Source organism: Fictibacillus phosphorivorans (assembly GCF_001619875.1).
Lineage (GTDB): Bacteria > Bacillota > Bacilli > Bacillales > Fictibacillaceae > Fictibacillus > Fictibacillus phosphorivorans_B.
In genome coordinates this window covers 402,532-460,202 of record NZ_LRFC01000001.1, presented here as the reverse complement: position 1 = coordinate 460,202, position 57,671 = coordinate 402,532, and the positions used below count along the sequence as shown (strand labels likewise).

The window sequence follows — 57,671 nt, the reverse complement described above, 5'->3', positions numbered from 1 at the left end:
TCTTCTTCTTTTTTTGAATCAACGAAAAAAGCTCCAAACTGAATTTCTTTGTTCAACAGGTGTTTAATCTCTATCAACCGATTGTCCAATGATTTTGCGGCTTTAGGAATCTCGTTTTTGTATTCGTTGTTTGCACACAACACTCTAAATCCAACAAGCTTGAGTTCGCTAACTTCTTTTACAGATAGGTTCTGTATCAGCTGAACCTTCATAATTATTATTCCTCCTTAATTGACCCATTTCTCTGCATAGTAGTTCTTCATAAAGTTATGTAGCGTCTCTAAACACTTCACACCTCCTGTCTCAGCATCTTTTGTTTTGTTTAAGAGGTGGACACCAATACTTGCATTCTCTTCTTTTGATGGATAACCACCGTGTGAAAAAGGAAACAACTCAAGAAGTTCAACAAACGCATCGATGAATATAGCGTATTGTTTTAGTGCATCCGACGCCAACTTTCTGACACCTCGCTCTACTATGTTATGCTAATTGTTTATTAATTGGAAACCGTCTCCCTCTCTTAAACTTTATTTGTTTCAGTTAAATTTGATATTCAACATTCCTGTACGTTTGTTGAATAAAGTATTTTATAAAGTAGATACATTCCATTTTTCTATATCTTTAAATCCTAATCGTTTATATATTCGTCCTGCTTCAGCGTTATCATAAAATAGGCAGAGCGTCTTCCCTTCCTTTTGGAGGTCATAAATTAAATTCTCCAAGCATTTAGTAGCGTACCTTTTGTTCTTCTGTGATTTTAATGTACAAACAGCAGAAATCATCGCGGAGAGACTATTTTCACAAACCGTTGAAGCGGATGATACATATTCACCATCGTTTTCAATAACATAATTTCTGAACCATCCTTTTGTGATGTTTTGGGCAATCACTTCTGGATTATGGTTATCACCTTCAAATTCTGGCACTTTCATATATAAATCAACAATTTTGTTAACATTACTTTCAGTAGCAAGAAAAACATCTGCATTCTTTTGAACGTTTCTTTGATCTGTACTTTTCAATTCAGCATATAAATAACTGCGGCTGTTTTTTACGGGTTTAACCAAGTAACGCTTTACTTTTTCTGTAATACTTTCAATACCCACTAATGTATTGGCATTCTCATCATTCGAAATAATGGAAACGAAACCCATAATGTCAAAATTACCAATACCAAAAGGAGCATATTTATCCTTAAATTTATATAGAATTCCTCATTGAATTCATCATAATCTCCCCAAATGACTTGTAACTCACTATTAAAACCAAATGCTTCAATCCCCCACAAAATGAATAGATTTTCGCAAGGTTTTTGTTTTAATAGATTATACATACTTTCTAAATCCCCACTGTTTAACATTCTTATCATTGGATCATATTCCCCTTTATCAAACATTACCTCAACAATACTGATACCTACTTCAATAAAATAAGGCACTTCTCCTTCCTGAAGAAATGCCCTCGTTACCTAATCCACTTACTGTTCTATTTCACAAGTAATCAGTGGTTTTAACCAAACCCCTGTATACCAAGAAAAAAACTGCAATGAATTTCGCTGCCTTTTATAGTGCTAATTGCTATGCGATTTGGTTTGTTTTTTCTTGATTTCTCCTTCAAAAGAGAACCCTTTAAGATAAACAGTCAATTCTTTCTGTTTTAGTACTATGAAAGTTAATTAGGCACCATCGTAATTTTAAAGCTGATCATGTTTTACGGTACGTGTTCTTTTATTTATTACACGTTCGCTCAGTTGTCCTTACTTTTCGCTCAGTCGAGTGGGGTTTTCGCTCAGTCAGAGGTCAATTTCGCTCACAACACAGCTGTTTTCGCTCAATAGCGTGAATTATAGGTTTCCACCTTACTCCAATCCCCGACAATATGGTGATATCACCTTAATTTTATGAATTAAACATGATATTTTTAGGAATGCCGTGAGATTTAACAAGAAATCAGCAGCAAAGTCCTGTTTTTTTGCTTACTCACACTAAAAAAGAAAAAACGGAACTATCGAGATAGCTCCGTTTTCCCAAACCACTACTTTTATTTCAACGCATTAACCGCGTTGATCAAGCCAAAGCCTGATTCACCATCATACCCACGTTTGAAAACATCATCAGAAGAAGATTGGATGATGTGTTTAACTTGTGCTGGTGAAAGCTTGTCTTTACCGTGTTGTGCGATGATTACTCCAGCAAGTCCTGCCGTTTTTGGAGCAGCCATTGACGTTCCACCTTTATAACCGTATCCACCACCAGGAATTGTAGCTAAGCAAAGATACGTGTTGTCTCGGCCTGCTCCTGTTGCAGGGTTATAGTTCGGCCCAAGGTCTCCACCTGGTGCCATAACATCGATTTTCCCAACGCCATAGTTGGAGTAGAATGCTAGATTCTTAAGCTGTCCGCCTGCAGACACGCGAATCATCGTCTGGCTGCTCGGACTGCGGTGAGTTGCACCATTGTCATCACCAGATAATTTTCCTGGAGAGCTGATGTCCACACCATTGTTTCCAGCAGATCCGACTACCGTTACACCTTTTTGAATCGCGTATTGAATTGCACGGTTGAATAGACGAACATCTGCAACTGTTTCTTTTGTTGCATAATCAGGATTTTGGAACCAGTCATAACCGCCAAGAGACATGTTTACAACATCCACATTGTCATCTGCTGCTTCCATTAATGCTTCAGCAATATGAGACGTTGCCGCTCCACCCGTTGGCCCAAATACACGGTATGCTGCTACTTTCAAATCAGGTCCAATCCCCATCGTACGGCCTTTAGCCGCGATCGATCCTGCAACATGTGTGCCGTGTGAGTTTTCGTCCATCGCATCAGGATAACCTGGAACGAATGACTTCCCATAAGCATAATTGTCTTTTAAATCAGGGTGGTTATAATCGATACCTGTGTCAATTACTCCTACAACAATGTCATTTCCATCTACTGATTTCCCAGTACCCCCTGGTAGGTTCCAAGATGCTCCGTTGTTTGTCACTTGCTTAATATCCCACTGATATTTTTCGTACATATCAGCAAATGTTCCAGCTTCGGTTACCAACGCCTCAGCTTCAATCGCTGCAGTATCCGGGTAAACCGTGTTTTGTACACCTGCATCGAGTACTGTGCTTGATTTCTTTATTTGAGATAGGAAGTTTGGATTAGTAGAAACGACCTCTACCGCACCTAGTTTGTCCAGTCTTGATTCAATCTGACCGCCAGCTTTCGAAATGTCTGTTCCAAAGTTTGTTGGTAATTTCGCTTGATCCTTAAAAATAACTATGTACTTCTTTTCTTGCCCCACTTCTGCTTTTGCAGAGAACGGGCTGCCGCTTAATGCAACGGACGCCCCAAGAGTTAGCGCAAGCGCACTAGCCATAAACTTATTCTTCATTAAAATCATCCCCTATCTTGTATTCTATATTTTATTATAATTATTTTTCATATATTTACAATTCGTTTTCAGAACATTATTTATATTCTGTTAATAATGATTCCTTGTACCTGCAACGAAAGTCCTTTTTCAGTAAACTTACTAAACTATTATTTACAATGAATATATAGACCTACAAATGATTTTTCACCATAATAAAAAAACAACCCTCTCAGCAAAGAAGATTGTTTGTTCATGGTTTATTTGCTTGTCTAGCATTTAATTAACTTTCGTCGTTTATGTAGTCAAGAATCAGGATTGTTCTCACTCTTAATTCCTTGACTTCATATAGATTTTTAACGACCCGCCATCAGCTCCATATACTTCTCCAGCATGACTCCACCCATACTTTTCATAATAGCCTTCTAGGTCCGTACTAAGATAAAGATTTTCGAATCCTTTCCGGGTAGTTTCTTCAATAGCATGCTGAAGGATTTGTGATCCGAGTTCTTTTCCTCTATGCTCTGGATCCACATACAAACAGGCAAACCATGGATATAGGTCTTGGCGGCTGTTAAGATCATTTCTGAGCAATGCATACGTTCCAACAATTTCTTCTTCAATGAGTGCTATGTAAAACCTCGGTAATGCGTCCTCCGTTTGGCATGAATGAACTATACAATCCTCGTAAAATTTGTAGTTTTGTTCGCTTCCCCACTGTTTCCAAAAAACATTCACTGCCTTATCAACTAAATCTTTACGCTGTTGTACTTCAATAATCTTCAACACGTTCTCTCCTATCCTTGAACCCTTTTATTCTTTGGAAAAATTTAAGTTCATCCATTTGATCTCATCTTTTTAAAAATTGAAAAAGCCGCATAGCATGACAAAATCAGGGAAACAAAAGCAATAAATGTATACATATTTACAAACAGTGTATTGGTTCCTTGGTTGAGCCAGCCGAATCTATAAATTTGTGAATCGATGTTAGTTGGTGGACCACCTAGTTCACCGATCAAACGGTTAACAAAGAAAACCTCCATACTAATTGAAATGATGAAAACGAGAGAAGAAGCTACTAATAGAATGATCCAATTCTTTCTATTCAGTTCTATTTTCTTTAATAGTTTTAGGAATGTAAAAACAAAGTATATGATAATGATGACAGCAAAAAAGAGAGGAATTAATCCTAGGTTTCCATTTCCCCCAAGTCGTCCAGGCTTTTGCGTAAACAAGTCTACAAGAAAAATGAAAAATAAACTCGCTATTAAAGAAACGACACATTTATTAAGATAGACCCTCATGCCTTCTCTCCTTTTCAAAGGTTTCTAAATTATATTATCATAAAAATTTACGTTTTCCTGTTCCCTACTTCATGATCCTATGCTAGTCTTCTTATATAGGATAATTTAACTAGATTAGGATGTTCGTCAAATGTGTAATGATAATATAGCGATACAAATTATAAAGAAGCTAGGTACATTGTTCGAAGAGTATAGAACCAGTAAATGCGAGAAACGCCGCAAGAAATTGGTTCATGATATACAAAGTCTTGGTGAAAAATTGGAGAAAATTCAATAGAGAACGAAAATTTTGTAGCATAAATAGCAAGTAGCTCACACAAAAGGTTGGAGTACCTCCAATCTTTTTGTTGTTTTTAGCCTATATAAGTTAGCTTAGAGCTGATTTATGAAGTAATAACCTCTGAAAAAAATTTATTCCACTCCCTTCGCCTGACCCATTTACCTAAATCTCCATAATCTTTTAGTATATTTTACCATATGAACAAAGAGCAGGAGCCAAAAAAAATTAGCACCCTAATTTTCAGTTGATATGATTCGGGTGCTGTTCCTTAGGATTTTTTATTGTTGCTAAAATTCTTTTTGAGTAATATTTTCAATAATAAAGTCTATAAAGAACCGGCTTGCAATGGGCAGAACTCTTTTGTCTTTGTATGCGAGACTGATCGTACGTGCAAACGATGGTGATATTGGTTTTGTTGCAACCTGATACGGACATCGGCTTAAAACAAGTTTCGGTAAAATGGATACACCTAGTCCCTGTTCGATCATCGACATAATGGCGTAATCATCATGAACACGGTATTGAATATTCGGTTCTACCTTGTTTTGTTGAAAAATCGTTAAGGGTTCACTGATTTCTCCCTCATCTAAAAGAATATAGTGTTCGTTCATCAGCTCTTCCAAAGAAACCGTTTCTTTCTCAACTAAGTGATGATTTTCTGGAAGTACCGCAAACATTTCATCTTTTTGTAAAGGAATCATCGTAAGATTGGAAACAGCATTCGGATTCACAAACCCAAAATCGACACTGCCTTCTTTAATCCAATTCGCGATATCTGTATAATCCCCTTGATGGATTTCAAATTCAACATCTGGATACTGTTTCTTAAATTCTTTTATCAAACCCGGCAGCCAATGACAGGAAACACTTGAAAAAGCACCGATTCGAATAAACCCGCTCTCCAGTCCTTCCATCTCTTTAATCTTCTCTTTTAATTCTCTGTGTGAATTGCAGATTTTTTTAATAAAAGGCAGAAACTCTTCTCCATCTGGTGTTAGTGTAATACCCGTTCGAGAACGTAAAATAAGAATCGTTGAAAGTTCTTCTTCTAAAGAATGCACCATTTGACTAATGGCGGATTGGGTATACCCGAGCTCTTCCGCAGCTTTTGTAAAACTACCTGTTTCGATCGCTTTTATAAAAGCATAATAAGAATTCATTGTTCTCGTCCCCTTTGCATTAGTAAATCTAATACTTCCATTATAATTATTCGTTTTATTAATGAAAATAGAGGTGTTACGATAAATCCACGTAATGAAGAATATGGAGAGGTCAGGCGCTAAAATGACACAAAAACAAGCAAACTGGATCTTAGCTTCTGTTTCTATGGGCTGGGGATTGTCATATGTATTTATGAAACTTACGGTAGGCAGCATTCCTTCATTAACGATTGTTGCGTTGCGATTTGGCATTGCCTTTATTGTGATGATGTTGATTTTCCACAAAAAAGTATTTTCGGTAGATGTTCAAACGTTAAAATATAGTGCCATAGTTGGTGCATTGCTGTGGGGTGTTTTTATCACGCTTATGTATGGAATTCAGCATACGACGGCTTCATCTGCTGGTTTTCTCGTAAGTACAACCGTTATCCTTGTACCAATTCTACAGATATTCATCACAAAAAAATGGCCGACAAAAGAAGTGACCGCAGGCGTGATCCTTGTTTCATTTGGTTTAGCTCTTCTAACGATCGGTAAGGATTTCAGTTTTGCATTTGGCTCTTACTTTTGTTTGGCAGCTGCATTTCTTTACGCGATACACATTATCGTAACGAATCATTTTGCCAGAAGAGTAGACGCCCTTTTACTTGGAATCTATCAGCTCGGATTCGCGAGCCTTTTTGCAGCCGTTGGATCGTTTATTCTTGAGACTCCCGTTTTACCTCAGACTGTTATTCATTGGGTAGCCATACTCGGGTTGGCACTCGTCTGTTCTGCTTATGGCTTTGTCATGCAGCCGCTCGTCCAAAAGTACACGACGCCTGAGAGCACGGGTTTCCTTTTTTCACTTGAACCCATTTTTGCCGCGCTGTTTGCATTCCTCTTCCTGAAAGAAAACATGGGGCTTCAAGGTTATGTAGGGGCGATCATTCTTTTGTGTGGGGTGTTTATCGCAAACTCTACTTTTACAAAACATAAGGAAATAAGGCTAGTGACAAAAAAGAGCGGAATTGTCGAAAAGGCTTAGAAGGAGCTAGAGTTAGCCGCATTAACTGGCAGCTAACTCTACAAGCTGGTTTGGGGCAACATGGATATTGGACGTCTTTTCACATAAGTTATCGCACAAACAATGACGCCAGCCAAAATCCTGCAGGGATCGATGCCCAGAGTGTACTGTTTACGAAGAGCAACTTCGGATAACTGGTTTTGTTGATTCCGTTTTTATAATAAAAACGCAATACACTGATCGCGCCGATTACCCAAACAGGCAGAATTAAAAAGAACTCTGGTGCAACGTACGTTTTGTCCGTATAATTTTCTGCGATCGTTCCTAATGCAAAGAAAAAAGCGACGTTAACTGTAAAAAAACCGCAAATAATGACGTTGCTCCAAACAAGAAAAGCCTTCACTTTATCAAACTCCTTTTAGAGCGTAGTGGTTAAATAGGCCCTCCGCCTCCGCCATGGTGGTTGTTTCTACCCGCAGCTCGTGTTCTTTCGGCAGCGTTATTAATCTGCGTTCCTTTACTCAAATGCTGATCATCATGGTAGATGTTGACGCCGCCCGTTCCCCTCTTCTTCCCACGATAATCAAAATAAACCGCTAATGCGCACACGATAACAAGTGGTGTCAGAACAATCAACCAAGCCAAATCGATCACTCCTCATCATTTGGATAGCCCCACAAATTTTTACCTAATAATTCCATTATACAGGTTAGAAGCTTGACATAGGTATTGTTTTTCTTTTTCATGACAACATTCGTTAAAAGGTTTGTAGAATTGACTAATAGAAAAGAGCAACCTTTTAAAGGAGGTGCTTTTGTTTACTTTATTGTTTATCACTTGCTAATATTAAGTGTTTCCACACCGTACCCAACTGCCATTACAGGAATGACGTATTGTGATTTTTTATCAGATGCTTTTGATAAATACACTGTTCCTTCAGCACCTTTCGTTTCAATTCTGTCCACGACATAGCCTTTCTCGGGTATAATATACCACTTCCCTTTAAATTGCATGACCGAAGTTTCATTATTCTTATTCCTTGCTAACTTCCACTCTTCTCTTATTTCTTCGGGGACATATGATTCATCAATTCCGCTCGTAATACTAGGAAGTTTCTCTTCTGCTTCAAATTGATCCCTGTAACGTTTGAGGTTCGGCTTTAATTTACTTGGATCAACAGGAACATTAATCATTAATTCTTTCGTACGCAGATAATTGACTACTTCATTGTTATTATTATAAGTTTCGTATTGGATTAAAATCCCCGTATCTTTATCTACCCAAAACCGAAACGCACTAGAACGATGTTTTTCAGATGCATAAGCGTCTAATTTTCCCTTTATGACCAATGTATTATGGCCTGCTACTTTTTCGTTTTGCTTTTCAATGTCCCAACTGTTTAAATCCCTTGTATAATTGGAGGCAATTTCATAAGGAAAAAGTGAGTTCTGGGCCCGTCCTATGGGTGGACGATCTCGATAACTAGTGAAGTTAACACCTTCGGAATCTACGGTAAAAGCATTTTCAATGGTTAACGTACAACAAGTAGCCGTTTTAAGATAGTTCGATTCACGGTACGTTTTATCACTTTCAAAAATACTCCAAACTTTCTTGTCGTCATAATAGTCGATAGCTAGTTGAGGTACCTCTTTTCCAGACGGGAAATGAGTTGTCTTACTATATCCTCCAATTTTATCTTTCATGTCCAGCTCGTATTCTATAATGGTTTTATCATTATTTGTTACTTCTTCAAAGCTCCCTTTCGCTGTTTCAAAGTAATCAACCGTATTAATCATTTTGGTAAGTATCTCTTCCTTCGTCATCTCACCAAAATACTCATTTTTCTCTTCTGGCACATAAGGAGTATTCTTATTAGCCGGTTTGGTGACTATTTTCTCATCAGCTAGTTGAGTTTCACTAGTAGGTTCAGGCTTCAACTGCTCTATCGCAAACCAGGTTAAGCACATTAATAAAGAAGCAAAGAGAGCTGTGCTTAACGTAAATTTCCAAGTTCGTGTTATAAGAGATCCTTTTTCATCTTTGGGGTCTTCTTTTACAGTCTTTAAAACTTTGAACATCCTATTTTTATCAAAATCTAAATCTTTAAGGATCGTACTATTCATCTTTTCCGGTAAGTTCTTTAAGTTATCTTCCACGTGCCTCACCCCTTTCTAGTTTCTTCCTCAATTGTTGCTTTCCTCTCTGGAGTCTTGATTTGACCGTGTTCTGATTCGCGTTTAATAAATCAGCAATTTGTTCAATCGTCATATCCTCATAGTAGTAAAAGATAATGACTTCTCTCATTTTCACAGGAAGAGAGACAACCATAGTAGAGATACGATTATTTTCTTCATAATCAAGAAACTTCTCCTCAGGAGACTTTTCGTTACTAGAGTGGATTTGAAAACCCGCGAAATTCGAAATAATGATATTTTTAAAGTTCCAACTTTTTAGTACATCCTTGCAGCCATTTATCGTTATTTTGTAAAGCCACGTTTTATATGAAGAGTCTTCTCTAAACGTATCCAAATGTTTAAAACACTTCACAAATACGTCCTGTACAATATCTTCTGCCAGTTGTTCTTGTTTAACGTATGTAAAGGCCAACCTAACCAAACTACGGCCATACTCTTTCATAAGCCACATGAGAAGCTCTTCTCGATTTTGTTTAGGAGGAATTCGATTTGTAACTTCTTCAATATTTACCATTTTTACACACCTTTCTATTCTTATAATAGACGACAAGAGGTACGTTGCAGGTTCATTTTTTAAAATTCACTCTATTTTTGTTGAACTTCTAGTAACCACAACAAAAAAAAACCGACCCAATATCATGGGTCGGCTGCTTACTTACTTAATCGTTTTTATTGCTATCTGGCTCGTCTTCACGTTTATTGTAATCGTATTTTGACGGGTCTACTTTCTTAAATCCTTTAACGTCGTGGAAACGAAGCAGATCACCGTATACGGTTTTATCAGATAAAGCGAGTTTTGTTTCAACTTCTCTTTTAATGGCTTTGATTTCTTCTGTTTCTTCGATCGGTTCACCCGTTTTGGAATCGTAATATTTACCGTCGACTCCGGTTACTTTAGGTGTAACAAAGTTTCCATTTCGTAATGGCGTCACTTCGTCATGATTTTTAGACAATAAGTCTGTTCCGAACTGAATGTAGTCTTTTGTTTCCATGCCTAGTAAATGCATAAGTGTTGGACGAAGATCCACTTGTCCCCCAACTTTTTCAACCGTTCCACCCTCTAGACCAGGTGCATGAATGAACAATGGAACTTTTTGAAGGTGTGTGTTCTCGTATGGCGTAATTTCTTTGCCTAATACTTTTGCCATCGACTTATTGCGTGTCTCTGCGATTCCGTAATGATCACCGTATAGAATGATCATTGAATTGTCATATAGACCTTCTTCTTTTAGTTGTGCAAAGAACTGCTGAACCGCTTCATCCATGTATCGAGCCGTTTGGAAATAACGGTCGACCGTAGCATCACCCGTTGTGTGAGGTTCAATCGTTGCTTCCTCATCCGTGATCGGATACGGGAAGTGGTTCGAAAGCGTAAGGAACTTTGTATAGAAAGGCTGCTTCAATGACTTCAGCATCGGCATCGATTCTTTAAAGAACGGCTTATCTTTCAATCCGTAGTTCTCTACGTCTTGCTCGTTCATATCATAATATTCGGCATCAAAGAAATGCTGATATCCGAAACGTTTATAGATTACATCACGGTTCCAGAACGATTTGTAGTTACCGTGGAAAACGGCTGTTGAATAGCCTTGTTGTTCCATGATCGCTGGAGCTGCTTGGTACGTGTTTTCACCTTTTGTCGTAAACGCAGTTCCTTGCGGTAATCCGTATAGTGAGTTTTCAAGCAAGAACTCAGCATCTGCTGTTTTCCCTTGTGATGTTTGGTGATAAAAGTTATTAAAGTATAACGTGTTTTTGTCTTTTGTTAATGAATTTAGAAACGGTGTAACTTCTTGTCCGTTCAAATTATAGTTGATCGCAAAGTTTTGCAGCGACTCTAAGTGAATGTAAATCACATTCATGCCTTTTGCTTTACCAAAGTATTTTGGGTTTGGTTCTGCATAGTTCGCTTTAACGTAGTTCTCCACCTCTGTCGCATCATCCGTGCTTGCTAATGCACGCTGAGCGGATGATTTAGAGCTAAGGATCGCATCATAAACGGTGTAGTTATACATCCCCAAATATTTTACGATATAGTTACGGTCGAACGTTCTCGTTAATAACTGTGGTCGATCCATTTCAGCTAACGCTAAGTTTGCTGTAAAAGCAATTACAGCGGCAAGACCAACAGCAACAAGGCTTTTCCTCTTTACTCTAACCGGTTCTGGATTAATTTTTTTCGTTAGAACCAATACTAATAAAATAATGATGTCTAAGAAAAACAGGACATCATAAGGATTTAAAAGTGCACCAAAGCTATTACCGATGGTTCCGGCATTTTTTGTCTGCGTTAATGTTGGCAGCGTGATAAAATCTGTGAAAAAGCGGTAGTACATCATGTTTGCAAATAACAATAATGTCATGAGCGCATCAATTACAATCATCCAAATGAACGCTCTTCTTCCTTTTGCAAGCAATGCTAAGCCAAGTAATAGCAGCGAGGAACTTAATGGATTAATAAAAAGCAGAAATTCCTGAAATCCGCCTTCAACGCCTAAATTAAATTCTGTTTTATATGCTGCATACGTTTTGATCCAAAGAAAACAAACCATCATCAGGAAGAATCCCATATGTGTGTTTACCATATTCTTTCGATTCGTCATATTCTCACCTCAATAATTCCAATAGCCAATCTAGTATTCTCGTTTTCTTTTAAAAATATAAATTTCATGTAAAGATTATGTTAAAACAATATAGAGATAGTACACATTATGAAATAAAAAGTCAATGAAAGTTACCTTCCAAATGCATTATCACTATTGGTACCATACGAAAAAAAGCCGCCATATAGGCAGCTCTCGTTAATTATGAACGTATTGTGACCAACCAAGATCACGTTCCACAAAATGTTACATAAGGTCCTTCAGATTCAGGTGGAAGTTTTGTGTACGGTTCTTGATCTGGTGTATGTGCGTATGGATTTTTGAGTACAGCAACGAATTTCTCCATTACACCATAGTCTCCATCCTCAGCTGCTTTAAGAGCCTCTTCCACTCGGTGGTTTCGAGGAATTACACCTGGATTGCTATTTCGCATCAGTTCAGCTGATTCTGATTTCGACTCAGACTGTCTCGCCCTTCTTTCTTCCCACTTTTCTTGCCATGAAGCAAATTCTTCCGATTCAAACAATTTCGTGCAATCCTTTGTATCAAACGTTAATGAGCGGAAGGTGTTCGTAAAGTCAGCTTCATTCTCCTGCATCAAGTTAAGAAGGTCTTCGATCAGTGTTGTATCTTCTTTCTCTTCGTTAAACAACCCAAGCTTCGATCTCATACCTCTAAAATAATTAGCGTGATATAAATCAGAAAATCCGTATAGAACGTCTTGAGCCATTTCAACGGCTTTTTCTTGATTCTCATGCAGCAGCGGCAACAACGTTTCTGCAAAACGGGCTAAGTTCCAACCCGCAATCCGAGGCTGATTGGCGTAGGCATAGCGTCCTTCTCGATCAATGGAGCTGAAAACAGTCACTGGATTGTAACGATCCATGAACGCACATGGTCCATAATCGATTGTTTCCCCGCTGATCGTCATGTTGTCTGTGTTCATGACACCATGAATAAATCCTGACAACTGCCACTTCGAGATGAGATAGGCTTGGCGCTCGATTACTTTTTTAAGAAGGTTCAAATAGCGATTGTCATCATCCTCGATTTCTGGATAATGACGTTGGATCGCATAGTCTGCGAGCTGCTTCAGTTCCTCAGGTGTTCCCCATTTCGCAGCGAATTCAAATGTACCCACTCGTAAATGACTGGACGCCACGCGCGTCATAATGGCACCGGGTAGATCGGTTTCACGGATGATAGGCTCTCCCGTCGTCACCACAGCAAGACTGCGAGTCGTAGGGATCCCGAGCGCATGCATTGCTTCACTCATGATATATTCACGAAGCATCGGCCCAAGAGCAGCTCTCCCGTCACCTCCACGTGAATAAGGGGTTCTCCCTGATCCTTTAAGCTGAATATCAAAACGCTCACCTTGAGGGGTAATCTGCTCCCCAATCATCAACGCACGCCCGTCACCGAGCATGTTAAAATATCCGAACTGATGGCCAGCGTATGCTTGTGCAAGTGATGATGCGCCTTCTGGCATCTCGTTTCCGGCAAACACAGCAATATTTTCTTCTTGTTGCAGCGCCTCAACATGTAAACCAAGTGATTTTGCTAAGGATTCATTCAGCACCACTAATTTAGGCGAACTTACAAGATTCGTATGTATCGTAGAAAAGAATTTACTAGGCAGGCGAGCATAGCTATTGTCTAAGTTCCATCTAGTTTCTTTTGTCATGTGATCTCCTTTATTGTTTTTCTATTTGTTATCCCATTTTTCTAATTCAACATTAACACAATGCGAACTTTTATAGGTTTGGTTCTGCTTATTTATTATTCCCTAATGCATAGAAAAAGAGCCTATCAAAATTGGCCCTTTAATTACTTCTGGCTTTGTTGTACAGAAATAAGCAGATAGCTTTCTCATGATTAGTCCAAATCAGCTAACCCATATCTCTTGGATTTCAAAAGGCTGCCATTTGCCATCCCTGTATAGAAGCTTCCCTTTTACACCAACTGCACCATTTCCTGCTCGATATTTAGAGCCTTCAAATTCAAAAGCTTTGTTGTTCGATATAAACTTAGCTTTCTCTAATTTAAGCAGAACACCATGTAATACCATCGTTTTTGTATTGTACATTCCTTTATGTTTCAATTTTTTTAAAGTAGCTTCAATCACATCTACTCCATATTTATCTTTTAAAAAGAGTTTGATCTCCTTTTTGTCGTTCTCGCTTAATTCTTTTACAATCGTTAAATCTAAAGCTATGAATCGCATCTCACTGTTCAACGCTTCGTCCTTTACCATAATGGAATCCAAAGCATTGAAGTAGACGGAGCCTAAATCCCCATTTGTATGTTGTTCCTGATTACACGCGGTAAATAATAAAGATATTAGCAATAGTACAAAATAATATTTTTTCGCGAACCCCATCCTTATTCACCTCTTTTATATGAGGTGAATCATGGCCACCTCAGTTGTATGAATTTTAAGTTCATTTCTTTCATTTTAATTTCGTTTAAGTAGATTTAACTTTTTCAAGATACCTACCTCTCATTTCTCCCTTTTTATTACATATTCTAAATAGCTGAAACAATGCCTCCATAAACAAAACGGTTTCAATAAAAGAAATTAAGATGATATAACAAATAAAGTGCAGGACTATCTATTCATAATTAGCACATAATTCCATATATTTCTTTTAATTAACATACAATTATGTATAATAAGTTTATAATGTTCCCGAATGAATCTGAAAGGTTGGGAGGAAAGTGAAGAAATCCTTTTATTATTATTGGTTTTCAGCTACAAGTATTTCTTTAGCTGATGTGATTTACATAATGGTCATTACAACGTTTATTTATCAAAAAACAGAATCAGCATTTTTAGCTGCAATCTTTCCCTTGATTCGAGCCGTAGCGAATATACTTGCAGGATTATCAGCCCCACTACTACAAATGAAGTATTCCTTTTCAAAGCTGTTGATTTCTCTCCAGTTCATGAAGGCGGTTTTCATCACAACCCTAATCATTGGATTTCCAACTATTTCGGAACACATTAGTTACCTTCTGTTACTGGTTTTAGCTATTTCGTTTATCGAAGGTTGGGGTAATCCGCTATTAAGTTCTATCGTTCCTAAAGTCGTAGAGAAAGAAAAATTAGTTAAAGCTAATAGCTCATTGGCTGTTACCAGTCAGATCGTACAGTTTTCGGGATTTACTTTGACAGGCTTTATTGTTATTCAGTTTGGTCATATGATTACCCTTATAGGAACCGCAATTCTTATGTGGTCTGCATGGGTATGTTTGTATTTCATTTCTTTATCATTAAAAACCGATCAACCTCTTAATAACCCTAAACCTAACTCTAAATGGATAGCGATTAAAGAAGGCTGGTGGCACCTTTGGAGTAACAAAACATTACGTTTGGTAACGATGATGGACGTAATTGAAGGAATGGCGGGTACCATTTGGGTCGGAGCAATTACTTTGGTTTATGTTAAAGAAGTTTTACATCAAGATGTGCAGTGGTGGGGGTATATCAATGCCAGCTATTACATAGGAACCATTCTAGGGGGCCTTTTTGTCATTTGGCTATCAAGTAAAATACAAAGAAATCTAGTCTTTAATATGGCGATCGGATCTTTATTCTTTAGTCTATTTACCTTATTGTACGGTCTAAATAGCATCCCCTTATTATCATTACTTCTGTGCGTTCTCATGGGTCCTGCCTATCAACTTAGAGATGTCTCTCAGCAAACGGCTATTCAATCCAATGTGGATACAGAAATCTTGCCGAAAGTATACGCTTCTAGAAGTATTCTTCTTTCAACTATTACAAGTATATCGATCGCACTTTTTGGTTTCATTGCAGATTTCTTAGGGATAAGGTGGGTATACATTATAGGGTCTTGTTTAATTGCTACATCTGCTTTATTATCGTTTTCATTATTAAAAGTAGTAGAGAAGAAAACAGACTTAGAATTTTCTTCCTAATAAAAGCCCACCTATTCGAGGGTGGGCCTTAGTATTACGATAATCACACCGTAACTCTATTAAAGTCATTCATCCGTAATTAGTCCTTCACCGAAATGAATGTTTTGCATTTGAGTTGTTCTAAATTTTTCATAGGTGATTCTTAACGTGCTTATATCATTTATCGGATTTGTATTTGTACCAAGGAATTCAACTCGTAAAACTAAGTAAAATTCACCATCTACTTTGTACCCTTTAACTGAAACGAGATCATCATCTAATCCATCTTCTTTAACACCCTTTTCATCAAGTGCTCCAATACGACCTGTCCTCGCTATAAAAGGTTGGATTTTAAATTCATCATCGTTTTTAGCAACAATTGTTCCATCTCTTTTTATGAATTCTATTTCTTCAAGTGTTGGTTTTCCAATTCCCTCCCATTTAAATGGGTATCCAACGTAAAAAGGTTGATGGTCTTCCCAATTTTCTATCCCTATTGAAGCATGACCCCATTTGGTAAATTCACCGTAGTGACTTATAAAGTTAAATGTCCACCAAAGACCTATAAGGATTATGATACTAACAAACAACAGAGCAATCCTCTTCTTCATTTCCCCACCTCTATTGTTGAACAATTCTGCCGAGATGCTTCTTTTAATCTATTCTTTTCGGTAGACCTTTATATCTAGTACTCCATCGAATTCGCAGCTTTCAACAAATCTTCCATCTTAAACTGTGAACCCATCAGCATCATTCCATAATAAAGATCGTCCTTTTTCCAGCGTATTGCCTTTACATCTGACGAATTCGTCTCAATGACAACCTTCGTTCCATCTTCCAACTTTGTTGTCTTGAGTTTTCCTTCATCATGAAAGTTCGTTTTCTCATTATGAAATGTTGTAACGTTCAGAACGGCTCCTTTTCCGTTTCCATACACAAACTCGGTATGTATGATATCCCCTTTTGGATCTCCAGGTGGTTCTCCAGCGTACTTGAGTTGCACTTGTTTTGGTTCGAATGGCACTGATTCTGGTGCTGCCAACCTTTCCTGCACGGTGTCTGGTAATTCTACCACCATCTTCTTCACATCGGGATAATCCTTTTTCAACTGTTCTACCGCAGCATTATCACTGCATGCCGTTAACATGACCAATAAAATAAATCCGAGTATTTTTTTCATGTCATCCCCCCTGCTCTTCTATATTCGATATTTTGGAATATAATTCCTTTCACGACTTAATTATAGGAAACGGCCATACAAAAAGACGTCACTCCTATGAAGTACGTCTTTTCACCCTCTTTTGTGCTTATCTCATAACATTTGGAATAAACTCCTTTATAAAATCTCTCACTTCTTCTTTTACCTCTTTTACCGATTCATCCAAAAGCTCACCCTTCACCTTGCTTCCGGGGATGTTTCTTGTAACAGGCACTCCTAGAAAGGTACGCTCGCATTCCCATATTTTTATCGTATGTAAATCAGTGAGTTCATCTGTTTCATCAAGCAGTCCTATTGAAATGGAGCTCGCATAACCAGGCTGGAAGGGATCTTCTCCATCTTGGTCAAAACTTCCCTCTATTTTTATCTGATCACTTGTATTCTGAAATTCATGTAAGACCTTCTCAAGCAGTTTCTTCAGTTCCTGTTCTTTTTTTATAATCTCCACTTTTAATTGGGGAATAAAATCAACTTGATTGTATATCATTCGAATCAACTTCCTTTAGTCTAAAATCGAACCACACGTAAGATTCGCGATCGTTCCAGTCATTGCGCTTGCACGATCGGAGGCCATGAAAACTGCTACATTCGCAACCTCGTTTAGTGTTGGCAATCGTGCGAGGACTGTTCCGTCTTCCATGTATGTTCTCACTTCAGGAAAGTCGGGATTCCATGTTTCAGGAATGGCATTAGGTCTTAAGCAGACAACTCGAATTCCTTGTGGGCCAAGTTCACCAGCTAAACTGCGAGAGAATCCTTCAATTGCTGCACATGCCGTTGCAAAACCTCCAGTCAAATGGTATTTTCGGTCACGCCCTGACAACATGGAAGATGATGCAGATAATGTGAGAATGACGCCTGATTTTTGCTGAACCATGTGCCTTGCTGCAGCAGTCGAAGTAAGAAAATGTGTTTTTACGCCTGTCAGGATTGGTGCTGTAAAGTCTTCGTGATTCATATCAACCAGCGGTGTTCCTTGCAGATCTCCACGAATCCCTATCGCATTGAAAGAAATATCAATACTGCCTGTATGCTTAACGACTCTGTCAATGTGCTCTTCGATGGCTTGTGGATCGAGGGCATCTATTTTTGTCACCTTAGCTGATCCACCTGCATTTGTAATCTCATCTGCAACATGGTTTAAAGATTCGAGCGATCGACCTGTCAAAAATACATTAGCTCCTTCTTGAGCAAAAGCTCGTGCAACCGCACCTCCGATTGCACCACCAGCACCGTAAATGATTGCATTTTTGTTTTTCAGCAACATGTTTCTTCCTCCTTTTTAGCATCATTTTTGTCCATTCATTGCACATTCCTTCATATCAATCATTTATCTATCTCTCTGTATTTCAGCCTCATACTTTTCTACAAGTGCATGATTGGATATCGCTCCATACTTCTTTTCTAGCTTTGGTTTCAGTTTTAGCCACATCACATTCTTTTCGTAAAGATCGCGGTCGAATTGATGATTAAGCTGATCAAGCGACAATCCTAGGGCATCCGCATACGCTAGGTGTTGAGGCAAATCACTATGATCGGGTCCAGCTTTAATAAATTGATCCACTTCTTCCTCATAACGGTTATTCCATACTTCTCTTTCGCAATCGTTTTCCATGCTTTATCGTCTTTCATTGCCTGTTTTGATAGCTGCACGGCTTATTCCTCTGTTAACTTCGTCTCATCATACATTTCCTGAGCAAGTGTTCGAATCAGCCATTTTCTTAGCTGCTCATCACCACCTGCCAATTTATCCGCTTCAGATATAGCATGGTTAAAGACTTTTCTATAATCATCTAAGGTATATGTATCAAGCATTTCTTTTTGCTCTGCTTCACTCTTCATTTTGATCTTTAGCGAGTTGTTTTCTTTCGATTGGCAGCCTGCTATAAGAATCATGGCTAACAAGCTTGCGAATAGGATTTTTATATAGGGCAATTTCGAGTAAACCTCCAGTATTTATTGAATCTTTCCTAATTCTGTATTCTACTTTACAGCCTGGTCTTCCTTTGTATCAAAAAAAATAAGGCTGCCCTAAAAATTAGGACCGCCCTTATTTTTCATTATTTAATTTAAATCCCCAACTTTTCTTTCACTTCTTTTATCTGAAGAATATGGCGTTGTTCATGATACCCCACGAATGGAATCCATTGTTTTAAGCTGATGTTTCCGAATATCGGATGAGGAAACCCTTTCTCATCCAAATCTTTTTCATCTACCGTGTTGTCGATCTCTCTCAGTTTTTGATGTGTGGCAGCGAGCTTCTCTTTTAATTCCACTAGCGTCGCAAACTCATCACTTGGCACCGAGAATTCTGGTGCATCCACCTTTATTTCACGATTAATTGTTGCTTCAATCGGCTTGGAGCTGGCATTCACTGTTTCTCCATTTTTCAATTGGTGCACAATTGTTTTCGCAATGCCACCTTCCATTAAATATAAATGTTCAAGAATCTGCTTGATGGACCATTCTTGATCTGAAGGTTTTTTGTTAAGATTTTCATCAGACAATCCTTGAACTTCATGGAACAAATCTTCACGGACTTTATCATTAATCAACATGTATATTCACCTTTTTAAGTCTGACTTGTGTTCGTATTTTATCATGAAAGAGGGATATTATTGTTGTTTGACGTTTTGGATCAGCAAAGTAAAAGCATTCCAAAAACAGGAATGCTTTGTTCGTTTTATTCTTTAAGCCGTTACAGATTTAGCTGAACGTTTGCTTTGGCTTTCAATTTTGTTTACTGCTTCAGCACTTGTATCTACTCGTTTAACAAATAGAGCTAAAACTAAAGCAACAATGTTAATAGCAAACGCTACATAGAACGAATACTGTATGCCTGATAACAGGGCTTGCTTCGTTAAGGCCGCAGTTGATGCGTCAGTTATTGTAGCAGGGTCCACTCCGCTCATTAAGCTTTTCGCTTCTGTTTTCGTAACGGTATTCATGATGGTTACAAGTATCGCTGTTCCGATGGATCCAGATACTTGCTGTGCTGTATTGTTTACTGCGGTCCCATGCGGGTTCAAGCTCGTCGGCAGCTGGTTGAGTCCGTTTGTCATAATCGGCATCATAACCATAGATAAGCCGAACATGCGCATGGAGTAGATCATGATAATGTAAGCATAAGAAGAATCTACTTGAAGATGCGCCAGCATGTATGTGGAGATCGCTGTAATTGAAAGTCCCACAACCGCTAGTGCGCGAGGTCCAAAACGATCAAACAGCTTTCCTGTGATCGGGGACATGATCGCCATAATCACCGCTCCAGGCAGCATCATCAATCCTGAGTGCAACGGAGAGATCCCCCGAACGCTCTGAACATAAGCTGGTGTTAGGATCATCCCGGAAAACATGGCAACTGCGTTTACAATGGCGATGACAGAAGCTAGTGCAAACATCGGGTATTTGTATACACGGATGTTCAATAACGGTTCATCTAATTGTAATTGTCTCAGGATAAAGGTAACTAACGCAATGCCACCTATGATTAGGGTTGATAAGACAATGGTATCTGTCCAGCCATCTGAACTCGCTGTACTGCAGCCGTATAGAATTCCTCCAAAACCAATGCTGGATAAAACAAGTGATAAATAATCCAGTGTGACATTTTTGTTCGGCTTCATCACATTCTCTAGTTTCCAGACCGCAAATAACAAGCTTAAGATCGCTAACGGCAGGATCATTTCAAAAAGAAGGCGCCAGTCATGGTACTCTACAATGTACCCAGATAAAGTCGGACCAATTGCGGGTGCTGTGATCATGACCAATCCGAAGATCCCCATCGCCATTCCCCGTTTTTCACGCGGAAAGCTAACAAGCATCACGTTCATCAAAATCGGTCCCATAACGGAAGAACCTACCGCCTGCACCATGCGGCCTGTTAGCAACAAACCGAAATTTGGCGCGAATGCAGATAATGCAGTTCCGATCGTAAAGATGCTCATCGCTGTTATGAACAGTTTTCTATTAGAAAAGCGTGTAATCAGAAAAGCCGATGCCGGTATCAACACCCCGCTCACAAGCATAAAGCCTGTTACGAGCCATTGAACGGTCGAGTAGTCTTTCACACCTAAGTCCACCATGATCGTAGGCAGTGCTACGTTCAGCAGTGAGTTGTTTAAAAAGGCAACAAATGCTCCAACAAATAAGATCGCAAGCATCAAATAGGGCGGTTTTTTATGTTGTAAAGTGGAATCTGTATTATTCCCCATGTTCATTCTCCTCTAGTTTTGTAAAATACTTAACTTCATTAAGTTTATACTCTAGGTATAAAATTATCAATACTTTTGTACCCCTAGTCTAAAAACATTGTGTTTCCATCAGAAGAAATTTATACTAGCTGTAAGGGTACTTGAGGAGGAACGCATGAATAATCGTAAACGAAAAGTCGCAGATATCGCACTAAAACTATTTATAGAAAAAGGCATTCAGCAGACCTCAATACAAGAAATTATCGAAAAAGCCAATATTTCAAAAGGGACATTTTATAATTACTTCTCATCAAAAAATGACTGTATTGCCGATATACTGGAATTTCTGCGCTATGATGCGAGCCAACAGCGAATTGCCGTTCAGATTGGTAAAGATACGGCTGACCGAAATGTTTTTATAGAACAAATCGTGATCATCATGCGCTTGAATCAAGAGCGTAATGTGTCACCGCTATTTGAGGCGATCTTATCTTCAAATGAGGCCGATCTAAAAAAACTCGTTATGCAGCACAGATTATATGAGATGGAATGGCTCTCCACACGATTTATTGAGATCTTTGGAGAAGAAATCCGAGAGCATGTGTTTGAAGCGACCGTTCTCTTTTTTGGTATGATGCATCATATGTTATTCACGCTGCGCATCGCAAATACGGCGTACTCATTAGAACATGTTGTGGATACTCTTCTCTCTTATATTGAGTTGCTTGTCCCTCACATGATGAAGAGTGATACCGCACTCATTCCCACATCAGCTTTTGAATTATTAAGAACAAATGCGAATAAAAAGATCATAAAATTAGAAGATATTCTGTTAGCTGCTGATCAGCTTCAGAAGGATTTTACATTTACCGAAGAACAACAAGATCTATTCGATGCGATCTTAAACGAACTTCAACAGGATCGCATCCGCAAGATCGTTCTTCAACCCCTGCTGAAGCCTTTTCAAAAGCAGTTTGAAAATACCCCGATCTATTCCCAAGCACAAACATTCACGAATAAAGTTTGGTACTTTCTAAAAAACTTAACCTAATTCAAAAAGAAGCTTACTGATTCTTCTTCCAATCAGTAGCTTCTTTTTTTATTTCAACAAGATTGCAGGAGATGGATTTCATTCTTATAATGAAAGTGAATGGAGGTCGGTAGAAATGGCAAATCATTTTGCCGGAATCAGACGCTGCTCATGCAAAGCCTAATAGGGGCGATCCTTTGTATGGGCTGACTTTTCATGTAGAATTGTCGCCCGCATTATGAGATATCGTTTCTAGGGATGGCTTTGCACCTTATTGCCTTTAACAAAGAATAAGGAGCTGAATAAGAGTGAATACACCATTCATTAGAAACCATCAATACAACCTCATTAAAAAACAGGTCGGACAGTTGCAGCATGCCTGTAACAATGGAGCTGACCCAAAAGTAATCGAAGCCGTTGAGTTGAGTGTTCAATCCAAGATTCTCGACGCTTTTCCAGGAATTCATGAACATCAAAAAGAAGTCGTAGAAAAGGTTATCCATCTTCGTAAAACCGAAGACTTTCAACATTATCTTCAATCGTTAGAGCCATATTTAAAAGAATTTACACCTGTTTCAGGAAAACAGATTAACAAACTTTTTCCTAAGAATAAAAAGTTAAAAACGCCTGATCTAAATGGGGTCGATTATCGCCGAATGAGTTACCTTGGCTGGGTGGATATCGCCACAAATAAATTGTTCCTCGTTTATCATTTAAACGGTCAATTAGTAGGCGTACAAGGTCGATTCACGCCTGCTAATAAAGGGATCTGCTTTTTATGTAATGGAATTGGAGACGTTGCGTTGTTTTCAGCGATAACCAAATCGAAACCAGCGAACGCTTCACCTGACTATTATAAAGCAATCGGAAACTATCTGTGCGTGAATAGTCATTTGTGCAACCAAAGAATTACGGATGTGAGCACATTGGAGAAGTTTTTAAGTGCTGTTCTGTATTAATTTAGTATTAACAGGCTTTAACTTTGTTGCTGGTGGAAGTAGTGGATCTAAATTCTAGAGGTGATTAACCACATTACTAACAAATCAGAGCATGTAGGCTCTGGTTTGTTTTTTTACGGTACGTGTTCTTATATTTATTACACGTTCGCTCAATGATACGCTGTTTTCGCTCAGTTAGACCCTGTTTTCGCTCAATTAGACCTTGTTTTCGCTCAGTCAAAGCCTGTTTTCGCGCACAAACAGTCATTTTGCGCACACACGGTGTCTGTAGCATCGAAGACAAGCCCACTCAGCCCTATTAAATCCAGAATTTCATCACAAAAATCAAAAACTGACATCATAAAGTTACATTAAGTACGTTTTTACTTCAGTTTCTTTCATTTTTGAGCTATTATTTCATATTTTCCCACTCGTCAGCTAATAAATCATAAATTACTTAATTTTCCAACATAAAAAATCCCTTGTGCTGTTTCACACAAGGGATTGAACTCACATCTTTTAAAGCGTTGCTTCTTTTTGCTGAATGATTCTTTTTGCTGCCAAAACAATTACTAACGATAGACCAGCCAGCCAAAAGAGTGCAGCTATCGGGTACAGCAGCGGCATTCCGAACAGGTTGAACGTGTGGAAGTGTGCAAAGAAAAACTCAACCTGCATGATATAGAAAAACGAGAAACTGAACAGATACTCGATCCAGTTCGGCAGGCTCATTCCCCCGACAATCATGAATGGTATGCCCAGAATAGCACCATTTATAAAGAATGAAGTTAATGCGTTTTTGCTGAGCGATGAAACTAGAATGATGCATAACGTAAAACTTAAGGCTGCTAGCAAATGAAAGCTTAATTGAATCAAATGGTATTCGATCATCGTAAAGCTATATGGCGAAAAATAGTATTCAAAAATATTTTGTATGGGTGTCGACCATCCAGAAAAACCATACTGAATACCATTCCACGTGAGGTTGAAAATCTCCCAGGCGATAACAACGGATGCTGTATAAATGAACCCAGCGAGAACTTTAGACCAAAGTAAGCTCTTTCTTCCTTTACTCGAACTTAAAATATATTGATCAACACCTGAACTGTATTCTTTCGTATACGTAGCTGAAAGTCCGATCAGCAACATGCAGCCGGTTAAGAGAATAGCGTATAGACTCGTGTACTCAATAATCTTTGCTGGTCCTTTATTATAAGCAAAGTTAGACACATCCACTTTTTGAATCATTGCTTTTTCAAGCTCTGTATTATAATCCTGTTTTTGATCAATCTCCTTATACCTGTTTTTCAACTGAGTTTCAGACCCTTTTATGAAGGCGATCATTTCATAGATTATTCCTTCAGTCTGTTCCTTTTCATTCACAAAAACACCATCTTCAACTTCTTGTCCTTTCGCTATCCTTTCTTCCACCCTCTCATTAAACTTTGCGTTTTGTTTACCAGCGAGTTCCACCTTTTCTGCCGTTAACGGGCCTTCCCACTCTCGATACATGTCTTTTTCCCAGTCAGGCGTGTAATTGTAAGTAAAACCTGTTGTAAATAAGAGGAGAAGAAAAAATGTTAGATAAACGGTTCGCTGCTTAAAGATTTTGTAGAGTTCAAATTTCAACAGCTGTCTCATGCTGTTTCCTCCTCATCAAAGTAGTATAAATACAGATCCTCAAGGTTCGGAACATCATGAACAGCATCGTCTTCTGGCTGATGATCACTAAGAATGCGCAGCTGGAATTTGTTATCGATCCGCACAATGTTACCCACTCTATAGTCCGCTTGATATTTGGTTACTTCATTTTCATCGTCAATTAGAAGCGTCCATACTTTGTCTTCAATCCCTTTTAATAACGTTTGTGGTGTTTCTTTTTTAACAACCTGCCCTTCCTTTAAGATCAATACTTCTTTCGCGATAAATTCGATATCTGAAACGATGTGAGTGGATAAGATGACAATTCGATTCGTAGAGATCTTCGATAAAAGGTTTCTGAACCGAATTCGCTCTTTTGGATCTAGACCCGCTGTTGGTTCATCGACAATTAAAATTTTCGGATCGTTAAGCAGCGCCTGTGCAATGCCAATTCGCCGCTTCATCCCCCCTGAAAATCCTCCAATCTTATCACGATGATGATCAGCCAAGCCAACTAACTCCAATACTTCTTCCACTTTTTCATTGGTATCTTCTTTTGGCAAACCCTTAAGAGCTGCGACATATTTCAAAAATTTCTCTGCTGAAAAGTTTTTATAAAAGCCGACATGCTGCGGCAGATAGCCGATCAAATCACGGTACTTTTCATCCATAATGGAAATGTCTTGCCCATCCAAATCGATTTGCCCGGAGGTTGGTTTCATCACGTTTGCCAGGATGCGCATGAGTGTGGTTTTCCCAGATCCATTCGCACCGAGTATTCCGTATACACCTGTTGATAGTTCCAAGTTGATTTCATTGAGAGCTTTTTTGTCCCCAAAGCTTTTCGTTAAATTAGTGATGGTTAATTTCAAATGTGACACCCCTTTTATAAATCTTTGCGGCTTGGAACAGTCCAACGATGGCTGCCACTCCGATTAAAGCGACAAATATTTCGACTGGAGCACTTTCCATTCTTTTGATCATTAACGGCTGAGCGAATGCCATACTAATCCCTAACCAAATCACAATTCCAACCGTTACGGCATAGATTTTTCTGAACCTGGTCACGAGCAATAACGATAGAGCTGTAACACATGTAAACGGAGTCAGCCAATATAACAGCAATTTTGACACCATCAGTTCGTGGCTCACTAGCGCAAGACTTGCCGTAAGTAATACATTGAGTCCCAGATTGAAACTTCCCACAACGAGCATCTTTGAAAGAAGGATCTCTTGAAAGCTGTACTTGTATGACATTTCGAGCTCTGCCATGCCGGTATTCTTGCTTTTGATTACCTCAATCAATCCTGTAATCGTAGGGATCGGAGCAAGCGTCATCATCATGATGTAGGGGTTAATGTCACTTAGCAAAATTCCTGATAACGCAATGAGAAACAATAAGCCGTTCAGGGTCCAGAATAATGAGCTCATATAAAAGACTTCTTTGTACGCATGTTTTGTAATGTCAACCAGACTATGCAGCGCTCGGATCCATTTATTTTCTTTTATCGGAACATGTGGCCTGATCGCATTGATTGTCATCATGATCTCATCTTCTGTTGGAAACTCAACATCGTATTCATTCAGCATATCTTCTAATTCCAATTCGAGAAACTCAATTTCGTTATCGATTTCGCTATCTGAAAGTTGGTGTGGATTGCTGTTTCTCATCTTCAACACCTCGCTTTAATAATTTGGCTAACTTTCCTAATCCTTGATGCAATCGGGATTTCACCGTCGAAACATTTGTTTCTGTCACATCCGCTATCTCTTTGATCTTCATGTGATGAAAATATTTTAAGATTAGCACTTCTCTTTGATAGTCCGGTAAGCTGTTTATGGCTAACTTCACCTGTTCTCTCGTTTCTTTCCGTTCAAAAATGTAAGGAACATTGTTTTGTTCACAGACAAGCGTTTCATTTAATTCAGTTTGCTTTGATGTCTGGCGATAATCCGCGCTTCTCCAATAATCCCGGCAATGGTTTACGGCAAGTGTGTAAAGCCAGCTCGAAAACTTACCTTTATTGGAATACGATTGAATCCGCTGAAACACTTTTATAAAAATCTCCTGCGTTAAGTCATAGGCCGTTTCCCTGTTCCCAACTTTACGGTACACATAGGCGAAGATTTGCTTATAGTATTTTCGCGTTAACACTTCCATCGCCGCTTGACTACCGGCGACTACTTCTTTCACCAGCTGTTCATCTTCGGGCATTTTTATCACCTCAATCAGTAAGACGGAATGTATTTTAAAAAGATTTAATTTTTTTAAAGTCTGTTTTCGCATTCATTGTTGCTTTTAAAAGTAGTTGATTTCCGTTTCAGATTGCTCGCTTTCCGCAGGGCAGGGCGGTGAGCCACATTCGGACGTTTCACTTTTAAGTGTCGCACCTGCCCGCCTGTCCTAGCCGAGAGTCTCGCACCTTCCACTACAATCACAGATATTTACGTTACGTGTTCTTAGATTTGTTACACATTCGCTTAACAAGTCACGTTTTTTACTATGTATACATTTTCAATTATTTCAAAGGAATGGAAGATGTACAATCTTTTAAAATTCAAAATATATTGAATTTAAAATTCATTTAATTTAGAATTAAGTCAAACTTACATAGGGAGGTACCCATGAAAAATATGTATTCACCGCTGCCTCAAGAAACAGTTTCTATATCCGTTGAGTTCTCTCCTGTTTGGGAGATTGCTTTAGGGATTGCCGGCTACACCCATTCCAAGTTACGCCACACATTTGAATCAGACAGACGGTGGGCAAATCACCAATCTTCCATGACAGCAACATTAGTAAACCATTTAAAAGAAATGGAACAAACAAATTTGTGGTATGGGTTGCTTTTGATGCAGAATTATCTATCCGCACCTTCAGTTCAAGATTTTTCGAATGCGGTTTCTGAGCTGGAGCCTGACGTATTTTATGAAACGCTCTTACCTTATAAGGATAGATTTCATGAATCCGCGAGAAAGAAAACAGCGAGAAACTATGAATTTACGGAATTTTTTTTTCAATATGCCTCTCATTTTAAAGGTCATGAATATTTAGAGGGATATGTACAAACGCTTGGCAAAAAGGAGCGTCACGAACTTATTAAATTGTTCGTTGAGACAATGTCTGAATGGCGTGACTGGATCAGCCAGCAAGTGGAATGGGAAAAGTGGATGCAAGCTCTTTCTTTTGAAAAGAAACAACATGGTTCGATTGACGGCAACAAACCGGTAGAAGAGATCGAACGCATTTCAGGTGGCGCGAAGTATCTGCCTGAACCCTCCGTTTGGCAGGTAAAGCTGATTCCACACGTGTCGTATCGTCCTTGGATATTAGAACTGCGCACGGCAGATACAAAGCTGTTTTTCTATCCTTTAAATGAAGAAGCATTACTTACACCTGGTACCCCGCCTCAAGAACTAGTACGGGGGCATAAAGCATTAGGTGATGAACTGCGGTTAAAGTTGTTGTACCAACTCATTAGAGGACCGTTGTCCTTACAAGAATTGACCGTGCAGTTCAACGTTTCAAAAACCACTCTGCATCATCAGCTGTCACTCTTAAAAGCCGCTAAATTCGTGAAAGTTGAAAAAGGCATTTATTCAGCCAATACGGCAAGCATTCAATCATTCTCTAACCGACTTAATCAATACCTCGGAGAAAAACGATGAAATTAACAAATTACACAAAATCCTTCAGAGCCCTCTGGATCGGAGAAATCATCTCCGAGTTTGGAGGAGCTGCTGGCGGAATCGTAAACGGACTATTGTTGTATGAGTTAACAGGCTCCAAAGAATGGATGGGAGCGCTCTGGCTCGTTTACTTTCTTCCGTCATTGATCTTACAAGGAATAAGTTCACCTTTCTTAAATCATGTCATAAAAGAAAAAATGCTTAAAAACATTCAGTTGATTCGCTCGGCTGCCTATCTTCTCCCTTTAATCGGTTATCTTAGTGGAACTGAATTTGGCACGATTGCCGGACTAGTCGCTCTGCAATGTATGTTAGGACTTCTGCAGCCGATTTATGCCAGTCTTTCTTTCTCACTTTTGCCTGACCTTTGTGAAGAAAAAGAACTCGTCTCAGCGAACAGCTTATTAGATGGAACACTCCGACTGATGAGCTTTATCGCACCTGGTGTTACTTCCCTGCTTCTTTTAGTCAGTCCTCTACATGTTATCTATGGATTATCCAGTTTCTTGTTCTTACTTAGCTTTTTTTCACTTTCTCGTATTCCACAAACGAGCAAACCAAGAGTCCCCACCTGGTCAAAAAAGTTTTGGTGGAGTGAGTTGAGAGCTGGTTACAGTACCTTCTTTCATTATCCACAGTTATTACGGCTCACTCTTCTTTCTTCAACTGTCCAATTTGCAGTCGGAGCAACATTGGTTTTGAATGTTCCGTTTATCCGTGCAGAGTTGAATGGAGAAGCTTGGGAGTACGCTATTTTTGCCGGTGCTTTCCCTGTTGGGTACGCTCTTGGGATGATTTTGCTCACAAAGATTCCTAAAAACCCAAAAACAATGTATGTCGGTCTAATAGGCGGTGGCTTCTCCTTCGTACTTTTGTATGTTGTGCCTTCAATTCCATTAGCTTGGGGCTGTGAACTTCTAGGTGGGTTGTTGTTTCCTTTATTCAACGCGCAGAGCGCTGCGATTTTTCAAACTGAAGCACCGCGTGAACGCTTATCCCAACTAAGCTCAGTCCGTTTGCTTTATCTGCGTATCACGATGCCACTGGGAATTCTGTTCGCTTCATCCTCTTTTTTAGAAATCAGTACGCGGCTATCCTATTTAATAATCGGCATGATTATCGTATTAGCAGGATTGTATTTCTTTATTCATACGAGTGTTCGAAAGGAAAGTGTGGTATTAAACGGTAACGTGAGGAGAACGAGTTAACACATAAACAAACGCCCTAGTTGACCTGGGCGTTTGTTTATTTCCAGGGTTTTATGGATATCAGCTACAAAATAGAATCATGTAGTTCAACTCGACGAACCTGTCCTTAAGAAATTTTATGCAAACAAAAAACAAACAAAACTAAAGACACATCAAAATATGTCTTTATGTTTTAAGAATGTTTCATAAATAAAGAACATAAAAGAATTTAGATACTTATTAAATTAATACCCAATATGAGGAGGTTTGAAATGCAAGCTAATTCGATTCTAAATCCAATATCTTTTATACGTTTGTCTGGGTTATTTTTAACAATGGCAGGTATTGCTTATATTGTTATTCAATTTATACACCCAGTAGAAGAAATTTCTTCTATCAGTAAAAATACATGGGTAGTTGTGGCAATACTCACAATGATAATGTCTTTATTTAATGCGATCGGAATCACTGGAATTTACACTGGACAGATAAAAGAAAGTGGTTGGCTAGGATTAATAGGGTTTATTATGTTTGTCCTTTTTTGGTTACTTTCCATGACATTTAGTTTTGTTGAAGCATTTATTTTACCATTAATTGTGAACGAAGCCCCGAAATTTGTTGAGGGATTCTTAAGTATTTTCGGGGAGGTCAAAAACAGAGATATTCTAGGTGTTTTCCCTTCGTTAGCTCCAATAGCGGGTATCATGTATGTTTTTGGTGGTTTGCTATTCGGTATAGCAACGTATCGTGCTAAGAAATTCTCTCGTATGGCATCGATTGTACTTTCAGTATCTTCGGCGATAACTATTCTCGCTTCGGTTATTCCTCACCCTTATAATAGATTACTAGCGATACCAATGGGAATTGCATTAATTTATTTAGGATGCTCTGTCTTGTTTAAATCAAAGGAAACTTTCAAAAGTTAAATTTCAAAACCTTCTTAAAGAAGGTTTTTTTGGTACATATGTTAGTTCGAAGGATATAACCACAGATTTTGTGGTAGGGTTTCATATTCACTTACTTGAACACAAATCCAGTGCGATCCTAATCCTCATCTATTCTTCTTTTGTACAAGGCCAAAACCAATGCCGGTAGGATCCACTAAATATGCAAGGTAAAACTCATCAAACTCCATCTTGTCTCGAACTACGACTGCCCCGTTTTCTTTTGCTTTAGAAATCGCATTTTCAATTTCATCTACTTCAATCTGAATACGAGTTCCATGCGGATGATCATAAGGGCCTTTACCGATTCCGCCACCAATTCCGCCACTTTCCTCATTATGATTAGATATCGCCCAATAATCCCAATGAGGACCTGTAAACTCCCAACCAAATACCTTTGAATAAAACTTTACTGCTTTCTCCGGTTCCTGAGTGCTTAGTTCAAATCCAATTACTTTACCTGTCATTGTTTCATCACCCTCACTCGCATTAATTTCTTTAAACAAACTAATTAACTACCAATTATTTCAAATCTAACGAAGGAAAGCAATCAAAATATGTGCTTAATCACGCTTACTATTTTCTATCTAAAATAAAAATAGGTATAACATATGAAAGAATAAGGATAATTGGTGTCACTATGAAAAGAGCAAACAAATCTGTTTTGTAATTTAGCGGTACATAGGCATGCCAGATCCAAGACATCACGTTCCATAGCACGATAAATATAATGATAGAAATAACAGCATGTAATAGTTTTCTTAAAAAATACTTCAATTTAATCTCCTTTTATTTTTTGTGTCAAATTCACTGTAACTTCAATAAATCATTTACGAAGTCCTTCCTACCTATCATTAATTTGTTCTTTTAAAAATTTTCATTGTTAAATTTTTTCTTTTTTTAGCTTTTACCCTTTAAACCTAGTAAAATAGAAACAATACAGGAAAGAAGGGGTGATCACTTGAAACATAAAATGAAAGAATTGTTTGAAGAACAAAAAAGTGTACATGTTCTTTATTCATACAATGGCCACACGAACTATTTAGAACAAATGATGGACTTTATTCAAGATGGCATTTCTTTAGGAGAATACGTAATCGTTATTGAAAATGAACGAATCTATAGGCTGTTGCATAAAGAACTTAGCGTCCGTTTAACGCCTGAACAAATGAAGTTTGTTCATCATATTAACAACTTTGATTTTTATTATTCAAGCGGCAGTTATCATCCTCCTGCTATTTACGATTACTTCTGTAAGGCAGTACAGCCTTACTTAGATAACAATCTCTCTTTTCGGTCATGGGCACATGTTGAGTGGGCAACGATGGAAGATCCGCTTCATCTTATCGAGGATCTTGAGAGAATTGTTGATGAAGCAGTGAATCTCCTTTCCTTCCCCCTAATTTGTGCTTATGAAGGAGAGAGAATGCCCGATCACCTTAAAACCATTTTATTAAAAACACATCCCTATATTTTGATGGATGATCAATTTACGAATTCTGAACAATATGAGACGGAAGTAAATGTTAGTAAACAAACCAGCTGAGGTGTCAGCTGGTTTGTTTTTTCTCTTTCTTTCTTTGGTTAAAATATCTTTCTATACTAGCAACAATACTACCAATCATGTAAAGAACTCCATTAGCGATGATAACTAAGGCTATTATGGCACCAGCTATCCCAGCGCCAAAACCATCACTGCCCTCACTCTTCGCCTCTCTTAATAAGAAAGAACCTGTTGTTGAGGCGACAATAGGACCAAGAAAACAAATAATGAGTCCCGATAGCCAATATGGCGTTTTAAATTTTACATTCAACGTATAAGGAAAATAGTTGAAGATAATCAGGCTAAAAACTAAGACAAGACCAAACAAAGCACCACCGTTCATATAACCCTCCTTATACTTCTCATTGAGTACTCCATAATAATGATATGGAATATAATGGTATAATGAAATATGTATGTGAACTTTAAACAAATAGAAATGAATGGGGTGATCATACATGAAAAAGGGTTTCTTATCTTTAATATGCGGTGTATTGCTTGGTGGAATACTTTCCTACTTTCTCTTAGATTATCGTGAACAAAGTATGGTGTACTTAAATTATTATGGTGAAAAGTCCAAAATCGTACATGAGTTGGATTTTGACTTCATCTCCAATTCAGCGGCAATTATTATTGGCGTGACACTCGTAATCTTCTTCACTGTTTCATTGCTGGAGAAGATGGTTAAGAAGTAAAAAAATCATGTAATGGAAGTCGTTGTGATTTTTGCAAGAAGACTGCATTGAAAACGGTTATACACACTCTTATTCAACATAAGTAGCAGGATTGTAATATAACTTTGAACAAATGTGTGGAGGTGCTTTTATTTTTACTAGAAAGATTATTGTCGCTAACTTTACTAGCATTATCATGACAATCTTTAATGCCACAATATTGGGTATGGAACTAGGTCTATTTATAGGGATGTACTTATTTCCTCTTGTTAATTTCTATGGTTGTTTGTCATCTATGGTTTCCGATTTTTTGACAAAAAGAATTCATGGATTGCCAAGGTTTTTTATAGCTGGTGTTATTCATTTGTTTTTTGCGACCTCAATCTTGATCTATACCCTTATAACTGAATATACAAATGATATAACTATTAGGAAAATCATCAATGATATTTTTCTTATGCAACCCATAATGTCAGCGGTTATTTTCTGGTTATTAGACGAGTTGTTTAGGAAAAGAAAAGTTAGAAGTAAATGTAGAAACCTTTTAAACAAACTTGGTGAATTGAGGATATAAAAATTATCTACATGTGAAGGTTCCTAGTATTATCATCTTAGGTTTTACCAGTGTATTCATTACTTTTAAGTTTTACATGTTTTCAAAAGAATACACTTCTCTTTATTCACGTCAAAAAAAGAGATCTCCGCAATAAGAGACCCCTTCTTTATAAATACTTCTCCATACGTATATCCGCCCACATTTTCTCTTTCCAATACGTAAAATCTTCAATGCGGCCAATTTCCTGATAACCTAATTTGCGGTAAAGGTTTTGTGCTTGCTGATTAAATTCAAAGACCCCTAACTCAATCCGATTTAATCCACGTTCCTTAATCTCTTTCTCAAGGTATCTTAAGGCTTGATAACCTATCCCTTTCCCTCTGCCTTCACGCTCTCCAATCGTAATCCCGATCCACGCCGTTCCCGGTTCTTTGTGTTTATATAGATGCGGTGGATCCACCATATAGTTCATCTCACCGACCAATTGATCGTCCATATGTATTTGATAGATTTCGTGAAATTCTAATCGAGCGCTTAAGTCTTCTATTGAAATAGACCTCTTACTTTCAAGCTCAGCTCTATTTTTATGTGGCCGAGTTAACGGAACAATGGCAGGATCATTTTCCCAGCGGTTTAAGGCTTCAATAAAATTCTCAGTAGGTTCTATAACTTTTGTAAAATGAATGGTCACGTTTTGATGTCCTCCGTGTTTTTGCTAAGCTCTATGCATTTATCTTTCTTCTAACTTGTTAGCAATTCGTTTTAACGAGTGATTGATCTGGTATAGCATAACGAGTACAAAAATAGCTATTCCGATTGGGAATATAAATGTTAAAAGACCCATCAATCCAAACCAGCCCGGTCCATATTCCATAAACTCACCGCCCTTCTAATTATTTTGTTTCGTCTAATACAAGATTTAAAATCATATCTTCCCATTGCAGGTCATATTTAATTTTAACGATCTCACATAACTCTTCATGCACTTTTTTAAATTCTGGAATTATGCTGTTCATAACACTGTAGACATCATGGGGATTTCGGCTGCTGTGCCATTGTTTTAAAAGGGTTAATTGCCAGTTATCGAGCTTACTCCTCTCTCCCTCTAACTTGGCCCAATCTCCAAACGTATTCGGTTGAATTCTTTTCGCCATATACCAGCCTGTTGTCATAGAGAAGCGCAAGTTATCTACACAACTCAGTGCATAATAGATTTCGTTTCTCATCACTCGACGGTAGATTTCATGTACGTATGCAAAAAATTTATTCCTCCAGATTTCAACCTCTACTTCTGTGGGTGAATAAGAAAGCTGCAGAGATTTCTGTCTGACCGTCTCCACTATCGCTTCAGGATCATGAACAATTTTGATGGGCTGCAGCCAAACCGACGGCTGAAGATCGTTCTTTTTATAATAAAACGTATCCACTTTTATAAAGCAATCGAAATGTGCAATGCTATAGGTTGTCCAAGGGAAATCTTCAAAGAAAAGGACTGTACCCCACTTCTTCGCTCTTTCTTTTTTGCGAGATCGATACCCCTCGAATACGTCATCTTTAACAACAATTCTCAAATCAATATCGGAATAGAGATCGGTGTTTTGTTTACCAATCGAACCACCGTAAAAAACGGCTAACACATTTTTATCGCTTAATAAGTCCTTTTCAATAGCGCTCATTAAGTCGTACCGTCTTTTTGGTAGATGATCGTCTCTCGTTTTGTATTTTTCTTTAACTGCTTTAAATCCCACACACGGTAACCATCTCCTATATTTTGTTAAATATATTATTCGCTAGCAATAGACTTAATCCTTTTCGTTTCGGGTATTGTTACACATGAAAGGGAGGAAAACCATGTGCAGAAATTAAAACATGTCCTGCTTTTTGCTTTAGCCGTATGTATCATCACTTATCCAATCATTCCTACCAGCGATTGGATCTACTTTTCTATTCTTTTCCTAGTTCTAGCGTCAGTTGTTGGCTATGTCTCTTTTACGATAAAAAACTTTTGGATCACCTTTCCCATAACGTTAGTATTGGTTTTATTGTTTACATTTGTGGTCAACAAGTTTACTTCAATAGAAATCCCTTTAACTATTATAATGGGTAGTGCCATATTTCATTTTTTGGGTGGTGCTATCTATACCATTAGACAAAGAAAGAACCCACATCCCTAAAGGATTGTGAGCTCTCTTTTTTTTATAGTCCTAATTCTTTTAAAATAGATTCTAGTGTTTTTCCATCTACTGTTGTAACTGGAGTTGGTGCGTTGTTAACGGATGTGTTTTGTTTTAAGTAGTTCTTTTGAACAAATCCGATATCTTTTGCATTTACGGTACCGTCAAAGTTAATGTCTGCTGCGCGGTTATTTGAGCCCCAAGCGTCTTGAATCGCAATCGCGTCTTTCACATCGATCGCGTTATCTTGGTTCACGTCACCCGCTACGAGAGGAATGGAGATTGTTTCTGATTTTCCATAAAGAACACCTTTATATTCAAATCCGAACTTTTTATTTTGTTTTGTAATAAAGTGTCCTGGTACATTGACTTCAAACGTATACTTTTCGTTGCTAAGAGGTAGCGGTTCAATATTTAAACGTGCATTTCCATCAAACATATTAGACGCATCTAGTTTGTAGTCACCATTTGATACATTGACTTTTGCCCCAACTTTTGACCAGTCACGGTTGCCAATAAAGTTTCCGCCCTCAACCATATATCCTTCTGGCCCTAAATTCGCTTGTACACGGTTGAATGTTGGCTTTAGTTGATAGCGCTTCCCTGCATTTAGTAGATTTGACGTTAGACCGTTTGCATCTACGATCGTTGCTGTTGGATTGATGTAGCCAACCGGATAGAAAAGGTCGTCTTGAACTTTCACTTTCACATCGACCACTTCAGAACGATCAAACTTTTCGTTCCCATTAAACTTCACTTTAATGCGATCGCCATTTACTTCAATTGTTGCTTTTTCCTTAAACGTGTCAGTTAATTTTGCCTCTTGCAGGTAGACATGTTGAATGCCTGGGTTAGCAAAGTTCCACGTAATTTCTTTCACGCCTTCTACGTTATCCATAACAAGTGAAGCATTTAGGAGATCACCAGAGCGTGCAAGCTCTGTATTATGCTTTGCGTATGTTACGGGAGTTCCTTCTTTTACGAATAGATATTCCTTCCAGTTTGCCTGGTTTCCTGCTGCATCATAACCGATTACATTAAAGGATAGAGATTTAGTATTAGGGTTCATCTCCACTTCATCGATCCACTTTCCGTTCTTGTCCAATCGGATCGGACCGTTTGGCATCGGAAACCCGTACGTGTATACAGCAAAGTTCGATGATTGATCGACATTCAGACCGGCTTGCTGCATCGTTGCAACGTTATCATCTGTTATTTCCACTTCAAACGGATAAGTTGCTTGTCCTGGTTTGTATTCAAGGAAAGGTGAATCTCCGTCTAGAGAACTTTTCACTTTTGGCGTTTCAATATCAATGAAGATGTCATCAATCTTTGTTTGTATTTTGCCAGATGGCAGTGTTGAAACGAACTTTAATTTGTAATGCCCTGGTTCTGCGATACTCGCTTCTGATGCTACAGGATTTTTCTTATCTCCTGTAAATTTGTAATAGTTTCCGTTAAATGTTTGAAGGAAATAATCGCGATCTGTTAGTGCCGCTGTCATGTTAACAGTACCTACTAGTCCGAGCTCCTTATTTGTCTTACCGTCTTGTAAAACGATATCAAGTGTTTCAACAGGTGAGCCTAGATTGAACTGTGACATCAACTGAGTTGTTCGGTATCCGTCAAATGCATGATTGTAATAACTTGGTGTTAAAGCACGAGACAGCAACTCAAGCTTATCAAAACCAGGCTGTGATTTTTTAAAGCTGAACGGAATACGATAGTTCTCAGTTTGGTCCTCGCTGTTTGTAATCAATAGGTAGCCTTCATAAAGTCCTTTTTTCGCTGTACCTGGAAGGGTCAGTGCAACATTCACGTTCTTAACCGCATTTTCCGTTACTTTGATTGTGCTATCCACCTCTACCGCTACACCGTTTTCTTTTAAACCATTTGTTCCCTTTTGCGGGTTCTCAACAACTTTTACATCAAATGTCTTCTTCTTGCTGCTTTTGTTCGTGAACTGGATTGTTTTCTTTACTTTTATTGATGAGTCGTCTGCAACGACTTGCTTATTAAAGCTTAGTCCACCTGTTTGATTCTTAATTGTCACTAAGTTTTCACCGTTCGGAATCAAAGTCTCATCTTGAACTTGGATCTTTGTTTGGCTATGAAGAGCTTGATACGGATCGATACGTCCAGCGCCTACTTCAAATACACTATAGTCTCCGTTTAATTGATCACTTGTGTTCATTAGGATGGTTTTGATCTCTGCTGGCCCTAGATCACGGTTCTCTTCTAATAAAAGAGCTGCAACACCAGCGGCAAATGGTGATGCCATAGATGTTCCGTTTAAGCGAGCATATGCATACTTATAGTTTTCCGGTGTTTTCAGGTTCACCATATAAGAAGGATACGTGGAGAGTACACTCACTCCAGGCGCAACGATCTCTGGTTTCATTTCGAAATTTCCGTTTACTGGTCCTCTAGAACTGAAATCAGCGAGTTTGTCCCCTTCTGTATAGCTTTCTTTACCATTTGTAAATGTGAACGTCTTGTTTCCATTTGCAATTGCCGCTTTTAGTTCTTCCCCAGCTTTCTGTGTCATGGAGAATGCAGGCACATAATCCGTAGATTCCCCTAAGTTAAAGCCCACATGACCTTCTATGTTGTTGTATAGAATAACGGCTTTAGCTCCATTCTCTTTTGCAAACTTTACTTTATCGTTAAGGGCAAAGTCCCCGCGTTTTACGAATGCAATCTTTCCTTGTACATTTTTATTGATATAGTCCGCTTTATTCCCAAGTCCAACATCTACTAGCTCAAGTGTTGTACCTTCTAAACTAGCAAACGTACTCGAGAAGCTGCGCGCCATGCTTACTAGATCTGTAGACCAGCTGCCTGCTTTCCCTGTAAACGTAGTTTGAGAGACAGGTACATCGCTTGCCCCAACTGTTAATGCAAGAGCGGCCGTCCCTGGTGATCCAAGTGTATGGCCGTTCGGTCCACTGTTTCCTGCTGAAACGACTGCTGTTACACCGTTTAATACTGCATAATTCAGCGCTGTACTTGTCGGATAATAGGGATCGTTTACGGCTGCTCCAAGAGATAGATTAATAACGTCCATTCCATCTTGGACAGCTTTATCGATTCCGGCAATTACACCTTCAGATGCCCCGCTGCCATAAGGACCGAGAACACGGTATGCGTATAGATCGGCATCTGGTGCAACACCTTCTACGGAAACTTCGCTATCATTCTTGTTCTGTCCCACGATCGTTCCAGATACGTGTGTACCATGAGATGTGTAGTAAGGATTGCTGCCGTTATATTCCGGTTTCTTAGAGACTTCCCAATCTTTGTATGTCGCTTCCATTGGATCAGCGTCATTATCCACAAAGTCATATCCGCCTTTGTACGCGTCTTTTAAGTCAGGATGACCGTAGTCGACTCCTGTATCAAGAACACCCACTTTTATGCCATCTCCCGTGATTCCTTCTTCATGAAGCTTGTCCACATTTAGGTACGAAAGACTTTCAACAGACGTTGTGATTTCACGCTCCACATCGCTTGGCAGTTCTTGAGGTTGCACCGGATCTACTGTGTACGTGATATTTTTATAGACTGCTTTTACAGCATTCGACTTGAGTAAGTCTTCTACTTGGTTTGCAGGCAATGTGATCGCTGCACCGTTATAAGCTGATTGATACGTTCGGGTAATTTTCGGTGCATTCTTTTTTCCTTTTATTGTGAGATGCTTCTCTACATCTTCTTTAAAGATTTTATGCTCTTGCTCCACTTGTGCTTGAGCTTTTTCTTTTGTTAAGGATTTCCCTTTCATTTTTGCTTCTAATACAGCAACATGACTAGGTTTTGAATGGAACTCCACGATAACGGAGATTTCGTCTTCAGCATTTAGTTCGCCGTCTTGAAATCCTTGAAGTCCTGTTTGGTTATTCAGTTCTAATTGTTGTAACGCTTGTCTTTGTTCAGTGGTTAAGGATGATAGGATGTCTTCTGCTTTCCAAGCCGTTGCGTTAACGGTCTTATAAGGATTTGCACTTAGAGGTGACAAAAGTAATCCTGTTGACAGGGCAAGGACGACTGACTTTTTTGCAATCTTGGTGACGACCATGGTTCTAACCTCTTTCTCATCTCAAATGATTTTTCAAAATATTAATATAATTTTATAGTAGTAGTATTTGAGAAGAGTAGCTATCGGGTTAATTTTTTAGGTCTTTTGAATTAGTTTGCATAAAAAGCTGTGTACAATTATAGTTAAACGAACCGTTTATAGTAAAAAGTACACAAAATCATTTGGGTTAATTTCTGTTTCTATGTCGATAGATGCCTTGTAGAATTAAAAAATACCCAGAGATGAATCTCTAGGCTTTTCCGAGTCATAGTCTTAGCTTTTATTAAGATTGGCCTTTTTTTGAGCCTGCCATACGTGTATCACACTTGGTACTCCCGCAGCCATGCTCACTATAAAGCTCCACATCACATAGCGCCATTCCCCTGTATAGATCGCGACCAATATAAAAAACACGAACTGACCAACAAGAGCAAACCATGCGGCTATCCAGCCTGCCACTAAGTTCTCCTTCATACCATCACTCCTAGTCTTTTCAGCGTTTGATCATACCTGCTTCGATTTTAACATATTTATCCATTTCAATGAAAATAACGATGTGAATATACTTCTGTCTGCACATTTCAGAGGTGTTTATGTGGTTCAGTAAACTTGGTTTTCGAAAAAAATGGAACTATTTTCTATTCAATTCGTTCATATAATTATTAGTTTTAAAAAGGGGGAGAACAATTGAAGAAGTTTATATTATTGATGATATTAACTGTTGTTTGGTTAGTTGGATGCCAGGATGTGGCTAAAGAAGAGAGTACTTTTAAATTAGAAGACAGTATAAAAAACGGTGATGTAATCGTCGTTGACACAGGTCAGAGTATGCCTAATACTTATAAAATATATAACTTGGACAAATTATTTATGTTTATTAATAAAGCAAATGGAGCAGAATCAAGTGAACTTAAGTTTATCAACGTCACGAAAGACGGGAAAAGCGTTGAAAATAAACTTTCATCAAACAGAGGGAATGTAACATTCGATAATAAATTTCTTGGAATGAAAGATTATTATTTAACAGGTGGTGGCGAAACTCTTATTGGATTGCAAGAAACGAAACCCTATGAGTGTGGAAACATAAATGCAAGTAATAATGGTGTTACTTTGACTCAATGTAAAAATGAAGATCAAAATTTCATAATCGTTCCTTTTAAAACGCAAGAATTTAGAGAAGCTACGGCAAAGGTAAAGATTAAAAAGTAGTAGCTTTTTAGCACCCTGTTTCTTATTACAATTATGTTATTTTTGGAGTGGATTTAATTACCGAAATAAATACGAATTTCACAACTGCGACAATCGGGCACCGCACGTTAATCCTCCTAATTCCGCATAAATAACAAGTACATGGCTGATTCGAAGTCGCTTTGAATCAGCCATCTCAACTATTATTGTAACCAAGCTTGATAGTATCGAGTAATCGCTACTGCAAAGCCTCCACGAATCACCTTTTTCCCTGGTTCAAAACCGCTTCTACTGTTGGTTGCAGGTCATAAGGTCCACACTAAATGTAGCATTAATAATATTCAAATCAAGATAAGTAATTTAAAAGGGACTGATTGCACCTTGTACAATCAGTCCCAAATCTTACTTACTTATGATAATTAGCGTAGTATCTTGTGATGATTACCGCATAGTCAGCGCGGGTAATGGTTTTACTCGGATCGAATTTTGCTTCGATCTGTGGTGTAAGGTCATACGGTCCTTGGCTAACAGAGAAATAAGCATTTAAAATGTTTAAGTCTAGTGCTACTTGTACATAGCCTCTTAAATGACCCGGGATCAACCCTTCATCCTTAACAGGCACACGGAGATTTCCATATTGTACAGTTATTGCTTCACCAGAACGAGCCTTCGCTTCCTTTTCTAAACCAAGAGCTTGAACCATTGAATACGCCAATTGCAGACGGTCTACCTTTCCATCAGGGGAGAAGGTTTCGTTTGCTGTCGGCAGCATCACGCCGTTTGTTGTTTGCCCTACGTCCTTTAGCGCAGCCCCTTTCGCAAGTACCGCTTCTACAAATGGTAAATCATCCGCTTTAACATCAGAAACTGTTTTTAAACCATTGAGAGGTAAATACTGACGAACTCCAGCCCCCATCACAAGGAAATCAGCTAACTCCGCCCGCTTTAGGGGTTGATCAGGCTCGAAATTCTTTGTGTTTTTACTATCTACTAACCGTTCATTCACTGCTAACTGTATCGCAGATTCAGCCGGATGCCCTGCAATATCATTTAATCCTGTGTAGCTACTTGATTTCTTTAACACGATCTCCCCTTGGACCGTTTCAGGAAGAGCTATTACTTTTTGCAGTCCTTCAACTGCTACTGTCCAAGTACCTGGAATAGGATTCACCACTTGAACAGCCCGGTCCGTGTAAAGAGGAAATAATGCTGAAATCCCTGAAGAGTACCGGGTTCCGTCTGGTGAAATTAACGCTAAATTCAATGTATTTCCCGTTTGCTCTAAAAGACCCTTTGCATGAAAACGTGCAACTAATTCTGTTTGACCTGACCCAACGGTAAAGGTTTTTTGATAGGTTGATGGTGGAGAGTAATCAAATGTAAATGATTGTTTACTTTCAGTTAAAGATGCACTGGCATTAAATGAACGATTCACATTTAACGTCTTGCCATAAGCGCTATTATTAAAAGCTGCATCAACTGCCGAATAGGCATTCACATAACCAGCGCCAACTTCCCAATTTTCATAGCCTGGCATATTTGTAGCCGTTTGTTGTAAGATCTCCTTCACCTCAAGCGGAGAAAGCGATGGATTGGCATCTAATAATAGAGCGACAATTCCCGCTACATGGGGTGCTGCCATTGACGTTCCACTCATCGTAGTGTAATAAGGAATGTATGCAGGAGGTATAAGCGCCACATCATCTGGAGCCCCTAATCCAGCTACAGGAGCAATGACTCGAGTGGAAACAATGGATTCACCTGGTGAAGTCACTGTGGGCTCGTCTACCCATTTCCACGTTTCTCCATCCACTGTCACTGTACCGCCCTTGTTTTTTACTCCTCTTGAAGAAAAATTAGCCAGCTTACCTTGTTTCGTACCCGCTGCAACGGTAATAACCCAAGGTGCTTTTTTGTAGTTACCCGAAATCGTTGAATCGGTTGGACCTGAGTTTCCAGCTGAGAATACTGTTACGATTCCGCGGTCATAAAGTTCCTTTGTCGCAACGTTGATCGGATTATTTGGATCAAAATCTGTCCCCGAATCACTTGTGTCACCCCAAGAGTTTGTGATTACACGAATGTTATATTCAGCTTGGTGAGTTAAGGCATAATCAAATCCGCCTAAAGTATCAAGCATGGCAACTGCTGCACCTGAACCATATCCAATTAAATCAGCTCCAGGCGCCACTCCTTCATATTCCCCGCCAGACATGGCTCCAGTACCACCGACAATCCCAGCTACGTGAGTACCATGACCCGAGCTTGTATCGGTGTTTGGTACATTTTCAATATAAGTAATGGGCAGTAATTCATTTTGTGCTTGTAAATTCGTTGCACCTAATACGTTTTGGACTAAGTGGGATCCGTACTCAATATCCTTATGTGTACCATCAACTCCACTATCATTAATGACAACGCCAACACCTTTACCAGATACAGGTAAGCCTCCATTCGCTTTACGGAACGATTCTTCCGTACGAAGACGATCGACACCGGTTAACTCTGTCGCTTCTTTATTCTCATATTTTAATGGCTTATTGTAATAAATGGACAGAACGTTTTCATTGTTTGCTAGTTCGTCTACTTGCGCCTTTGTTGCTACCGCTCCTGCAATCGGTAATTCCTTTAAAAGAATACCTTTTGTAATTCCAGCTTCCTTTAATAACTCTAATTTCTGTTCCTTTTCCAAGACTTCTTTTTTGAATGTGACAATCACTTGTTGTGGTGTTATGGAATTGGTAAATCTTTTTACTAATTGCTCGTCAACTACTGCTGAAGAAGTTAATGCATTTACCTTTTGGAAGGGAACAATAGTGTTGAACAAGGTTCCAAAAGTAAGAAGAAACGCTAATACTATTCCACGCATTTTCATCAAATTACCTCCTCGTACCCTTTTCATCTATTATTGCATCTATAGAAATGAACGACTATTCTCCAGAGGCTATATCATTTTTGCGTAAATGTACTATTTTCGATACAACTAAGGTAGTAGGATTAATCGATTCTTCCTACAGAAAAGGGGAGTGGATCTTATGATTAAGGATCCAGTCAACAAAAAAACCTCTTACAAAGAAGGATCCAACAAAGTTTTTACACATAATGTTTCTAATTTTTCTCTCTCGTTGGGACATTTTTCCATTCTAGTACAAAATTACATCTTTTGGGATCCTAATGAAACTATTCTAGCGAGACCTCTCAAAAAGGGTACTACTAGTCTCATGGGTGTATGAATTAACTTAGTAACCAGCTTGTCTCACCCGAATATGATAGGAGTATCAACGAATATATTTCGTGTGAAAAATGACTAAAGGATTGTGAATATGTACCAAGAAGAAGTATTAGAAATAGGGGCCAATTGTATATTGCGATTAGATAATCGTTTTTTTCTTGTTGTAGAAGTTGAGGCAGAAATTCCAGGAGTAGAGTTAGAAATTTTCACCATAGCTAGAATTGATAAGGAAACAGCAAGAAGACTATTAGATGCGGGAATAGAAATGTGTGAAGTCACAGATAAGGTACCTAAACCAAATATAGGAAGAGAAGTAGAATTTATCTGTATTTTTATTGACCGTGACCAAGCTTTTGCCCTTTTTGATGTAGAAGAAGGCGGAGAAGATAGAGCTGTATTCGTAAGAATATCGTTAGTAGAGGCAAAATGTGCCATTAGAAATGGTGCAAGGCATTGCAATGTAATCGATGCTAGGGAACATTGTTAAGATTAACTTAATCATTCCCCATAAAATCATTATTTAAATGGAGTCCTATTATGGGCTCTTTTTGTTTATAAAAAGTGCTATGATGCAAATCCTCTATACTTAAACAGAAACAGTATATCTTCAACAATGCTGCACGTTTCTTCAATAAGGTATTTGTGCAAAAATAACCTTTATAGCGGTAAAATATTGTCGGAAATAATGAAGGATGCAGTATTAAATATAATCAGTTAAAACCAATACCAAGACAAAATGTAGCGTAAAGATGCTAAACAAATGAAAATAATACTAACAAGAATCATCATAAATTTTAAGTTAAAATTACTCATAAGAATTGATAATACTATACTTACACTAGGACTTGAATCGCATACCAATAACTTCATGACAACAGTTATTGTCATTTAGTTATTGGTATCAATAGCTATAAGTTTTTCTTTAATAGCTATTCTTCCCTTACTTTTAGACCTAAAAGTGTTGCAAACCCTATGGCTTGTTCACTGGAAACGATGCAGCCTTTCAAACTTTTCATATCCACGTTAATGTTCTCAAACTTACATGTGCTAATATCAATGCCGTTCAGTACGGTTTCTGTAAAATCTACATCCTCTAGATTGCATTGATTAAACTTCACTTTGTTCAACTTTGTACCATAATAATTTGCACTTTTTAACGAAGAATTTTCAAAAATCACTGGCTTGAGATCGGCATCTACAAAAGAACTCATATCCAATTTGCTGTTTTCAAATGTCACATTCCTTAAGTTGGCTTCTTCTAGGTCTATGCCCATCAACTTACAATCTTTAAACAAGACTCTAAACAGAATGCCTTCTTTGAAACTCGTATTGGAAAGATCACAGTTTTCAAAGATGACATCGGTCATATCCACTTTATAGAAACTAGAATCGATCATCGTCACATTGTTAAACGTCACTTTTGACAAGACCAATTTCTCCACATCTTCATTTTCAATAAACTCACCGTTCACAGCACTTTCCAAAAGATAAGGATCTTCATCCTTGTAGATATCCCGGAATTTTGCCTCATTGAATCCTGGATGAATCTTTGGCAATTCCACTTTAAAATTTTTCATCAGCTATTCCTCCGTTCCAATCGTTATAGCTAAAGCTTATAGAAGTCGAACGTTAAATTTAAGTCTTTTCTTTTTGATCAAAGTCTGTGCAACGAAACAGCAGGGGAACAAAGTGGGTGATTTTAATAGAATTTCAGCTAATGTGAAATTATTGCGATTAACGTGAATATATGGTCCGCTAACGTGAAATTATTGAAAATAACGTGAAATTATCGAGATTAATGTGAATATAAATTGCAGTGTCCATTTCATACGGACATCATCTCAAACTGTTTATCTTGAAGAAACAGTTGCACTTCTAGCGACCAAAAAAAGAAGCTTGAACTCAATATTTGAGTTAAGCTTCCTACTATTTTGTGAGTTTAAAAGGCGGATAAGCTTTTTTTAACGGTTTCTGCTAAAGAGACATACTTCTCATCCCCAGAAACGCCCAAATATAGACTCTTCAACAACGATTTGCAGTTAGCCATCACATACCAATACACTTCTGGGGCTAACTTTTCTTTTTGCGCTTTTAGATTGTCTGGAATTTCGCTCACAAATGCCTCTAATTCCGCTATTCCTACCTCTTTATTCAACATCGTTAGAACAGGCTTTATCACCCGGTCGTCTTCTCCATGCACAAACACGGTTTGCGCGTTGCAATACTTTTTCAGAAGGGGCTCAATGATTTTGAAGTAATCCTTTTGATCGACCATTTCACTTTTCAGCAGCTCACCACACGTGTCAGCAACATGTGCTACACTATGTGCCCAGCCTTTTACAGGAACGTATCCACGTAAGTCCTGTTCCAAGTCAATATATCGAACAATAGCATCTTTCGCTCTCGTTACCGTTTCTGTAGGCAGGAAATCTTTTTCATTGTCTTTGTAGATGATGACATCGATAAGTAGAGTCGTAAAGGCTCTTGTGAAGACGGTATCTGTACCATTCTCACCAATTCCCTTATGTAAAAGGTTATCTAAGCTATAATCCATAAGTTCTTTTAGCACCGCGTGATCCAGTTGATTCTCTATGATGGACTCGCAAAAAGAGCGGTACACCAGCTCTCTTACATCACTCGTTGGGGAACCAATGTGTGTGATCATTGCATCTACTATCGCCTTCTTATTTTCTTCGCTCCACGTTTTTTGTCCACTTTTAATCTCATTTAAAATCGTAAATAACTCAGTTTCAGAATATTGCACTTTACTCGTTAACAATGTGGTCATGACTTTACCTCCAGATTGTAAATAAATCCCTGTCTTTCAATTATACAATACATATTACATTTTGGATTTTTTTGTATAATCCTTAACAATTCTGTGTACTGACTCTACTTGTTATAGGATTTTTGGATAGAATGATACAATAAAAGAAATTCATTGAAAGAGTGAAAGCCTTTGAAAAAATATATGATTTTGGTTATGTCCATCCTGTTTTTGGCAGGCTGCGGGTTCAACAAGCAAGAAACAACGAAGAACATTTTCCTCATTCCGGAAGGTTTTGAAGGTTCGATTTTTACGTTTTACAACATGCCCGATGAACCGGCTTTAAAGAAAGAAGACGGCTATACGGTGATTCCCGTAAAGGAAAAGACGTTGGAAGATTTGAAGAATACGGAGATTAGTCAGTACGGTGTCTATTTCACGTCAACGAAAGACATGATCTATGGCGTTGTGAATGATCAGTATTACTATGTAGATGAAAACGGTAAACGTAAAGAGATCAATGAGCAGTGTATCAGTCTTGGCTCAAACGGCGGCTTTACCGGTAAAAATGGTGAAGATATTAAATACTCCGTCATTCAGGTAACGTCTTCGAGCTGTGGACCTTCTTTTAAAGAAAACGGAAGAAATGATTTCAATGCTCAGGTCAATCATGTTGGCAAATATTATTTTCAAAAACTGGCCAAGACAAGATAAAACGCTGCAGAGGGGTTACACCCTTGCAGCGTTTTTCTATTCGATAAAATACATCTTTCCGTCAACTTCTAATGATATCGCTGATTGTTTCATATCTTCTTTCAACGATTTTGCATAGGCAACAACAGCATTGATGCTTTTCTTGTCTAAATCTTCAGCAAAGCTATACACGATCGTCACTTTTTCTTTTACTAGCTGGTCATCCTCTGACACCCATGCTCCAGTTCCATCAACCGCCGTTGCGCCGCCAAACATTTTAGAAAACGTCTCTAATGACTGATTTACGTAAGGCGTGTTATCAATTGGCTGATCTACATTGTATGTCGATGGCACGTAAATTTTGATAACCTCATCAAGACTGTATTGCCCCTTTAACGCATTCGTTTCTTTCGCTTGGATGGTTTCTGGCTTGCTTGAATCGTTTAATGAAAACGCTAGAAAACCGACCAATACTAGTGATAGTACCCCATGCAACCACTTCATCCCTTTCAACCTGCCCACTCCTTTTCACACTTTAAATGGATAATAAGATAAAGTGTAGAGAAAAGAGTCAGGTTGTGAAATAGGTTGATTGGTTCAATTAAATTGAAGAAAAAGCAGGACTTTACTCTCAGATCACTTCCAAATCGCTAAATACTTCTTTTTGTATTTAGGGTCCGTTACGGTTTCAATTAACTCCATGGCCATTCTTTTAATCTTTTCCTCATTAACTTCATCATTCAGATTACGTAAGGCTTGAAGAATATCACTTCGAATCAACGTGACGTTCTTTTCCTCTTCACAGGCATGAAAGCGATCAACCAGATGGTTAACGACCAACTCTTTTTGTTCACTTCCAGCAAGGGCGATCCTCCAAATGGATTGCAAGCTATGGCGAGCCGTCACAAACTTCTTATCATATGTTACGTTCCATATGGCAGGGAAGTCTTGTAGAATTCTTTTTTCAGGATCGCTGATTGCTAAATGCGCGAGAAATTGTGCTGCTCTAGATCGGCGATGATTGTCAGGGTCATTCAAATCTTCTTTCAACTGATCCCATACTTCATATGCCCAATCGACCGGTTGCTGAGTCGCCTCAATAATTTGGTTATACGCTTCGTATTGAGTGTTTTTATCGGGTGAGTTTAGATTTTCAAAATGGGACTCTATTGTTGGATTCATGGTTCACCTCTTATTTTGTTTCTCGTTTAATGATGGTTTAGCTACTCCTTCTATTATACAGGTTGTTTTCTATTTAGATTAATTCATAACCGTAATGGCAAGAATAGTGGTAAAAAGGAGAGTGGATACAGATGGATCAAAATAAAGAATATGCGGCTGCCGATCTTTCAGAGGATTTGGTAAACGAGCTGCAATCTTTTGAAGAGAAGTTAAGTGGGCAGTCGAACAAAGCCTTAATTGTAATTGCTTATGAAAAAGATTCTGAGCGTCAATAAACAAAAACCCTCATAAAAGAAAGATAGATATCGGTTAACGGGTTCAGTTTTTGAGGTGCAAACATTATTATTAGCAGTATTTTTGGAGGCGAAATCGCAAGGGTTTCGTCTTTTTATTTTTGTTATGAAATTATTATAAATTGGTATATTAATTAGCACTGTAGTTGGCATACGATAAATGAACATAAAATAAGAACCCCAATCGAGTTCTTATTTTTAGGCGTAGGCCATATTGATACTCTAAGAAACGACGTAAAGCAGCATGCTAAAACTACCTATGGATGAATAAATGGACCTAAGAATTCTTAACTCAATAAGTCATTCAAACAAATTATCTCGCATCCTTTACTTTCATAATAGTCTATTATAGAATCAATTTTCTTTTTATCATAACTTGTAATGCAATCTGATAGTACACTAACTCTATAGTTTAATTTACGTAAGTTATAGCAAGTTGACTTAACACAAGCAATAGCATCTGCTCCAGTGATTAAGAAGTCTTTTATTTCATTTATACTAATAAAATCTTTGAATTCTTCACTCGTTAATGCGTTTCCTTTATATTTTGTAAAAACATTTTCTGATACTATTTTCAAATCTGGAGCTAATTCGGCACCTCGTGTATCTGTTTTAAAAGTTCTCGTACCAGGTGACAAATTCTCATGTCTTATATAAACAACATGAATATTATTTTCAACCGCCCAATCAATTGATTTGTTGATATTGTCAATGATATCTTTGTAATTCTTTGTTATGTCATTTTGAATATCAATGATTACTAAAGCTTTTTTCTGCATAATACATCCTCCTAAGACCCCATCCATATTTTTTCTTATAAACCTATAATAGAACAAGTGTTCGTTTATGGCAAATATTAACACAATTCTTTAACATAGCTATTTTTAAAAAAGTGTTGTTGTATTTGTCTGTCTTGCAAACATCCTCTAGTGGCCAATAAAGGTCATTTATTTTAAGTGTCAATTAACATTATGTACCTCAAAACCGAATCCTTAAGATTTCGATCTATCTCCCTTTCTTTGTTTATCATTATTGTTGATGTACTTCATCTACAATCTCATCAATCCGGTTTGTCCAGATTCCTCCTGTGTAATGGTCCGGTAATCGTTTAAGGTCTTTTACTGAATCATATCCTTCAGACCAACCTCCGTTACCCGCCACTATGATAACTCGGGTCCCGCGATCTTCTAACCGGCTAATAAATTTTTCTGGCCAACCCCACATCCATTTCCCATAACTCTCTGGCATATGAATTTGTGTGTTTTCACATTTTGATGGCACGTACCCTGTCCAACCTACTGCCATGTACGGAAGCATGCAGTCTTTCATCGTTTGTTTTGACATAACCCGCATTTCTGGAAGTTTTTCTTTTAACGAATTAATCGGCTGATCTCCGCCATATACAGAGAGTTGAGTCAATCTGTCTTTTGGCAACTTGGATAAATGTTTAGCAAGCAGCTCCCCCTCGGCAGGGTCATCACTTTTTATATGAATCAAGAAAGACTGATCCCGAAACTCGGTCAACACCTCGTCAAGAGAAGGCATCAGTCCTATTCCTTTGCCTCGTAAAGGATGGGTTTTTCCTTTGTCCGCCGTATAGCCGTAGCCTATATCTAGTTGCTTCAGTTCATTCATCGTGTGCTCTCTTGTTACACCTTCTCCATTCGTTCTGCACTCAAGTGTCCAGTCATGGAAAACTGCAAAGTCATTGTCTTTTGTCATCTGAACATCAAACTCCACAACGTCCGCACCCTTATTAAATGCAGCTTCCATTGAAGAAATGGTGTTTTCCAAATAACTATGTTCAGGTTGGTGAATCATTTCAGCCGTACAGGTGTCACCCGTGACCCCTTCCATATCAAATGTTTGAGCCATTCCTCTATGTGCGAGCAGCCATGGTTTCTTCTCTTCATCAGTTTTAACAAAAAGGGAGCTATTGTTCACGTATATAAACGTGATTAAGGCTACTATTACCATGAGCACTTTTATCTTTTTTCTTTTCATATGAAACTCCTCTTTCCTTCAATATCCCCTTTTATTATAAGTAAGTTTTTTCTTGCACCACTATAGCTTGACTATGATATTTTGGTGATAAATGGCTGCACATAAAAAAACAGAGAGTTCTAGTCCCTCTGTTTTAGAAGAATTATTTCACTTCCTCTATGACCGATTCTCCTTCACTTCCTTCAACCCATTTCCATTTTTCATGCAAACGGATTCTACCGTCAGGCAGTACTTCAGGTGTTGAATAACATTCTCCTCCTCTAATTTCATTGAGTTTGTTGACATGATTGTACCTAAACTGCAAGCTGCCATCTTTGTTTACCAATCCGATCAGTGTCCCTTTCACAATTTCCCCGCCGCTATAGGACGCTGATAAAACATTTCCTTCTTGTATGTAGTGAAAAATCGTTTGTGAGGACACTTCGCCGTTTGCAGAGTTTTCTACCGAGACGAATGTTTTGCCGTTATAATGTGTCACGTATAAGCCTCCTTGTTTTTATAATATTCACACAATTTAACATATCTATTAGTTTGTTCGCAAGATGAAATCAGAATATATACAACTTTTCTGTGCATATAGTTGGTTTACAGCATCGGAAGGAGATCACTTCATGTATGATCACTTAATGCCGTTACAAAAAAGACACATAAAACGAGCAAGTGAGATACTAACTGCATCCTTTATTGATAATCCCATGTTCGTTTACTTCTTCCCCGAGTTGAAAAAAAGAAGAAAAATCTTGAGGATGACCTTTCCGATTGTCATCAAAGTCCTAGAGTCCAATGGCAGATTGTATGTGACTTCAGATCTTGTAGAGGGACTTTTTTGTGTATCAGTGCACGGAGAGAAAACGAAAATTGCAAAACTGCTTCATGCGGCGTTAACCTGCGGGATTCGGCTTCCTCAATTTCTGATTCACCTGTCACTGATTGAATTCATGCGAAAAGCGAGCCGCTTGCAGCCCGCCAACAGCACTCTGGCAACCTATAAAAAGCGATTCGACAACTTCCTTTTGGTCGATTCGGTTTGTGTGGATCCCGCTCGCCGCCATCAAGGACATATGACAAAAATGATGAAAGCAGCAATTGAAGAAACAAAGAAAAGAAAGACATTTTGTCTGCTTCAAACAGAAACAATAAAAAATGTGAGGATCTATAAGCATCTAGGGTTTTCCGTGGTCGAAGAAGTCAGGTTTGATCACATTCCCTTTTCTACCTTTGTAATGATTTATGATCCATATGATATTACGGCTAACATGAAGAAAAACCAACCGGAATAAGTATAATCCGGTTGGTTTTTTGGTTTGGCTCTTCTCTAAAAGATTGTTGCTTTAGTTCTGTAAATTTATTTACTTCATTGACTAGTTTATTGGAGTGTAAGATGCGAGACTCCTTCGGGACAAGCCGTCAGGTGAGACACTTAAGAGTGAAACGTTACGAATGTGGCTCACCGCCTGCCCCGAGGAAAGCGAGCATCTGGAACGAAAATCAACTACTTTCAAAGCCAATAAAGGAAAAACCTATTCTTCAATAAAAGGACGATCACGCAGATGCTCCGTTTGTTCCATCAACACATAAGCAAAATGGTCGTAATCTACCCATTTCATTGGGATGACGAGCTGTTCCTCGTTTTTCTTATTAAAAACAGAAATTCTTTTTTTGTTGTATTTCACTTTTTTAATATCTTGAATCTGAATCACGTTTGTTTTGCTGCCTTTTTGCACAACAAGGTCTTGCCCAACGATGAACACCTTGCTTCTCTTAATCTTCCAAAACTCAAGGACTGTTAATATCAACCCGATTATCGTAAATCCAATAGAGATAAAGATTCCATCGTCAATGCCATCCATGAACGTTCGCGTCCAGTGCGAGATCAGAATCGCATAAAAGAACCACATTCCTTTTGATAGCTTTGGAGAACTTTCATAATGGATTTCAGTGTGATGCTGTTTCTTTGTGTCTTCGCGCTTCACCAAAAACTCCTCTTTGTGCTGAGCGATCGATTTCGCATCAAGCTCTACGAAATCTGTATACGTCCCTTCCCAAACATGAGCGGTGTCATCCCCGTCTTCTAAGGAAAAGCCGCCTGCCCAGCCCACATAGTCTGTACCTGATTCTTTGAAACTGAGTAAATAATATCGTACAGGCTGGCCGTATTGATTCTCGGTATCTATCGAATCTAGAACATGAATGTTTTCAGGAAACTTGCCTAGTAATCTTCCATCTTCCTCATCCTGCATGTATACGAGATGCGTGAACATTTTAGATTGAGCCATGATCGGCTGTTTTTTATCTTTTATAGGGTAGAGGTTCTCTTTGCTCGCACCCTTCAAGTCCCAATAGAAATCTTCTGCACTCTCTAAGTTTTCAGCTAACTGAAGGAGCACCTCTTCTTCTACTTTCACGTGTTTGATTAAACTTACGATTACAGCTTTTTCAGCAATGAGTGGATCTTTGAAACGCACTGCTTCGCTAAGATACTCTTCGCATTCGAGCGTATAGTAGTAGTTCATCAACTGCAGAAGAAGCCCCATGTGAAAACGAATTGTTATGTAGTCTTCTTTCCATGCGGTGTAAACAAACTTAGCAGAGTATTCTCTATCATATGAAAGATATTGTGTTCTCGTTGTTTCATAGTCTGCAAGGAGAATCGGCAGAACCGTATCTTTCTTATATTCCCACTCTACTCCAGATTCAATAACCGAATGAATCATGTCATACATCATGAACTTATAGTGAGGCGTGAGGATGCGGTCGATCGTTTTGTTTAAGATATTTCGAACGAATACAGGAAAGTTCACAAGCTGCTCGACCGGGAGATGAACCTCCTCTTTATTGATCAATTCGGCAAGCTTCTCTTCTATTTCAAAAAAGATCTCTTCATCCTCTGTCAGTAAAAAAAGTTCAACCGCCCGTATTTGCGCAGCGGGTGAGAAGGAATCAAAATGCTTAATTAAGTGGTCGATTACTTCTGGCATCGGGTAATCACAAACGAAATCGATTAAATAAAACGACGGATTATCCCACTTATCTACCGATTTTGGAAAATGGCGTGCGGCTACTTCTATCATTTCTAATAAAAGCTCCAGTCTGATCTTTTCGTTTTCTTCTTCTTTAAACTCGTATAAAAGGTCAAGCCCCTCAAACCTTTTATCAGGGTCATCACTTCTAATCTGCTTCAACATACTTCTAACTTTTAATTCGTTCATCTCTTCACCTTTTACATTTTAAATTTAATGAACAGAAATGCATTCGATTTATTCTAATTTATTCCAAAAGGAAATTCAATCTATATTTTGGAATAATTTTGTTCTTTGAGAACTTTATACTGGCAACATATAAAGAAGCCCTAATCTTTCAATGAGGAGAGTCCATGCTGCCGTAAAAGGCAGGATTCGCAGACGCTGCAGACCGGTTTTTGGCAACAGCATAATGAGAAGTAATGCTGCCAATAGATCAAACCCTCTTGAAGGAATAAAGGTATATAAATAGGGATAGCCTTGGACAATTAAGAGACTGATTGGCAGTGACGCAGAAAGTGCTGCGAGCCATCCTTTTCCGCGTGCGAACCAAACGGCGTATCCCCCTATTGGTGAAAACAAGGCCATAATACCCCACCCTAGAAAAATACGTGATGGAAAGAATCCAAATAGTATTGTGGAATACATGTAATACACCATTAGCATGCTGGCTAGAAAAATAAAAGCATGCAGTGCCGCAGCATTTGGAGACCGGCTCCACGCTGCTATCATTGTGGTGATGAGGATCCAAATTCCAAGATCAGTGCCGATTAATCCTATTGTCGTTCCATCCACAAATTTTGCTATGAATCCGAAAAACGATCCTAGAAGGAAAACGAGTAATGAGCTTATGGCTTTTTGCGGGAGTGATTTACTTTTTGTTGTAACAGGTCTTATTTGTTGCAGCTGATTGTTCATCCTCCATTCACCTCGATTCTGATTTTATAAAAAGGTAAATGCCAGCAACTAGCAAGACCAAACTCATGCTTAGTGGAGCAATCCCCACTTCTTTTAATGCTGTTCCGAATAATCCAAGATTTGTTTCGTATCCTCCGATATCTGGTGCTGTTAAGTAAAGTGAATAGACGGATGCTGATATAAGTGTCATGCCAAACAATACGATACTGGAAATGAAGAAAACGCTGCCGATTATTAACTTTTTCACACGATACCTCTTCTCAATCAATGTTTATGAAAACGATATCCTAAACTTGTTCACCATTCTTACTCTCGTTTCCTTCAGCCTGACGTATAAACCGATATGGAAAGGGGCGAATCTGTTGGATTCAACTCATAAATTGTCCGATTCCTCTCCTAATTTGTCCAATCTTCACCATAATCTGTCCAGTTGATGCAATAATCTGTCCAAACTCACATGTAGTCTGTCCAATCACCAAAATGGCTTTAGATGGTTCGTAAATATGGCTTATCCCTCATCAACGTGATAAACTATTTTCTTGGGTTTACTACTTATTTAACTTTATGAACTATATGATGTACTTTTGCTGTTGAGGAGGACTTATATGAGAAAACAAATCATGACCGCTTTATTGCTCGTGACCGTTCTTGCCGCGATGGAAGGAACCATTGTGAGTACGGCCGTTCCACGAATTACGAGCGACTTGTCTGGCATCGAGCTCGTGAGCTGGGTGTATGCGGTCTATATGCTGGCGACTGCGGTTTCCACACCGATCTACGGAAAACTCGCTGACTTGTTTGGCCGAAAAAAAGTCATTCTTGCCGGTATTATTTTATTCTTAGCAGGATCTGCTTTATGCGGAATTGCGATGTCGATGGAGCAGCTTATCCTCTATCGGGCGATTCAAGGTCTTGGCGCTGGTGCTGTTATGCCGATCACGATGACCATTATTGGGGATCTGTATTCTGAAGCGAAAGAACGCGCAAAAGCACAAGGCTGGATTTCTGCTGTCTGGGGTGTTGCAGGGGTGCTCGGTCCACTAGCAGGTGGTTTTCTTGTTGATACGTTGTCGTGGCGTTATATCTTTTTCTTAAATATTCCGTTTGGTCTTGTGGCCTTTTTCATGCTGGCCGCCAACTATAAAGAAAATCTTTCAAAAGGAAAACCGCACATTGATTACTGGGGAGCTGTTACCTTCTCCCTTGCGACGATCGCCTTTTTGTACGCACTCTTAACAGGCAGTCAGACTCAAGAATGGGGTAATCCGCTCATTATCGGGCTTTTCGTTATTTCCGCTCTTCTTTATGTTGGGTTCGTCTTAATCGAGAAAAAGTCACCTGAGCCACTTATTCCGCTTAATCTTTTTTCTAATAAAAGTGTGTTGATCGTCAATTCCCTAACGCTTATTTCTGGCGCAGTTGTTATTTGCATCACGATATACTTGCCGATCTGGAGTCAAGGAGTGATGGGGAAAACGGCCACACAAGCGGGATTCGTGCTGATGCCGCTTCCTGTTATGTGGACGTTAGGTTCACTTGTTGCAGGGAATCTTGTGGGCCGGTTGAAAGATAATTGGATTATTACACTCGGCATCAGCGTAGTAAGTGCCGCTTCACTCCTTTTCTACTTATTAGATGCGCATTCACCAACGTTCTTGATCTATGTGGCTTCAGGTGTTTTAGGACTTGGGATGGGGCTCATTACTCCAATCTACATGTTAATCATTCAAGCATCGGTTCCATCAAATAAACGCGGAGTGGCTGTTGCGTCCAACACGTTCACAAATACGTTTAGCCAAACCCTGGGTTCAGCTGTTTTCGGCACTATTTTTAACTTGATTACTCTTTCAAAGCTTGAGAGTACTGGACAAGACCTTGATTTGAATGCTTCCTTTGAGCATGGAGGCGAATTGCCGACCGGTCAATTAGCGAAACTGCAAGAAATCGTGGCATCAGGCATACATGCCATTTACGGCGTGATGCTCGTGCTGACTATTATCGGGATAGGCGTCTCACTCCTTCTTATAAAGTTTCGAGAACCGTCAAAAGAGCAATCTGCAAAAAACACGAAGAGAGCCGTTCAACCTAAATGAACGGCTCTCTTTTTATTAGCATGTTATACCATCATCATTAAAACCGAATAACCTGCTAAACCTGTGCAAAAGGCAAGAAAACTGCTTTCCTGATCCTCAGGCAGCTCTTCTTTTAATACGTTTAGTATGATTCCTCCCGCAAGCAGGGCAACAAGAACGGAGAGAACCACGTCATGAACAGCGGTTAGTACACCGATTCCCCAGCCTAACAGGATTGCAATAGTCAGAAGAACTCTTCCGTATTTGTCATATGTATGTTTGTGGTCTTTCCTAAGACCCCAGTCGTTTGCGACAAAGTGGATGCTAAGCGCGGTAAAAAAGAAGAACATCCCCCATTTTGTTTCAAACTCTTCTCTTATGAGCAAGTAACCGATTACGGCATTATAAACAAAAAAGGACGCGGTATGAATCCAAAAAACCCCGCTTGAAGCCGAGGCATCTTCAGAGTTCGAGCTGCCGCTCCGCTTCTTTTTTGATTTCTTCACCATTCGTTCAAGTCCATAAAATAGTGCGAGTCCGAACATTGCAATCATATAAATATGATCCTCAATATACTTACCAACGCCATTATCGAGC

General features: G+C 38.6%; 61 protein-coding genes (2 of these 61 only partly in view). 15 read left to right on the top strand and 46 right to left on the bottom strand.

Features of this window, described 5'->3' with window-relative positions:
* The 8 genes from AWM68_RS02305 to AWM68_RS02270 form a co-directional block, all read right to left on the bottom strand.
* Positions 1 to 212: the beginning of a GyrI-like domain-containing protein gene (locus AWM68_RS02305; RefSeq protein WP_066236467.1), read on the bottom strand. Its footprint begins 265 nt before the window's first position; only the first 212 of its 477 coding nucleotides appear in the window; it begins with the start codon at positions 210 to 212; its stop codon lies off the left edge, out of view.
* A gap of 15 nt (positions 213 to 227) precedes the next feature.
* Positions 228 to 455: a hypothetical protein gene (locus AWM68_RS02300; RefSeq protein WP_066236466.1), complete on the bottom strand. Its 228-nt coding sequence runs from the start codon at positions 453 to 455 to the stop codon at positions 228 to 230.
* Between the two features lie 132 nt (positions 456 to 587).
* The gene (locus AWM68_RS02295; RefSeq protein ID WP_082820529.1) at positions 588 to 1,154 is read right to left on the bottom strand and encodes a GNAT family N-acetyltransferase; all 567 of its coding nucleotides are present in this window, start codon (positions 1,152 to 1,154) and stop codon (positions 588 to 590) included.
* The gene (locus AWM68_RS02290; protein ID WP_066236464.1) at positions 1,106 to 1,438 is read right to left on the bottom strand and encodes a hypothetical protein; all 333 of its coding nucleotides are present in this window, start codon (positions 1,436 to 1,438) and stop codon (positions 1,106 to 1,108) included. Before AWM68_RS02290 ends, AWM68_RS02295 begins: the two co-directional genes overlap by 49 nt.
* A gap of 602 nt (positions 1,439 to 2,040) precedes the next feature.
* A complete protein-coding gene (locus AWM68_RS02285; protein ID WP_066236463.1) occupies positions 2,041 to 3,390 on the bottom strand; it encodes a S8 family serine peptidase in 1,350 nt (449 codons plus the stop codon).
* A 309-nt stretch (positions 3,391 to 3,699) separates the two neighbouring features.
* Positions 3,700 to 4,158 carry a GNAT family N-acetyltransferase gene (locus AWM68_RS02280; RefSeq protein WP_231868351.1) on the bottom strand — a complete coding sequence of 153 codons (459 nt, stop codon included), beginning with the start codon at positions 4,156 to 4,158 and terminating at the stop codon, positions 3,700 to 3,702.
* Positions 4,159 to 4,205: 47 nt separating this feature from the next.
* A complete protein-coding gene (locus AWM68_RS02275; protein WP_066236461.1) occupies positions 4,206 to 4,673 on the bottom strand; it encodes a hypothetical protein in 468 nt (155 codons plus the stop codon).
* A gap of 567 nt (positions 4,674 to 5,240) precedes the next feature.
* On the bottom strand, positions 5,241 to 6,113 hold the full coding sequence (locus AWM68_RS02270) for a LysR family transcriptional regulator (RefSeq protein WP_066236460.1): 873 nt from the start codon (positions 6,111 to 6,113) through the stop codon (positions 5,241 to 5,243).
* Positions 6,114 to 6,237: 124 nt separating this feature from the next.
* Between AWM68_RS02270 and AWM68_RS02265 the strand changes: the two genes are divergently transcribed.
* Positions 6,238 to 7,140 carry a DMT family transporter gene (locus AWM68_RS02265; protein WP_066236459.1) on the top strand — a complete coding sequence of 301 codons (903 nt, stop codon included), beginning with the start codon at positions 6,238 to 6,240 and terminating at the stop codon, positions 7,138 to 7,140.
* Positions 7,141 to 7,228: 88 nt separating this feature from the next.
* On the opposite strand, the gene AWM68_RS02260 is transcribed toward AWM68_RS02265, so the two are convergent.
* From AWM68_RS02260 to AWM68_RS02230, 7 genes are all read right to left on the bottom strand, one after another.
* Complete coding sequence (locus AWM68_RS02260) at positions 7,229 to 7,522, bottom strand: hypothetical protein (protein WP_066236458.1); 294 nt, start codon at positions 7,520 to 7,522, stop codon at positions 7,229 to 7,231.
* A 29-nt stretch (positions 7,523 to 7,551) separates the two neighbouring features.
* The gene (locus AWM68_RS02255; RefSeq protein ID WP_066236457.1) at positions 7,552 to 7,764 is read right to left on the bottom strand and encodes a hypothetical protein; all 213 of its coding nucleotides are present in this window, start codon (positions 7,762 to 7,764) and stop codon (positions 7,552 to 7,554) included.
* A gap of 188 nt (positions 7,765 to 7,952) precedes the next feature.
* Complete coding sequence (locus AWM68_RS02250; protein WP_066236456.1) at positions 7,953 to 9,275, bottom strand: sigma-E factor regulatory protein RseB domain-containing protein; 1,323 nt, start codon at positions 9,273 to 9,275, stop codon at positions 7,953 to 7,955.
* Entirely contained in the window at positions 9,265 to 9,828 is a 564-nt protein-coding gene (locus AWM68_RS02245) for a sigma-70 family RNA polymerase sigma factor (protein ID WP_066236455.1), read from the bottom strand. The genes AWM68_RS02250 and AWM68_RS02245 overlap by 11 nt, the downstream gene beginning before the upstream one ends.
* Positions 9,829 to 9,973: 145 nt before the next feature.
* Complete coding sequence (locus tag AWM68_RS02240; RefSeq protein ID WP_066236454.1) at positions 9,974 to 11,917, bottom strand: LTA synthase family protein; 1,944 nt, start codon at positions 11,915 to 11,917, stop codon at positions 9,974 to 9,976.
* Positions 11,918 to 12,146: 229 nt separating this feature from the next.
* The gene (locus AWM68_RS02235) at positions 12,147 to 13,604 is read right to left on the bottom strand and encodes a protein adenylyltransferase SelO (RefSeq protein ID WP_066236453.1); all 1,458 of its coding nucleotides are present in this window, start codon (positions 13,602 to 13,604) and stop codon (positions 12,147 to 12,149) included.
* A 201-nt stretch (positions 13,605 to 13,805) separates the two neighbouring features.
* Complete coding sequence (locus tag AWM68_RS02230) at positions 13,806 to 14,300, bottom strand: hypothetical protein (RefSeq protein ID WP_066236452.1); 495 nt, start codon at positions 14,298 to 14,300, stop codon at positions 13,806 to 13,808.
* Positions 14,301 to 14,638: 338 nt separating this feature from the next.
* On the opposite strand from AWM68_RS02230, the gene AWM68_RS02225 reads away from it, so the two are divergent.
* On the top strand, positions 14,639 to 15,862 hold the full coding sequence (locus AWM68_RS02225; protein ID WP_066236451.1) for an MFS transporter: 1,224 nt from the start codon (positions 14,639 to 14,641) through the stop codon (positions 15,860 to 15,862).
* 65 nt (positions 15,863 to 15,927) lie between these two features.
* Here the strand turns inward: AWM68_RS02225 and AWM68_RS02220 are convergent, their stop codons facing one another.
* The 8 genes from AWM68_RS02220 to AWM68_RS02185 all read right to left on the bottom strand — a co-directional run bounded on the left by AWM68_RS02220 (position 15,928) and on the right by AWM68_RS02185 (position 21,274).
* Entirely contained in the window at positions 15,928 to 16,452 is a 525-nt protein-coding gene (locus AWM68_RS02220; RefSeq protein ID WP_066236450.1) for a hypothetical protein, read from the bottom strand.
* A gap of 74 nt (positions 16,453 to 16,526) precedes the next feature.
* Positions 16,527 to 17,021 carry a hypothetical protein gene (locus AWM68_RS02215; protein WP_066236449.1) on the bottom strand — a complete coding sequence of 165 codons (495 nt, stop codon included), beginning with the start codon at positions 17,019 to 17,021 and terminating at the stop codon, positions 16,527 to 16,529.
* A gap of 127 nt (positions 17,022 to 17,148) precedes the next feature.
* Positions 17,149 to 17,547 (bottom strand): hypothetical protein, encoded by a 399-nt coding sequence (locus tag AWM68_RS02210; RefSeq protein ID WP_066236448.1) that lies wholly within the window; start codon positions 17,545 to 17,547, stop codon positions 17,149 to 17,151.
* Positions 17,548 to 17,562: 15 nt separating this feature from the next.
* Positions 17,563 to 18,327: an SDR family NAD(P)-dependent oxidoreductase gene (locus AWM68_RS02205; RefSeq protein ID WP_066236447.1), complete on the bottom strand. Its 765-nt coding sequence runs from the start codon at positions 18,325 to 18,327 to the stop codon at positions 17,563 to 17,565.
* A 63-nt stretch (positions 18,328 to 18,390) separates the two neighbouring features.
* Positions 18,391 to 18,675, bottom strand: a complete 285-nt coding sequence (locus tag AWM68_RS02200) for a hypothetical protein (RefSeq protein WP_066236446.1) — start codon at positions 18,673 to 18,675, stop codon at positions 18,391 to 18,393.
* Between the two features lie 41 nt (positions 18,676 to 18,716).
* Positions 18,717 to 18,995: a hypothetical protein gene (locus tag AWM68_RS02195; RefSeq protein WP_066236445.1), complete on the bottom strand. Its 279-nt coding sequence runs from the start codon at positions 18,993 to 18,995 to the stop codon at positions 18,717 to 18,719.
* Positions 18,996 to 19,129: 134 nt separating this feature from the next.
* Positions 19,130 to 19,618 (bottom strand): DinB family protein, encoded by a 489-nt coding sequence (locus AWM68_RS02190; RefSeq protein WP_066236444.1) that lies wholly within the window; start codon positions 19,616 to 19,618, stop codon positions 19,130 to 19,132.
* 132 nt (positions 19,619 to 19,750) lie between these two features.
* The gene (locus AWM68_RS02185) at positions 19,751 to 21,274 is read right to left on the bottom strand and encodes a DHA2 family efflux MFS transporter permease subunit (RefSeq protein WP_066236443.1); all 1,524 of its coding nucleotides are present in this window, start codon (positions 21,272 to 21,274) and stop codon (positions 19,751 to 19,753) included.
* Between the two features lie 154 nt (positions 21,275 to 21,428).
* Between AWM68_RS02185 and AWM68_RS02180 the strand changes: the two genes are divergently transcribed.
* Together AWM68_RS02180 and AWM68_RS02175 are read left to right on the top strand one after the other, a co-directional pair.
* The gene (locus tag AWM68_RS02180) at positions 21,429 to 22,304 is read left to right on the top strand and encodes a TetR/AcrR family transcriptional regulator (RefSeq protein WP_066236442.1); all 876 of its coding nucleotides are present in this window, start codon (positions 21,429 to 21,431) and stop codon (positions 22,302 to 22,304) included.
* Positions 22,305 to 22,591: 287 nt separating this feature from the next.
* Entirely contained in the window at positions 22,592 to 23,242 is a 651-nt protein-coding gene (locus AWM68_RS02175; protein WP_066236441.1) for a FusB/FusC family EF-G-binding protein, read from the top strand.
* A gap of 498 nt (positions 23,243 to 23,740) precedes the next feature.
* On the opposite strand, the gene AWM68_RS02170 is transcribed toward AWM68_RS02175, so the two are convergent.
* From AWM68_RS02170 to AWM68_RS02155, 4 genes are read right to left on the bottom strand one after another with little or no spacing between them, the layout of a single operon-like run.
* Positions 23,741 to 24,862, bottom strand: coding sequence for an ABC transporter permease (locus tag AWM68_RS02170; protein ID WP_066236440.1), 1,122 nt, complete (start codon positions 24,860 to 24,862; stop codon positions 23,741 to 23,743).
* Positions 24,859 to 25,734 carry an ABC transporter ATP-binding protein gene (locus AWM68_RS02165; protein WP_066236439.1) on the bottom strand — a complete coding sequence of 292 codons (876 nt, stop codon included), beginning with the start codon at positions 25,732 to 25,734 and terminating at the stop codon, positions 24,859 to 24,861. Before AWM68_RS02165 ends, AWM68_RS02170 begins: the two co-directional genes overlap by 4 nt.
* Positions 25,715 to 26,533 carry a hypothetical protein gene (locus AWM68_RS02160; protein ID WP_066236438.1) on the bottom strand — a complete coding sequence of 273 codons (819 nt, stop codon included), beginning with the start codon at positions 26,531 to 26,533 and terminating at the stop codon, positions 25,715 to 25,717. The genes AWM68_RS02165 and AWM68_RS02160 overlap by 20 nt, the downstream gene beginning before the upstream one ends.
* Positions 26,499 to 27,077: an RNA polymerase sigma factor gene (locus tag AWM68_RS02155; protein ID WP_066236437.1), complete on the bottom strand. Its 579-nt coding sequence runs from the start codon at positions 27,075 to 27,077 to the stop codon at positions 26,499 to 26,501. The genes AWM68_RS02160 and AWM68_RS02155 overlap by 35 nt, the downstream gene beginning before the upstream one ends.
* A gap of 410 nt (positions 27,078 to 27,487) precedes the next feature.
* Between AWM68_RS02155 and AWM68_RS02150 the strand changes: the two genes are divergently transcribed.
* From AWM68_RS02150 to AWM68_RS02140, 3 genes are all read left to right on the top strand, one after another.
* Complete coding sequence (locus AWM68_RS02150) at positions 27,488 to 28,531, top strand: ArsR/SmtB family transcription factor (protein WP_066236436.1); 1,044 nt, start codon at positions 27,488 to 27,490, stop codon at positions 28,529 to 28,531.
* Complete coding sequence (locus tag AWM68_RS02145) at positions 28,528 to 29,760, top strand: MFS transporter (protein ID WP_066236435.1); 1,233 nt, start codon at positions 28,528 to 28,530, stop codon at positions 29,758 to 29,760. Before AWM68_RS02150 ends, AWM68_RS02145 begins: the two co-directional genes overlap by 4 nt.
* A gap of 251 nt (positions 29,761 to 30,011) precedes the next feature.
* Positions 30,012 to 30,665, top strand: coding sequence for a hypothetical protein (locus AWM68_RS02140; protein ID WP_066236434.1), 654 nt, complete (start codon positions 30,012 to 30,014; stop codon positions 30,663 to 30,665).
* Between the two features lie 125 nt (positions 30,666 to 30,790).
* Here the strand turns inward: AWM68_RS02140 and AWM68_RS02135 are convergent, their stop codons facing one another.
* Entirely contained in the window at positions 30,791 to 31,150 is a 360-nt protein-coding gene (locus AWM68_RS02135) for a VOC family protein (protein WP_066237438.1), read from the bottom strand.
* 494 nt (positions 31,151 to 31,644) lie between these two features.
* Between AWM68_RS02135 and AWM68_RS02125 the strand changes: the two genes are divergently transcribed.
* Positions 31,645 to 32,229 (top strand): MEDS domain-containing protein, encoded by a 585-nt coding sequence (locus AWM68_RS02125; protein WP_082820528.1) that lies wholly within the window; start codon positions 31,645 to 31,647, stop codon positions 32,227 to 32,229.
* 4 nt (positions 32,230 to 32,233) lie between these two features.
* Here AWM68_RS02125 and AWM68_RS02120 read toward each other — a convergent pair whose 3' ends face one another.
* Entirely contained in the window at positions 32,234 to 32,569 is a 336-nt protein-coding gene (locus AWM68_RS02120) for a hypothetical protein (protein ID WP_066236432.1), read from the bottom strand.
* A 115-nt stretch (positions 32,570 to 32,684) separates the two neighbouring features.
* On the opposite strand from AWM68_RS02120, the gene AWM68_RS02115 reads away from it, so the two are divergent.
* Positions 32,685 to 32,921 (top strand): hypothetical protein, encoded by a 237-nt coding sequence (locus tag AWM68_RS02115; RefSeq protein ID WP_066236431.1) that lies wholly within the window; start codon positions 32,685 to 32,687, stop codon positions 32,919 to 32,921.
* 701 nt (positions 32,922 to 33,622) lie between these two features.
* On the opposite strand, the gene AWM68_RS02105 is transcribed toward AWM68_RS02115, so the two are convergent.
* From AWM68_RS02105 to AWM68_RS02085, 5 genes are all read right to left on the bottom strand, one after another.
* Positions 33,623 to 34,147 carry a GNAT family N-acetyltransferase gene (locus tag AWM68_RS02105; RefSeq protein ID WP_066236429.1) on the bottom strand — a complete coding sequence of 175 codons (525 nt, stop codon included), beginning with the start codon at positions 34,145 to 34,147 and terminating at the stop codon, positions 33,623 to 33,625.
* A 39-nt stretch (positions 34,148 to 34,186) separates the two neighbouring features.
* On the bottom strand, positions 34,187 to 34,330 hold the full coding sequence (locus AWM68_RS21215; RefSeq protein ID WP_156488277.1) for a hypothetical protein: 144 nt from the start codon (positions 34,328 to 34,330) through the stop codon (positions 34,187 to 34,189).
* A 19-nt stretch (positions 34,331 to 34,349) separates the two neighbouring features.
* Positions 34,350 to 35,204 (bottom strand): aminoglycoside 6-adenylyltransferase, encoded by an 855-nt coding sequence (locus AWM68_RS02100; RefSeq protein ID WP_066236428.1) that lies wholly within the window; start codon positions 35,202 to 35,204, stop codon positions 34,350 to 34,352.
* A gap of 448 nt (positions 35,205 to 35,652) precedes the next feature.
* Positions 35,653 to 39,705, bottom strand: a complete 4,053-nt coding sequence (locus AWM68_RS02090) for a S8 family serine peptidase (protein ID WP_066236426.1) — start codon at positions 39,703 to 39,705, stop codon at positions 35,653 to 35,655.
* Between the two features lie 273 nt (positions 39,706 to 39,978).
* On the bottom strand, positions 39,979 to 40,179 hold the full coding sequence (locus AWM68_RS02085) for a hypothetical protein (protein ID WP_066236425.1): 201 nt from the start codon (positions 40,177 to 40,179) through the stop codon (positions 39,979 to 39,981).
* Positions 40,180 to 40,392: 213 nt separating this feature from the next.
* Between AWM68_RS02085 and AWM68_RS02080 the strand changes: the two genes are divergently transcribed.
* Positions 40,393 to 40,914, top strand: coding sequence for a DUF4362 domain-containing protein (locus AWM68_RS02080; RefSeq protein WP_066236424.1), 522 nt, complete (start codon positions 40,393 to 40,395; stop codon positions 40,912 to 40,914).
* Between the two features lie 385 nt (positions 40,915 to 41,299).
* On the opposite strand, the gene AWM68_RS21650 is transcribed toward AWM68_RS02080, so the two are convergent.
* On the bottom strand, positions 41,300 to 43,768 hold the full coding sequence (locus AWM68_RS21650; protein ID WP_066236423.1) for a S8 family serine peptidase: 2,469 nt from the start codon (positions 43,766 to 43,768) through the stop codon (positions 41,300 to 41,302).
* Between the two features lie 448 nt (positions 43,769 to 44,216).
* On the opposite strand from AWM68_RS21650, the gene AWM68_RS02065 reads away from it, so the two are divergent.
* Entirely contained in the window at positions 44,217 to 44,612 is a 396-nt protein-coding gene (locus tag AWM68_RS02065; protein WP_066236421.1) for a hypothetical protein, read from the top strand.
* A gap of 442 nt (positions 44,613 to 45,054) precedes the next feature.
* On the opposite strand, the gene AWM68_RS02060 is transcribed toward AWM68_RS02065, so the two are convergent.
* Positions 45,055 to 45,702 carry a pentapeptide repeat-containing protein gene (locus AWM68_RS02060; RefSeq protein ID WP_066236420.1) on the bottom strand — a complete coding sequence of 216 codons (648 nt, stop codon included), beginning with the start codon at positions 45,700 to 45,702 and terminating at the stop codon, positions 45,055 to 45,057.
* 362 nt (positions 45,703 to 46,064) lie between these two features.
* Positions 46,065 to 46,913, bottom strand: coding sequence for a DUF2785 domain-containing protein (locus tag AWM68_RS02055; protein ID WP_066236419.1), 849 nt, complete (start codon positions 46,911 to 46,913; stop codon positions 46,065 to 46,067).
* A 171-nt stretch (positions 46,914 to 47,084) separates the two neighbouring features.
* On the opposite strand from AWM68_RS02055, the gene AWM68_RS02050 reads away from it, so the two are divergent.
* Positions 47,085 to 47,606 carry a DUF6843 domain-containing protein gene (locus AWM68_RS02050; protein ID WP_066236418.1) on the top strand — a complete coding sequence of 174 codons (522 nt, stop codon included), beginning with the start codon at positions 47,085 to 47,087 and terminating at the stop codon, positions 47,604 to 47,606.
* Between the two features lie 36 nt (positions 47,607 to 47,642).
* On the opposite strand, the gene AWM68_RS02045 is transcribed toward AWM68_RS02050, so the two are convergent.
* Both AWM68_RS02045 and AWM68_RS02040 read right to left on the bottom strand, forming a co-directional pair.
* On the bottom strand, positions 47,643 to 48,089 hold the full coding sequence (locus AWM68_RS02045) for a DUF3574 domain-containing protein (protein WP_231868350.1): 447 nt from the start codon (positions 48,087 to 48,089) through the stop codon (positions 47,643 to 47,645).
* A 132-nt stretch (positions 48,090 to 48,221) separates the two neighbouring features.
* A complete protein-coding gene (locus AWM68_RS02040; protein WP_066236417.1) occupies positions 48,222 to 48,767 on the bottom strand; it encodes a hypothetical protein in 546 nt (181 codons plus the stop codon).
* Between the two features lie 131 nt (positions 48,768 to 48,898).
* On the opposite strand from AWM68_RS02040, the gene AWM68_RS21205 reads away from it, so the two are divergent.
* The gene (locus AWM68_RS21205; protein ID WP_156488275.1) at positions 48,899 to 49,042 is read left to right on the top strand and encodes a hypothetical protein; all 144 of its coding nucleotides are present in this window, start codon (positions 48,899 to 48,901) and stop codon (positions 49,040 to 49,042) included.
* A 305-nt stretch (positions 49,043 to 49,347) separates the two neighbouring features.
* On the opposite strand, the gene AWM68_RS02035 is transcribed toward AWM68_RS21205, so the two are convergent.
* The 3 genes from AWM68_RS02035 to AWM68_RS02025 form a co-directional block, all read right to left on the bottom strand.
* Complete coding sequence (locus AWM68_RS02035) at positions 49,348 to 49,839, bottom strand: cysteine hydrolase family protein (RefSeq protein WP_066236416.1); 492 nt, start codon at positions 49,837 to 49,839, stop codon at positions 49,348 to 49,350.
* Between the two features lie 250 nt (positions 49,840 to 50,089).
* Positions 50,090 to 51,064 (bottom strand): glycerophosphodiester phosphodiesterase family protein, encoded by a 975-nt coding sequence (locus AWM68_RS02030; RefSeq protein ID WP_066236415.1) that lies wholly within the window; start codon positions 51,062 to 51,064, stop codon positions 50,090 to 50,092.
* 142 nt (positions 51,065 to 51,206) lie between these two features.
* The gene (locus AWM68_RS02025; RefSeq protein ID WP_066236414.1) at positions 51,207 to 51,542 is read right to left on the bottom strand and encodes a n-acetylglutamate synthase; all 336 of its coding nucleotides are present in this window, start codon (positions 51,540 to 51,542) and stop codon (positions 51,207 to 51,209) included.
* 133 nt (positions 51,543 to 51,675) lie between these two features.
* On the opposite strand from AWM68_RS02025, the gene AWM68_RS02020 reads away from it, so the two are divergent.
* Positions 51,676 to 52,344, top strand: coding sequence for a GNAT family N-acetyltransferase (locus AWM68_RS02020; RefSeq protein ID WP_066236413.1), 669 nt, complete (start codon positions 51,676 to 51,678; stop codon positions 52,342 to 52,344).
* Between the two features lie 240 nt (positions 52,345 to 52,584).
* Here AWM68_RS02020 and AWM68_RS02015 read toward each other — a convergent pair whose 3' ends face one another.
* The 3 genes from AWM68_RS02015 to AWM68_RS02005 all read right to left on the bottom strand — a co-directional run bounded on the left by AWM68_RS02015 (position 52,585) and on the right by AWM68_RS02005 (position 55,249).
* Positions 52,585 to 54,273, bottom strand: a complete 1,689-nt coding sequence (locus tag AWM68_RS02015; protein ID WP_066236412.1) for a hypothetical protein — start codon at positions 54,271 to 54,273, stop codon at positions 52,585 to 52,587.
* A gap of 114 nt (positions 54,274 to 54,387) precedes the next feature.
* Positions 54,388 to 55,002: a DUF6518 family protein gene (locus AWM68_RS02010; RefSeq protein WP_066236411.1), complete on the bottom strand. Its 615-nt coding sequence runs from the start codon at positions 55,000 to 55,002 to the stop codon at positions 54,388 to 54,390.
* Between the two features lie 7 nt (positions 55,003 to 55,009).
* Positions 55,010 to 55,249, bottom strand: a complete 240-nt coding sequence (locus AWM68_RS02005) for a hypothetical protein (RefSeq protein ID WP_066236410.1) — start codon at positions 55,247 to 55,249, stop codon at positions 55,010 to 55,012.
* A gap of 358 nt (positions 55,250 to 55,607) precedes the next feature.
* Here AWM68_RS02005 and AWM68_RS02000 point away from each other — a divergent pair, with 358 nt between their 5' ends.
* A complete protein-coding gene (locus tag AWM68_RS02000; protein ID WP_066236409.1) occupies positions 55,608 to 57,095 on the top strand; it encodes an MDR family MFS transporter in 1,488 nt (495 codons plus the stop codon).
* Positions 57,096 to 57,118: 23 nt separating this feature from the next.
* On the opposite strand, the gene AWM68_RS01995 is transcribed toward AWM68_RS02000, so the two are convergent.
* Positions 57,119 to 57,671, bottom strand: the 3' portion of a protein-coding gene (locus AWM68_RS01995; RefSeq protein ID WP_066236408.1) for a ZIP family metal transporter. 197 nt of this gene lie beyond the right edge of the window; the window shows 553 of its 750 coding nt (coding positions 198-750); its start codon lies off the right edge, out of view — the gene reads right to left on this strand; the stop codon is at positions 57,119 to 57,121.

Coding starts and splice junctions, on each gene's coding strand:
- AWM68_RS02205 (WP_066236447.1), bottom strand. CDS start 18,327: ATGTTGCTGAAAAACAAAAATGCAATCATTTACGGTGCTGGTGGTGCA.
- AWM68_RS02015 (WP_066236412.1), bottom strand. CDS start 54,273: ATGAACGAATTAAAAGTTAGAAGTATGTTGAAGCAGATTAGAAGTGAT.
- AWM68_RS02060 (WP_066236420.1), bottom strand. CDS start 45,702: ATGAAAAATTTTAAAGTGGAATTGCCAAAGATTCATCCAGGATTCAAT.
- AWM68_RS02000 (WP_066236409.1), top strand. CDS start 55,608: ATGAGAAAACAAATCATGACCGCTTTATTGCTCGTGACCGTTCTTGCC.
- AWM68_RS02120 (WP_066236432.1), bottom strand. CDS start 32,569: ATGAACGGTGGTGCTTTGTTTGGTCTTGTCTTAGTTTTTAGCCTGATT.
- AWM68_RS02040 (WP_066236417.1), bottom strand. CDS start 48,767: ATGAATCCAACAATAGAGTCCCATTTTGAAAATCTAAACTCACCCGAT.
- AWM68_RS02285 (WP_066236463.1), bottom strand. CDS start 3,390: ATGAAGAATAAGTTTATGGCTAGTGCGCTTGCGCTAACTCTTGGGGCG.
- AWM68_RS02085 (WP_066236425.1), bottom strand. CDS start 40,179: ATGAAGGAGAACTTAGTGGCAGGCTGGATAGCCGCATGGTTTGCTCTT.
- AWM68_RS02030 (WP_066236415.1), bottom strand. CDS start 51,064: ATGAAAAGAAAAAAGATAAAAGTGCTCATGGTAATAGTAGCCTTAATC.
- AWM68_RS02295 (WP_082820529.1), bottom strand. CDS start 1,154: ATGGGTTTCGTTTCCATTATTTCGAATGATGAGAATGCCAATACATTA.
- AWM68_RS02020 (WP_066236413.1), top strand. CDS start 51,676: ATGTATGATCACTTAATGCCGTTACAAAAAAGACACATAAAACGAGCA.
- AWM68_RS02240 (WP_066236454.1), bottom strand. CDS start 11,917: ATGACGAATCGAAAGAATATGGTAAACACACATATGGGATTCTTCCTG.
- AWM68_RS02180 (WP_066236442.1), top strand. CDS start 21,429: ATGAATAATCGTAAACGAAAAGTCGCAGATATCGCACTAAAACTATTT.
- AWM68_RS02045 (WP_231868350.1), bottom strand. CDS start 48,089: ATGAAGTGGTTGCATGGGGTACTATCACTAGTATTGGTCGGTTTTCTA.
- AWM68_RS02245 (WP_066236455.1), bottom strand. CDS start 9,828: ATGGTAAATATTGAAGAAGTTACAAATCGAATTCCTCCTAAACAAAAT.
- AWM68_RS02200 (WP_066236446.1), bottom strand. CDS start 18,675: ATGGAAAACGATTGCGAAAGAGAAGTATGGAATAACCGTTATGAGGAA.
- AWM68_RS02010 (WP_066236411.1), bottom strand. CDS start 55,002: ATGAACAATCAGCTGCAACAAATAAGACCTGTTACAACAAAAAGTAAA.
- AWM68_RS02190 (WP_066236444.1), bottom strand. CDS start 19,618: ATGTTGATTAATGATAAAGTCCGTGAAGATTTGTTCCATGAAGTTCAA.
- AWM68_RS02155 (WP_066236437.1), bottom strand. CDS start 27,077: ATGCCCGAAGATGAACAGCTGGTGAAAGAAGTAGTCGCCGGTAGTCAA.
- AWM68_RS02270 (WP_066236460.1), bottom strand. CDS start 6,113: ATGAATTCTTATTATGCTTTTATAAAAGCGATCGAAACAGGTAGTTTT.
- AWM68_RS02035 (WP_066236416.1), bottom strand. CDS start 49,839: ATGCAGAAAAAAGCTTTAGTAATCATTGATATTCAAAATGACATAACA.
- AWM68_RS02275 (WP_066236461.1), bottom strand. CDS start 4,673: ATGAGGGTCTATCTTAATAAATGTGTCGTTTCTTTAATAGCGAGTTTA.
- AWM68_RS21215 (WP_156488277.1), bottom strand. CDS start 34,330: ATGGAATATGGACCGGGCTGGTTTGGATTGATGGGTCTTTTAACATTT.
- AWM68_RS02170 (WP_066236440.1), bottom strand. CDS start 24,862: ATGAGACAGCTGTTGAAATTTGAACTCTACAAAATCTTTAAGCAGCGA.
- AWM68_RS21205 (WP_156488275.1), top strand. CDS start 48,899: ATGGATCAAAATAAAGAATATGCGGCTGCCGATCTTTCAGAGGATTTG.
- AWM68_RS02140 (WP_066236434.1), top strand. CDS start 30,012: ATGCAAGCTAATTCGATTCTAAATCCAATATCTTTTATACGTTTGTCT.
- AWM68_RS02210 (WP_066236448.1), bottom strand. CDS start 17,547: ATGATATACAATCAAGTTGATTTTATTCCCCAATTAAAAGTGGAGATT.
- AWM68_RS02150 (WP_066236436.1), top strand. CDS start 27,488: ATGAAAAATATGTATTCACCGCTGCCTCAAGAAACAGTTTCTATATCC.
- AWM68_RS02220 (WP_066236450.1), bottom strand. CDS start 16,452: ATGAAGAAGAGGATTGCTCTGTTGTTTGTTAGTATCATAATCCTTATA.
- AWM68_RS02265 (WP_066236459.1), top strand. CDS start 6,238: ATGACACAAAAACAAGCAAACTGGATCTTAGCTTCTGTTTCTATGGGC.
- AWM68_RS02065 (WP_066236421.1), top strand. CDS start 44,217: ATGTACCAAGAAGAAGTATTAGAAATAGGGGCCAATTGTATATTGCGA.
- AWM68_RS02160 (WP_066236438.1), bottom strand. CDS start 26,533: ATGAGAAACAGCAATCCACACCAACTTTCAGATAGCGAAATCGATAAC.
- AWM68_RS21650 (WP_066236423.1), bottom strand. CDS start 43,768: ATGAAAATGCGTGGAATAGTATTAGCGTTTCTTCTTACTTTTGGAACC.
- AWM68_RS02115 (WP_066236431.1), top strand. CDS start 32,685: ATGAAAAAGGGTTTCTTATCTTTAATATGCGGTGTATTGCTTGGTGGA.
- AWM68_RS02145 (WP_066236435.1), top strand. CDS start 28,528: ATGAAATTAACAAATTACACAAAATCCTTCAGAGCCCTCTGGATCGGA.
- AWM68_RS02090 (WP_066236426.1), bottom strand. CDS start 39,705: ATGGTCGTCACCAAGATTGCAAAAAAGTCAGTCGTCCTTGCCCTGTCA.
- AWM68_RS02235 (WP_066236453.1), bottom strand. CDS start 13,604: ATGACAAAAGAAACTAGATGGAACTTAGACAATAGCTATGCTCGCCTG.
- AWM68_RS02055 (WP_066236419.1), bottom strand. CDS start 46,913: ATGACCACATTGTTAACGAGTAAAGTGCAATATTCTGAAACTGAGTTA.
- AWM68_RS02230 (WP_066236452.1), bottom strand. CDS start 14,300: ATGGGGTTCGCGAAAAAATATTATTTTGTACTATTGCTAATATCTTTA.
- AWM68_RS02185 (WP_066236443.1), bottom strand. CDS start 21,274: ATGGGGAATAATACAGATTCCACTTTACAACATAAAAAACCGCCCTAT.
- AWM68_RS02135 (WP_066237438.1), bottom strand. CDS start 31,150: ATGACAGGTAAAGTAATTGGATTTGAACTAAGCACTCAGGAACCGGAG.
- AWM68_RS02215 (WP_066236449.1), bottom strand. CDS start 17,021: ATGAAAAAAATACTCGGATTTATTTTATTGGTCATGTTAACGGCATGC.